The following is a 55,386-nucleotide window of genomic DNA, read 5'->3' as shown; positions in this document are numbered from 1 at the left end:
GTGTCCTGGACGATCGTGCTGCTCGGCTCGGGGGTGTCGGTCACCGCCGCGGCCGCCGCGCACGGCGCCCGTGCCGGCGCGGCGGTGCTCGCCCTGGTCGCGGTCACCGCGGTGGTGTTCGAGTCGGTCGGGCTGGCCACCGGGTTCCCCTACGGCGAGTACACCTACAGCGACGTGCTCGGCCCGACGCTGCTCGGCGTCCCGTTCCTCGTGCCGCTGGCCTGGCTGATGATGGCCTGGCCGAGCCGGGTGCTCGCCGGCCAGCTCACCCGCCGGGTGCGGGAGGGGCGGCGGCGGGCCGCGCGGGTCGCCGTCGCCGCGGTGGTGTTCGCCGGCTGGGACGTCGTCCTCGACCCGCAGCTGGTGCAGGCCGGCTACTGGACGTGGGCGCACCCCACCCCGGGGCTGCCGGGCATCGACACCGTGCCGCTGACCAACCTGGCCGGCTGGCTGCTGGCCGGGCTGGTGCTGATGGCGCTGCTCGAGGTCGTCGTGGCGCGGACCGCGGTGCCCGGGGAGCCCGCGGTGGTCGCCGCGCCGCTGCTGGTCGCCGCGCCGCTGCTGGTGATCGCGTGGATGGTCCCCGGCGGGGCGCTGGCGCACGCGCTGTGGCTGGACCTGCCGGGCTCGGCGGCGTGGGGGGCGGCCCTGTCGGCGGGGATGCTGGCGGTGCTCGCGCTGCAGGCCCGGCGGCGGTGAGCGGGGCGGTCGTCCGCGTGCTGTCGGGCCTGGCCGTCGCCGGTGCCGTGCACGCCGGGGTCAACGCGCTCCTGCTGCGCCGCCCGCCGGCCGCCCCGCCCGAGGTGCGCCTCCCGGTCACCGTCGTCGTCCCGGTGCGCGACGAGGAGGCCCAGGTGGGCGGCTGCCTGGCCGCGGTACTGGCCTCGCGCGGGGTGCCCGACCTGCGGGTGGTCGTCGTCGACGACGGCTCCACCGACGGCACCGCCGACGTCGTCCGGGGCACCGGCGACCCGCGGGTGCGGCTGGTGTCCGCGGGCGCCGTCCCGGAGGGCTGGCTGGGCAAGCCGCACGCCTGCTGGGTCGGGGCGCAGACCGCACCCCGCGACGGCGGGTACCTCGTGTTCGTCGACGCCGACGTGCGGCTGACCCCCGACGCCGTCGCCGCCGCGGTGGCGCTGCTCGACGCGCACGGTCTCGACCTGGTCTCGCCGTGGCCGCGGCCGGTGACCGGCAGCCCGGCCGAGCGGCTGGTGCAGCCCCTCTCGCCGTGGCTGTGGCTCACGACGCTGCCGCTGCGGGTCGCCGAGCGCTCCCGGCGGCCGTCGCTGACCGCGGCCAACGGCCAGTTCCTCGCGCTCCCCGTCCGCGGCTACCTGCGCGCCCGCGGGCACGCGGCGGTGCGCGAGGAGGTCGTGGAGGACGTCGCACTGGCCCGCGCGGTGAAGCGCTCGGGCGGGCGGGCGGTCCCCGCGGCGGGCGCGGCGCTGGCCGCGTGCCGCATGTACGACGGGTGGGCGGCGATGCAGGAGGGCTACGGCAAGTCGCTGTGGGCCTCGGTCGGCGGCTCCCCGGCGGCGTCGCTGGCCGCCGCGGCGGTGCTCACCGCCGTCGGCGTCGTCCCGCCGATGGCCGCGCTGCGCGGCTCGCGCGCCGGGCTGGCCGGCTGGGCGGCCGGGGTGGCCGGCCGGGCGGTGAGCGCCGCGGTCACCGGCGGGCGGGTGTGGCCCGACGCGCTGGCCCACCCGGTGTCGCTGCTGGCCCTCGACGTGCTGCTGCTGCGGTCGGTGACGGGGCACCGGCGGGGCACGCTGACCTGGCGCGGGCGCGCGGTCGGCTGAGCCCGGGCGAGGATGGGGTGTGACCTCCCCCGAGACCGGCCGCCCGCGCACGTCCTTCGACCCGGCGGTGATGCGCCCGAGGGACTTCTACCGGGTGGTGAACTCGATCGTCGTGCCGCGGCCGATCGCGTGGGTGCTGACCCGCTCGGCCGAGGGGGTGCACAACCTGGCGCCGCACTCCTTCTACACGGTGGCCTGCGTGGAGCCGCCGATCGTGCAGTTCACCTCGGTGGGCCGCAAGGACTCCCTCACCAACGTCGAGGCCACCGGCGAGTTCACCGTGAACCTGGTGCCGGAGGACCTGTTCGAGCAGGCCAACGCCACCGGCACCGACTTCCCGCCCGACCAGAGCGAGGCCGACGCCGCCGGCATCCGGCTCGAGCCCAGCGAGAAGGTGGGCGCGATGCGGGTGGCGCAGTCGCCGGTGAGCGTGGAGTGCACGCTGCACTCGACGCTGCGGCTGGGTGACAGCACCGTCGTCTTCGGGCGGGTGGAGTGGGTGAGCGTGGTCAGCGAGGCCGTGCGCGACGGCCGGCCCCGCATCGAGGCGCTGCGGCCGCTGGCCCGGCTCGGCGGCAACGAGTGGTGCACCGTGGGCGAGGTCCGCACGATCCCGCGCATCCCCTACACCGCCTGGGCCGAGGACCCCTCCATCGGCGAGCGCGTCCGCAACGGCGAGGCATAGGAAGCCATCCGCACGTCCTGGCGCCCAGGACGTGCGGATGGCTTCCTATGCCGGGGCTCAGGCCGGCAGGTGCTCGGCCACCTCGGCGGCGGCGTCGTCGCCGAAGGCCGCGGCGAACCGCTCGAGGAAGGGCCCTCGGCGCAGCTCGTACTCCTGCGTGCCGACCACCTCGACGGCCTCGGTGGCCACCGCCGAGCCGAGCTGGGTGGCCCGCTCCAGACCCAGGCCCCACATGCGTCCGGCGATGAAGCCCGCGCGCAGCGCGTCACCGCCCCCGGTGGGCTCGACGGGCTTGGTCTCGGGGACGGCGATGACCTCGATCGGGTCGGCGTCCTGCTGGCGCACCAGCACACCCTGCGCGGCGCGCGTGGTGACCCAGGTGCCGACCCGGCGCAGCACCTCGGGGGCGTCCCAGCCGGTCTTCTGCATGAGCAGCGCCGACTCGTACTCGTTGGTGAACAGCAGGTCCGCGCCGTCGACCAGCTCGCGGATCATCTCGCCGTCGGCCCAGGCCAGCTGCTGGCTGGGGTCGGCGGCGAAGGCGTAGCCGCGGTCCCGGCACTCCTGGGTGTGGCGGACCATCGCCTTGGGGTCGTTGGGCCCGACGACGACGAGGTCGGGGGCGCCCACGCGGCCGCACACCGGGCCGAGCTCGATCTCGCCGGCCTCGCTCATCGCGCCCGAGTAGAACGACGCGATCTGGTTGTTCACCGCGTCGGTGGTGCACACGAAGCGGGCGGTGTGCTTCAGCTCGGACCACCGCACGTCGCGGGTGTCCACGCCGTGGCGGGTCAGCCAGGCGTCGTAGTCGGCGAAGTCGCTGCCCACCGAGCCCACCAGCACCGGCGCGAGACCGAGCAGGCCGAGGCCGTAGGCCATGTTGGCGCCGGCGCCGCCGCGGTGCTGGATGAGGTCGTCGACCAGGAACGACAGCGAGACGTTCTCCATCTGTCCCTCGACGAACTGCTCGGTGAACCGGCCGGGGAACGTCATCAGGTGGTCGGTGGCGATGGAGCCGGTGACGAGGACGGGCACGGGGGCTCCTGGGGTGGGGCGGGCCGACAAAGGGCAGCGCAACCCTAAGAGGCGCGCCGGGCCGCCCGCCCCCCGGCGTCGTCAGTCGGCCAGCGCCCGCCGCAGCGAGACGCCGAGCTGGGCGGTGCCCACCAGTCCCAGTCCGCAGCCGACGGCGGTGCCGACGGTCACCACGAGGGCGGGCCCGCCGTCGACCCCGGCGAGCGCGTCGAGCCCGGTCACGGCGACGATCCCGGCGCCGCCGACGGTGAAGCCGGTCATCGCCACCCGGGTGGGCCGCTCCCACACCGAGATGGACCCGGTCTCGGCGACGCCGGCCTGTCCGGCGCGGGCGCGCAGGTAGTCCGGCAGCCAGCACAGCGCGCCGAAGGCGGCGGCCAGCCAGCCCGGCGCCCCGGCCACCCACAGGGCGACGGCGTAGCCGGCCTCGGTCAGCCGGTCGACGGCGGAGTCGAGGACGTAGCCGCGGCGCGAGGCCCGCCCGCCGGCCAGTGCGAGCGCGCCGTCGAGGGAGTCGAGCAGGCCGGACAGCCCGACCAGCAGGCCCACTGCCACCAGCCACCCGCCGCCGGCCAGCGCCGGGCCGATCGCCGACAGCGCCACGAGCAGGCCCAGCGCGGTCGCGGCGATCGGCGGCAGCCAGGACAGCGCGCGGGCGAGCGTGTAGGCCAGCACCAGCCAGCCGCGCACCAGGCGGCTGGCCGCGGGATCGGTGCCGCCGTGCCACCGCGACCACTCGGCGAGGTACTCGTCGCGGCTCAGCACGGGCGCAGTCTCCCCCAGCGCCGCCGCCGGCCGGCCGGACCGGGGACAGTGGAGCCGTGCTCGCCGGCCTCGCCCCCGCCCGCCGCCGCCTGCTGCTCGTCCTGCTCGCGCTCGTCGTCGCGGCTGCCGTCGCCGCCACGGGCCTGCTGGTCGCCGGCCGGGGCGAGGACGGCGCGGCGGCGGCTCCCGTGTCGCAGGAGGAGCCCGGCCCGGTGCTGCTCGTGCCGGGCTACGGGGGCGGTACCGGGTCGCTGTCGTCGCTGGCCGAACGGCTGACCGCCGAGGGCCGCGACGCCACCGTCGTCGCGCTGCCCGGCGACGGCACCGGTGACCTCGCCGCGGCGGCCGACGCTCTGGGCCAGGCCGTCGACGCGGCGCTGGCGCGCACCGGGGCGGGCAGCGTCGACGTCGTCGGCTACTCCGCCGGCGGGGTGGTCGCCCGGCTGTGGGCCGCCGACGGCGGCGCCGACGTCGCCCGGCGGGTGGTCACCCTCGGCTCGCCGCACCACGGCACCACGCTCGCCGACCTCGCCCTCACCCTCGCCCCCGGCCAGTGCCCCGACGCCTGCCAGCAGCTAGCCACCGACAGCGAGCTGCTGGCCGGGCTCAACGACGGCGACGAGACGCCGGACGGGCCCACCTGGGTGTCGATCTGGACGGCGCAGGACGAGACGGTCACCCCGCCGGAGTCCGCCCGCCTCGAGGGCGCGCTCGGGCTCCCGGTGCAGTCGGTGTGCAGCGGCGCGCAGGTGGGGCACGGCGACCTGCCCCGCGACCCGCTGGTGCAGGCGATGGTGCTGGCCGAGCTCGCGCCGGGCGACCCCGTGCCGCTCGGTCCCGCCGATTGCGCCCGCCTGGGCGGCTGAGGGGGGTCGGCGCACGATCAGGTGACCTGATCGTGCGGCGTCCTCCCTCGCGGTGGGACGTGCGGGAGGACGCGCTGCGGCGAGGGAGGACGGCGCCGCGGGTCGCCGTCGCCAGGTTGCCGACCGTGCCGCCCGCCGACTCCCACCGCCCGTTCGGGACCCTCCTGACCGCGATGGTCACGCCCATGACCGACGACGGCGCGGTCGACCTCGACGCCGCCGCCGCGCTCGCCGTCCACCTGGTCGACCACGGTCACGACGGCCTGGTCGTCAACGGCACCACCGGCGAGGCCCCGACCACCACCGACGACGAGAAGGCCGACCTCGTGCGGGTGGTCGCCGACGCGGTCGGAGGCCGTGCCGCGGTCGTCGCCGGGGCCGGCTCGAACGACACCCGGCACGCCGTCGCCACGGCCCGGCGGGCCGCCGACGCCGGCGCCACCGGGCTGCTGGCGGTCACGCCGTACTACTCCCGCCCCTCGCAGGACGGCGTCGTCGCGCACCTCACCGCCGTCGCCGACGCCACCGACCTGCCCGTGCTGCTCTACGACGTGCCGGCCCGCACCGGCGTGCGGCTGACGCCTTCCTCCTACCACCGGCTCGCCGCGCACCCGCGGGTGGTGGCGGTCAAGGACGCCACCGGCGACGTCCCGGCCGCCACCCGGCTGGTCGCCGACACGGGACGCCGAGGTCGCCGAGGTCCGGGCCGGACTGGCCGCCGCGGGCCTCAGCTCGTGACGTCCTTGGTGGTGAAGTTGGCCCACGCCGCGGTGAGCAGCACGCCGACGTAGACCCCCTGCAGCGCCAGCCCGCGGACGACGTCGCGCCACAGCACGGGGTCGCGGAAGAGGTCGACGAAGGCCAGCCAGTAGCGCGTGGGCAGGTAGGGCGCGATCGGCGAGGCGGCGTCGAGGGTGAACAGCAGCGACGAGGTGACCAGCACCGCCAGCGCACCGAGCGCGGCGGCCAGCGGCGAGTCGGTGAGCGTGGAGAAGAACAGCCCGAACGCGGCGACGCCGAGCATCGACACCGCGACGTACCCGATGGCCAGCAGCGTCCGGCCGGCCAGCTCCTCGGTGCTCAGCGACGTCCCCGACACCGACGTCCCGGCCGCCGGCCGCGCCTCGAACAGCACCGAGCCGACGACGTACCCGACGAGCGCCACGACGACGACGGTGACGAGGACGAAGGCCATCACCGCGACGAGCTTGGCGACCAGCAGCCGCGTGCGGCCGACCGGGCGGGCGAGCAGGTAGCGCAGCGTCCCGGCCTGCGCCTCCCCGGCGACGGCGTCCCCACTCACCACCGCGACGGCGATCGGCAGGAACAACGGCAGCACGATCGCCAGCGCCGCCAGCGGGAACAGCGCCCCGTTGGTCAGCACCGCCGAGAGGAACGGCGGCCCCTCCCCCGGCCGCGGCGCCAGGTCGGTCAGCCGCAGCAGCACGGCCACCAGCACCGGCAGCGCGTTGAGGACGGCGATGGTGACCCAGGTGCGGGGCCGGCCGAAGGTCTTGCGCAGCTCCGTGCCGATCACACCAGCTCCCTGCCGATCACGGCCGCGCCACCCGGTCGGCGCTGGTGCCCGCCGCGGCGAGCACGACCTCCTCCAGCGTCGGCCGCTGCAGCGACAGCCCGCGCACCGGGACGCCGGCGCCCACCAGCAGCGCGTTGACCTCCGCCGGGTCCGGCCCGCGCACCACGACGCGGCCGCCGTCGGCGGCGAGCACCCGCCCGTCGAGCACCGCGCGCACCCGCTCCGGCGCCGGGGTGTCGACGACGGTGGCGCCGGTGGGCGCGGTGAGCCGGGCCAGCTCGTCCTGCAGCACCAGCCGGCCCCGGTCGAGCACCCCGACCCGGGTGCACAGCTGCTCGACCTCGGCGAGCAGGTGGCTGGAGAGGAACACCGTCGTCCCGCCGCGGTGCAGGTCCAGCAGCAGCGCGCGCACCTCGGCGATGCCCTGCGGGTCCAGGCCGTTCGTCGGCTCGTCGAGCACCAGCAGCTCCGGGCGGCGCAGCAGCGCACCGGCCAGGCCCAGCCGCTGCCGCATGCCGAGGGAGTAGGCGCCCACCGGCCGCCGGCCCACCCCGCCGAGGCCGACCTGGTCGAGCGCGTCGGCGATCCGCCGCCGGCGGTCGCGCCGGCGCCCGCCCGGGCCGGCGGCGTCGAGCAGCGCCAGGTTGGCCGCGCCGGACAGGTGCCGGTGGTGCGCCGGACCCTCGATCAGCGCGCCCACGCGCGGCAGCACCCGCCGCCCGGCGCGCGGCATGCGCCCGCCGAGCAGCTCGACCTCGCCGCGGGTGGGCAGCACCAGCCCGAGCAGCATCCGCACCGTCGTCGTCTTGCCCGAGCCGTTGGCGCCGAGGAAGCCGTAGACGTCGCCGGCGCGGACGTCGAGGTCGATCCCGTCGACGGCGCGCACCCGGCCGAACTGCTTGACCAGCCCCCGGGTGCTGATCACCGCGGTCACGGCGCCCCGCCGGGCACCTGCCCGGCGGCCTCGGCGAGCGCGTCGAGGGTCACCGTCCCGGTGAGGACGTAGGTGCCCCGGCCGGGCCGCTCGACGAGCATCAGGCCCAGCGGCCCGGCCGCCACGCGCACGTCCCGGCGGTCGACGACGGCGTCGGGGCTCGCCCGCACGGCCCCCTGCAGCCCGCGGGCCAGCCGGGCCGGGACGGGAGCGACGGCGAGCAGCGTGACCCCGCGGCCGTACACCCCGACCGACGACGGCGCGCCCGCGAGCGTGCGGCGCGGCAGCCCGGCGAGCTCGGCGGGCAGCGGCACCTCGGCGAGCCGGCGGTCGGCCTCGGCCAGCAGCCCCTCGGCGTCGCGCCCGGGCCGCACCCGCGCGCCGTCCGGCGGGCTGAACGCCACGACGTCGGCCGGGGGTGCGGTGAGGTCGAGGTCGAGGAAGCGGGTGTCGAGCGCGGGGACCGAGGCGCCGTCGGCCAGCACCTGCACCGCGAGCGGCAGGCCGGTGGCCGCGTCGGCCCACACGTCGACCCGCGCGACCGACGCCGCCGGCGCGGCGGGCACCAGCCGCAGGCCGAGCGCGTCGCGGCCGGCGACCCGGCGGGCGCCGGTGCGCGACAGCTCGCCGTCGTCGGCCTCCGACAGCAGCCGCCGGCCGAGCGCGGCGGGGACCAGGTCCGGCGGGGCGGGCAGCGCGAGCGGTGCGGGGCCGGTCCGCTCGGCGGTGGCCGACTCGAACTCCCACGTCCAGGTGCCGGCGGGGTCGACGTGCAGGCCGGTCTCCCCCGCCGCGGTGACGACGTCGACCCGGTGCTCGTCCTCCCCGCGCCACCACACCCGCAGCTGCACCCGGTCGCTGAGCAGGTCGGCGACGGCGGGCAGCTGGTCGCTGACCGGGAGGCTCAGCCCGCCGGCCGAGACGGCGTAGCCGGAGAACCCGACGCTGGCGCTGGCCAGCACGGCGTCGCGCAGGTCGGGCGCGGAGACGTCGGCGTCGTCGGCCGGGAGCGCGGCGACGACGGCGGGCAGGGCGCACAGGCCGGCGACCAGCGCGGCGAGCACCGCCCACCGGCGGCCGCGGCCGTACCCCGACATGCCGGCCACGCTACGAGCGGCCCGCAACCGGCGACGTCGCGCGACGGTGTGCGCGGCCGCCGGACCACGCATGGGCCGACCGCACCGCCGGGTACCCCTCCCGCATGGCCCCTCCCCTCAGCGACGCCGTCGTCGTCGACGTCCTGCGCCGGCTCGACCGGCTCACCGCGCCCCTCGTGCAGCGGCTGGGCCGCCCGCCCGAGCTGCCGCCCGCCGAGCGGGACGACTGGTGGGCCGACCGGGCGTCGCGGGTGGCCGCGGCCGCCGGCGGGCTGCCGCGGCTGACCGGGCGGCTGGCCGACCTGCTCCCGCTGCAGAACACCGTCGGGACGGCGGTGCAGTCGCTGGTGGTGCTGGGTGTCGCCGGTGAGCACGGGGTCACCGACCCGGCCGAGCGGGTGTCGCTGCTGTCGAAGGTGCTGCTCGGCCGCGACCTGCCGCCCGACCGGGTCCGGCCGCTGCTGGAGCGGGTGCGCGGCGCCTACACCGAGGCCGCCATCGGCGCCCGCGAGGAGCGCTCGGGGCTGTCCGGGGCCGTGCGCACCATCTGGCGGGCGTCGCGGCTGCTGTCCCGCATCGACGAGGCGCTCGACGCCCGCCCGAAGGGCGGCCTCGGTGCCCGGGCGCTGGCCCAGCTGCCCGTCGTCGGCGTCGTCGGCGGCTACGCGGCCGAGCGGGTGGCCCTGCGGCGCGCGGCGCGGATGACGGCGGACCTCCTCGAGCCCGGCCGCCCCGTGTCGGTCTGACCGACCGGTCTCAGGTGCTCGCGGCCAGCGTCGAGGGCACCGCGGTGCCGGTGCCGGGGTCGGTGAGGTTGGCGTGCACCTCACGCGTCGCCGTCGACCGGTTCATGGTGATGAAGTGGATGCCCGGCACGCCCTCGTCGAGCAGCCGCCGGCACATCGCCGTCGCCACCTCGACGCCGAAGGCGCGCACCGCCGCCTTGTCCTCGGATGCGTCGCCGTCGAGCTCGGCGAAGCGGGCGGCGAGGTCCTCGGGGAACGCCTGGCCCGACAGCTGCACGATGCGGGTGATCTGCCGGACGTTGGTCACCGGCATCACCCCGGCGATCACCGGGACGTCGCAGCCGCGGGCGGCCACCCGGTCGCGCAGCCGCAGGTAGTCCTCGACGCGGAAGAACATCTGCGTGATGGCGAAGTCCGCCCCGGCGCGGCACTTGCGCACGAACATCTCGACGTCGGTGTCGAAGTCCGGCGACCGCGGGTGCCGCTCGGGGAACGCCGCCACGCCGACGGAGAAGTCGCCCATCGAGCGGATGAGCCCCACCAGCTCCGAGGCGTACTCCAGCCCCTGCGGGTGGCGCACCCACTCCGCCTGCGGGTCGGCACCCGGCGGGTCCCCGCGCAGCGCCAGGAGGTTGCGCACCCCGGCGGCGGCCAGCCGGCTGACCACGTGCCGCAGCTCGGCGACCGAGTGGTCGACGGCGGTCAGGTGCGCCAGCGGGGTCATCGTCGTCTCCGCGGCGATCCGCTCGGTGACCGCGACGGTGCCCTCCCGCGTCGAGCCGCCGGCCCCGTAGGTGACCGACACGAACGACGGCCGCAGCGGCTCCAGCCGGCGCAGCGCCGTCCACAGCTGGGCCTCGCCCTCGGGCGTCTTCGCGGGGAAGAACTCGAAGGACCAGGTCGGCCGGGAGGTCGCGAGCAGCTCGCGGACGCTGGCGGTCACGGGGTCCGAGGGTACGGCCGTCCCCGCCCGCCGCCCTGCATCCGCCCGTGCCGTCCGGGGAGAAGAGCACCGGTACCGGCAGCGAAGGGCAGGAGGTCCCCGTGGGTCGAGACCCGAACAGGACGCGTGCGACTCGGTGGGGCGATACTGGCCGGGTGATCAGCGGCGCTGCGGAGCAGCGAGGGTCCGTGGTCCGGCCGCTGCCGCCCTCCCTGGCGGCCGCCGACCTCGACCGGATCCGGGGCGCGGTCTCCGCCGCGCTCACCGGGTTCCTCGAGGAGCAGCGGGCCACGCTGGCCGGGATGGACCGCTCCCTCACCCCCGTCGTCGACGAGGTCTGCGCCCTGGCCGACGGCGGCAAGCGGCTGCGCCCGGCCTTCGCCTACTGGGGCTGGCGCGGCGTGGCCGAGGACGTCACCGGCCCGGCCGAGGACGACGCCGCGGTGCTGCGCGCCGTCGCCGCCCTGGAGTTCGTGCACGCCAGCGCGCTGGTCCACGACGACGTGATGGACGGCGCGCTGACCCGCCGCGGCCGCCCCGCCACGCACGTCGGCTTCGCCGCCCGCCACGGCGACGGCGGCCTGTCCGGCGACGGCGACTCCTTCGGTGTCGGCGCGGCGATCCTCGTCGGCGACCTCGCGCTGGTCTGGTCCGACGAGCTGCTGCGCCGCTCCGGCATCTCCGGTCCCGCGCTGTCCCGCGCCCGGTCGGTCTGGGACACCATGCGCACCGAGGTCACCGCCGGGCAGTACCTCGACCTGCTGCGCGCCGCCGGCGGCCTGCCCGGCCCGCAGGGCGCGCTCACGGTCGCCCGCTACAAGAGCGCCGGCTACACGGTGCAGCGCCCCCTGCAGCTCGGTGCCGCGCTGGCCGGCGCCGGTCCGCGCGCCGCCGACGTCTACACCGCCATCGGCCTGCCGCTGGGCGAGGCGTTCCAGCTGCGCGACGACGTCCTCGGCGTCTTCGGCGACCCGGCGGTCACCGGCAAGTCCGCCGACGACGACCTGCGCGAGGGCAAGCAGACGCTGCTCGTCGCGCTGGCCGAGGAGCGCGCCGACGCCGACGGGCTGCGGCTGCTGCGCGAGTGCCTCGGCGACCCCGACTGCGACGACGCCGCCCTCGACGCGCTGCGCCGGCTCATCGAGGACACCGGCGCCCGCGCCCGGGTGGAGGAGCGCATCACCGAGCGCACCGCCACCGCCCGCGCCGCGATCGCCGCCGCCCCGATCGCCGCGGAGGCCCGCGCCGCCCTCGACGCGCTCGCCGTGGCCGCGACCTCCCGGACCGCCTGAGCGTGCGCACCGTCCCCGGGGCGACCGACCGGGTCGTCGTGATCGGCGCGGGCCTGGCCGGGCTCGCGACGGCGCTGCGGCTGCGCGGCGCCGGCCGCGAGGTCACCGTCGTCGAGCGCGCCGACGGCCCCGGCGGGCGGGCCGGCGTCGTCGCCCGTGACGGGTACGTCCTCGACACCGGCCCGTCGGTGTTCACCGCCCCGGAGCTGGTGGCCGACACGCTGGCCGCCGTCGGCGAGCGGCTGGAGGACCGGCTGACGCTGGTCCCCCTGCAGACCACCTACCGGGCGCAGTTCGCCGACGGCTCGCACCTCGACGTGCACGCCGACGTCGACGCCTTCGCCGCGGAGGTCGAGGCGCTGGCCGGCCCGGCCGAGGCCGCCGCGCTGCGCCGCTACCTCGCCGACCTCGCCGAGCTCTACCGGCTGCAGCTGACCACGTTCATCGACCGCAACCTCGACACCCCGCTGGACCTGCTCGGCCCCGAGCTGTGGGCGCTGGCCCGCCGCGGCGGGTTCGGCCGGCTGTCGAGCCACGTGGCGCGGTTCTTCGACGACGACCGGCTGCGCCGGCTGTTCAGCTTCCAGGCCCTCTACGCCGGCGTCTCGCCGTTCCGGGCCATCGCCGCCTACGCCGTCATCGCCCAGCTCGACATCGGCGCCGGCGTCTGGCACCCGGTGGGCGGGATCGGCGCGGTGCCGCGGGCGATGGCCGCCGCCGCGGCCGACGCCGGCGTGGTGTTCCGGTACGGCGCGACCGTCGAGCAGCTGGAGCTGCGCGGCCGGCGGGTGAGCGGCGTGTGCCTCGAGGGCGGGGAGCGGCTGCCGGCCGACGCCGTCGTCGTCACCACCGACGCGCCCGAGCGGCTGGTGCCCGGCCTCGCCCGCCGCCGCCGGCCGGTCTACTCGCCCTCCTGCGTGACCCTGCACCTCGGCGTGCGCGGCGAGCTGCCCGGCCAGGCGCACCACACGATCAGCTTCGGCGCGGCCTGGCGGCAGGTGTTCGACGAGCTCACCCGCGACGGCCGGCCGATGAGCGACCCCAGCCTGCTGGTGAGCATGCCGTCGGTCACCGACCGGTCGCTCGCGCCCGACGGCGGGCAGGTGCTCAGCGTGGTCGCGCCGGCGCCGAACCTCGACCCGCACTCGGGCGGCAACCCCGGCATCGACTGGGACGCGCTGACCCCGCGCTACCGCGAGGAGGTCCTCGGCGTGCTGGAGGCCCGCGGCTGGACCGGACTGACCGACGCGATCGAGGTGGAGCACGTGGACACCCCGCTGACCTGGGCCCGGCAGGGCATGGCGGCCGGCACGCCGTTCGCGCTGGCCCACACCTTCGGGCAGACCGGCCCGTTCCGGACGCCCACGCTGCCCCGCCGCGGGCCGGAGAACGTGGTGCTGGCCGGCTCGTCGGTGCAGCCCGGCGTCGGCGTCCCGATGGTGGTCGTCTCCGGCCGGCTGGCCGCCGAGCGGATCACCGGACCGGTGCCGGCATGACCGCCACCGAGCGGCCCCTCACCCAGGTCGAGCGGCAGGAACGCCTCGACGCCGCCTACCGGTACTGCGCGGCGGTCAACGCCGAGCACGGCAAGAGCTACCACCTGGCCACCCGGCTGCTCACCGCCGACCGGCGCCCGGCGATCCACGCGCTCTACGCCGCGGCGCGCACCGCCGACGACCTCGTCGACCACCCCGGCGCCGACCCCGAGGCCGACCTCGCCGACTGGTCCCGGGCGCTGCTGGCCGAGCTGGAGGCCGGCTGGTCCGACGACCCCGTGCGGCTGGCCACGGTGCACACCTTCCGCCGGTACGCCATCCCGGTCGAGCACCTCGTCGACTTCCTCGCCGCGATGACCAGCGACCTCACCGTCACCGGCTACGCCGACATGGACGCCCTCGACCGGTACATGTGGGGCTCGGCGTCGGTGATCGGCCTGCAGGTGCTGCCCGTGCTCGGCACCGCGCCCGGCGTCGCCCGGGAGGAGGCCGCGCCGCACGCGGTCGCGCTGGGCGAGGCGTTCCAGCTGACCAACTTCCTGCGCGACGTCGCCGAGGACGTCGACCGCGGCCGGGTGTACCTGCCCGCCGACGTCATGGCCGCCCACGGCGTGACCCGCGAGCAGCTCGAGGCCAAGCGGTACGACGCCCGGTTCCGGGCGCTGATGCAGGAGATGGTCGCGATCGTGCGCCGCCGCTACGACGACGCCGCGCCCGGGACGCCGATGCTCGCCCCGGAGTCCCGCGACTGCGTGCGTGCCGCCACCGCGCTCTACGGCGGCATCCTCACCGAGATCGAGCGCGCCGACTTCCGCGTGCTCGACCGCCGGGTGACGGTGTCCAAGCCGCGCCGGCTGGGGATCTTCGCCCGCCGCCTCGCGAGCGCCCAGGCCGTCCGCCTCCGCACCCGCCCGGCATAGGAAGCTCTGCGCACGTCTGCGCTGCCGAGACGTGCGCAGAGCTTCCTCTGCCCCGTCCCGTCAGAACGCGAGGGCCTGGGCGCGCCGGGTGACCTCGGTGTGCCGGTCCCCGCGCAGCGCCTCCACCGGCGTGCCCGGCAGCGACTCGTCGTCCCGGAACAGCCAGTCGAAGACCTCGGCGTCGCTGAACCCGCCGTCCCGCAGCACGGTGATCAGCCCCGGCAGGTGCTTGAGGACGGCCCCGTCCTGGAGGAAGTCGGCGGGGATGCGGCTGTTGCCGCTGCCCGGCACCGCCATGAGCTTCCCCTCGCGGACGAGCTGGCGGACCTTGTTGGGCGAGACCCCGAGGACGTCGGCGACCTCGGCGGGGGTGAGCGTCTGCACGCGGTCGGACTGCACGTGCCGAGCCTAGGACGCCGGCCGGGCGGCTAGGATCGGCAGCGGGCCGTGACTGGCGCATCGAGGTGGGGCACCACCGGGGAGCGGCCTGGACTCCCCCGCCGGGCGCCTGGGCAGAGCCGACCACCGACCGCGCAGGAGCCCTCGCATGACCGACGTGACCCCCGCCTTCGACGCCACCGCGGCGTCCACCGCCTACCGCAGCGCCCTGTCGGTCATCGCCGAGGTGGAGCCGCGGGTCGCCGACGCGATCGGCGCCGAGCTCGCCGACCAGCGCGCCTCCCTGAAGCTCATCGCCAGCGAGAACTACGCCTCGCCCGCGGTGCTGCTGACCATGGGCAACTGGCTGTCGGACAAGTACGCCGAGGGCACCGTCGGGCACCGCTTCTACGCCGGCTGCCAGAACGTCGACACCGTCGAGGCGCTCGCCGCCGAGCACGCCCGCGAGCTGTTCGGCGCCCCGCACGCCTACGTGCAGCCGCACTCGGGCATCGACGCCAACCTGGTCGCCTTCTGGGCGGTGCTGGCCCAGCGGATCGAGTCCCCCGCGCTCGAGCGCGCCGGCGTGCGGCACGTCAACGACCTCACCGACGAGGACTGGGCCACGCTGCGGCACGCCCTGGGCGACCAGCGGATGCTCGGCATGAGCCTCGACGCCGGCGGCCACCTGACCCACGGGTTCCGCCCGAACATCAGCGGCAAGATGTTCGCCCAGTCCTCCTACGGCACCGACCCGGAGACCGGGCTGCTCGACTACGACGCCGTCCGCGCCCGCGCGCGGGAGTTCCGCCCGCTGATCCTCATGGCCGGCTACTCCGCCTACCCGCGCCGGGTCGACTTCGCGAGGATGCGCGAGATCGCCGACGAGGTGGGCGCCACGCTCGTCGTCGACATGGCGCACTTCGCCGGCCTGGTCGCCGGGAAGGTCTTCACCGGCGACTTCGACCCGGTGCCGCACGCCCACGTGGTCACCAGCACCAGCCACAAGTCGCTGCGCGGCCCGCGCGGCGGGTTCGTGCTCTGCCAGCCCGAGTACGCCGACGCCGTCGACCGCGGCTGCCCGATGGTGCTCGGCGGGCCGCTGCCGCACGTGATGGCCGCCAAGGCGGTCGCCTTCGCCGAGGCCCGCCGTCCGCAGTTCGCCGGCTACGCGCAGACCGTCGTCGACAACGCCGTCGCCCTGGCCGAGGGGCTGTCGCGCCGCGGCGCCCGGCTGGTCACCGGCGGCACCGACAACCACCTCGTGCTGCTCGACGTCTCCACCTTCGGGCTCACCGGCCGCCAGGCGGAGTCGGCCCTGCTCGACGCCGGCATCGTCACCAACCGCAACGCGATCCCGGCCGACCCGAACGGCGCCTGGTACACCTCCGGCGTCCGGCTGGGCACCCCGGCGCTGACCACCCGCGGCTTCGGCGCGGCGGAGTTCGACCGCACCGCCGAGCTCGTCGTTGACGTGCTCACCCACACCAGCCCGACGGCGACGCGGGACGGGTCCCCCTCGAAGGCGAAGTACGCCGTCGACGGCGGCGTGGCCGACAAGACCCGCGCGGCCGCCGCCGAGCTGGTCGCCGCCCACCCGCTCTACCCGGGCCTCGACCTCGCCTGAGCCGCGCCGGCCCGGGATCAGGTGACCTGATCGTCGGGCGTCCTCCCGCACGTCCCACCGTGAGGGAGGACGCCGCACGATCAGGTCACCTGATCCCCGCGGGCCCTCCCGTGACCGGTGTGACGGGAGGGTGTGGCCGACCGTTCCCCTGCGCGTCTGCCGACCGCTCGGGCGGAGGTCGCTCCTAGACTCGGCGTGTGGACACCGCCGTGACCGACCCCGTGGTCGGCTGCGTCCTCGAGGGGCGCTACCGCCTCGAGGAGCGGCTGGCGCGCGGCGGCATGTCCACCGTCTACGCCGCCACCGACCTGCGGCTGCACCGCACCGTCGCGGTCAAGGTCATGGCCGAGCACCTCGCGCACGACCCGACGTTCGTCGGCCGCTTCACCCGCGAGGCGCGCGCCGCGGCGATGCTCAGCCACCCCAACGTCGTCTCGGTCAGCGACCAGGGCAGCGACCAGGGCCTGGTGTTCCTCGTCATGGAGCTGGTCCGCGGCCGCACGCTGCGCGACCTGCTGCAGGCCCGCGGCCGGCTCACCGTGGCCGAGGCGTTCGCCGTCCTCGAGCCGGTGCTGTCCGGGCTGGCCGCCGCCCACCGCGCCGGCATCGTGCACCGCGACGTCAAGCCCGAGAACGTGCTCATCGGCCACGACGGCACCGTCAAGGTCGCCGACTTCGGCCTGGCGCGCGCCGTCGTCGGCACCGGCCAGACCAGCCACACCGGCGGGATGCTCATCGGCACCGTCGCCTACCTCTCCCCCGAGCAGCTCGAGCGCGGCCGCGCCGACGCCCGCAGCGACGTCTACGCCGCCGGCCTGGTGCTGTTCGAGATGCTCACCGGCCACCCGCCCTACGGCGGCGACACCCCGCTGGCGGTGGCCTACCAACACGTGCACCACGACGTCCCCGTGCCGTCGGCGGAGGTGCCCGGCGTGCCGTGGCAGGTCGACGAGCTGGTCACCCGCACCACCCGCCGCGAGCCCGCCGTCCGGCCGCTGGACGCCGGGGCGTTCCTCGCCGACCTCGAGGACGTGCGCACCGACCTGGGCCTGGCCCGGGTTCCGGTGCCCACCGGCCGCAGCTCCGCCGGCCCGGCCACCATCCGCCCGACCAACCGCCCGCCCCGCCGGCAGCAGACCGAGCCGGGTGCCGCCGACCCCGGCACCGAGGTGCTCGGCGGCGGCCGGTCCGCGCGCGGCGGGCGCACCAGCATGCTGCCCGGCATGGGCGCCGGCCCGACCACCGACGTCGGCGGCCGCCGGCCGGCCCCCGCCGTGCGGCCGGGCCTGGCCCCGCACCTGCGCCGCCGCCGCGCGCGGCTCGCGCTGGCCGTCGTGCTGCTGCTGGCGGTCACCGTGGGCGCGGTCGGCTGGTGGATGGGCTCGGGCCGCTGGACCCAGGTGCCCTCGCTCGTCGGCGCCGACCGCTCCGCGGCCGAGGACCTGCTGCAGGAGGCGGGCCTCGACCCGGTGTTCCTCGACGAGCAGTTCAGCGAGACCGTGCCCGAGGGCGAGGTCATCTCCGCCGACCCCGACGGCGGGGAGGCCATCCGCGGCACCGACGTCGAGCTGGTCGTGTCCCGGGGACCCGAGCGGTTCACCGTCCCGGCGGAGCTCGTCGGCCAGCCGGTGGAGGCGGTGCGCGAGGCGCTGAAGAACATCGCCGTCGTCCCCACCGAGGTGCCGGACTACGACGACGAGGTGCCGGTCGGGTCGGTCACCGGCTTCGACCCCGAGCCCGGCACCGAACTGCGCCGCGACCAGCCGGTCACCGTCTACGTCAGCCGCGGCCGCGCGCCGGTCGACGTGCCGAACGTCATCGGCCAGGCCGGCGACGCCGCGCAGTCCAACCTGGAGTCGCTGGGCTTCACCGTCGCCCGCACCGAGGGCCGCAGCGCCGACGTCGGCACCGGCCAGGTCATGGCGGTGACGCCGGCGCCGGGCCAGGAGGCGCCCTACGGGAGCGAGGTGACCATCCAGGTCTCGGTCGGTGTCCCGCAGGTCACCGTCCCCGACGTGACCGGTCAGCGCGCCTCCGACGCGGTCGCCGCGCTGGAGGCGGCGGGGCTGGGGGTCACCACGTCGACCTTCATCACCGGCGACCGGGTGTACCGGCAGAGCCCGGGCGGGGGCACCGTCGTCGACCAGGGCAGCGAGGTCAGCCTGCTGCTCAGCTTCGGGTGAGCGCGACCCCCGTCGGCGCGCACGTCCAGGTGGCCGGGGGCCTGGCCACCGGCGGGCTGCGCTACACCGACGACGTCGGCGCGCAGGCCGTGCAGGTCTTCGTCGGCAACCCGCGCGGCTGGAAGCGCAGCGCCGGCGACCCCGCGCAGGACGCCGCCTTCGTCGAGGGCCTGGCCGAGCGCGGCGTGCCGTCGTTCGTGCACACGCCGTTCCTGGTCAACGTCGGCTCCCCGACGCCGGCCACCGTCGACCGCTCGATCGAGACCATCGCCGCCGACCTCGCCCGCGGCGTGCAGCTCGGCGTGCGCGGCGTCGTCGTCCACGCGGGGTCCGCCGTCGACGAGGACCGCTACGAGGCCGCGCTGCGCCAGCTGCACGAGCGGCTGCTGCCGGTGCTCGACGCGCTCCCCGACGCCGGCCCGCGGCTGCTGGTCGAGCCCACCGCTGGCGGCGGCCGGTCGCTGGCGGCCACCGTCGAGGATCTCGGGCCCTACCTCGCCGCGCTCGACTGGCACCCGCGGGTCGGCGTCTGCCTGGACACCTGCCACGCCTGGGCGGCCGGGCACGACCTGGCCACCCCCGGCGGGACGACGGCGACGCTCGACGCGCTCACGGCCACCGTCGGCCCCGGCCGGCTCGGGCTGGTGCACGCCAACGACTCCCTCGACGAGCGCGGGTCCCGGCGCGACCGGCACACCACGATCGGCGAGGGGTCGATCGGGGTGGCCGCCTTCGCCGAGCTCATGGCGCACCCGTCGCTGGCCGGGGTTCCGGTCGTCGTCGAGACCCCCAGCGCCGACCGCGGCCACGCCCGCGACATCGCCCTGCTCCGCGCGCTGCGCGACGGCCACCCGTTGTCCGAGGCGGCCTCCGCCGCCTGAGCCGCGGCCCTCGTCGTCGAGATCGCGTGATCTCGACGGCTCAGAGGCCCGGGGACGTCGAGATCCGGTGATCTCGACGGAGGACGGAGGGGACCCCCACCGCGGCGCGCCCGGGGAGCGGACACGCCGTGCTGACCCTGCGCTTTCGCCGCTTCACTTGCGGTGATCTACGACACCGCGTTGGCTCGGAACACCTCGCGGCCGCCCGGCCGCGGGGAGCCTCACCGAGGAGCCGTCCTTGCCCACTCGTCGCACCCTGGCCGTCGGGATCGTCGCCGCCCTGGCGACCGCCGGCCTCGGCGTCACCGCGAGCCCCGCCGCGGCCGCACCGCCCGACGGCGGCCCGCGCGCCACCTACGTCGTCACCGTCGACCGCTCGACCCTCCCCGCCCAGGCGGCGGAGCGGGCCCGCGGGCTCGGCGGGCGGGTCGACCACGTCTACACCGCCGCGCTCACCGGCTACGCCGTGACCCTGCCGGAGGCCGCCGCGAGCCGGCTGGCCGAGCTGCCGGGCGTGGTCTCCGTCGAGCGCGACCGGGTGGTCACCGTCGGGGCCACGCAGACGAACGCACCGTGGGGTCTGGACCGCACCGACCAGCGCGACCTGCCGCTCAGCACGACCTACGGCTACACCGCGACCGGCAGCGGCGTCACCGCCTACGTCATCGACACCGGCATCAACGTCGCCCACACCGACTTCGGCGGCCGGGCGGTGTCCGGCTACGACGCCGTCGACGGCGGGTCGGCCGACGACTGCAACGGGCACGGCACCCACGTCGCGGGCACGGTCGGCGGCACGCAGTACGGCGTGGCCAAGGGCGTGAGCCTGGTCGGCGTCCGGGTGCTCGGCTGCGACGGCAGCGGCACCACCTCCGGCGTCGTCGCGGGCATCGACTGGGTGACCGCCCACCACCAGGCCGGCGCCCCGGCGGTGGCCAACATGAGCCTCGGCGGCGGCGCCAGCACCGCGATCGACACCGCGGTGCGCAACTCGATCGCCGACGGCGTCACCTACGCGGTCGCGGCGGGCAACGGCAACTCCGCCGGCGTGGCGCAGGACGCCTGCGCCTCCTCCCCCGCTCGGGTGCCCGCGGCGCTCACCGTCGGCGCGACCGACCGCACCGACACGGCGGCGTCGTTCAGCAACTACGGCTCCTGCGTCGACCTGCTCGCCCCCGGCGTGGGGATCACCAGCGCCTGGTACACCGGCACGACGGCGACCAACACGATCAGCGGGACGTCGATGGCCACGCCACACGTGGCCGGGGTCGCCGCGCTCTACCTGTCGGGGAACCGCTCCGCGACGCCGGCCGCGGTGGCCGCCCAGCTGAACGGCACGGCCACGACGAACCACGTGAAGCTCTCCCGCACGGCCGAGCGGGCCGGCACGCCGAACCGGCTGCTGTTCGGCGCCTACTGATCCGCGGCACGACGACGGCCGCCGTCCCGCGAGGGGCGGCGGCCGTCGGCGCGTGCCTCAGTCAGCGGTCGACGAGGACGGCTGACGAGGGCGGTGGACGGGTCCATCGACGTCCGGGTTCCTCCCGAGCCGCTCCGCGCGCCGCCTGCGCAGCCAGGTGCCGACGAGGCCACCGGTCACGCCACTCACCAGGTCTCCGAGCAGGTCGTCCATCAGCTGATCCCGGCCTCGGCGCGCGCGGCCTCCCGGAGCCGGTCGCGGTCCACCCCGAGGGCAGCGAGCGCGCGGGCGGCGGTGCCGCGCTCGAGGTCGCAGACCGCCGCGACGACATGGGCTCCCCGCAGCAGGGAGGGCTCGGTCGACTTCGACAGCGCCACGGCGTCCTGGAAGACCTGCTGCGCCTGGGGCGTCGAGCGGAAGACACCAGCCGCCGGGCTGCGCAGCCCCGACGCGCCGTCGGCGCGGTGCTCGACCTCGATGCCCACCGCGGCCAGCGCGCTCGCGTGCGCCTCCTCGACGGCGGTGCGCAACCGCTGCGGGTCGACGCCGACGCGCCCCAGGGCCCGGGCCGCGGAGCCGTCGGGCAACGCCGTGGCGGCCAGCAGCAGGTGCTCCGGTCCCGGCGCCTGCTCCCCGCCGGCGCGCGCGTCGGCCTCGGCCCGGGTGAGCAGCCGCTTGATCGTGCGCACGTCCCGCGCCGCGTTGACCAGCCCCATCGACCGCTCCTCCAGATCAGCGACCGCGCCGCGCGCGGACCTCGGGTGCGAACTTCTTGTGCGCGGCCTGGGCGCTGATGCCCAGCGCCTCCCCCACCTGGGCCCACGTCCAGCCCTGGGCGATCGCCTCGACCACGGCGGCGACCTCGAGCCGGCCCGCCAGCCGGCGCAGGGCCACCACCGCGGCCAGCGCCGCCTCCGGGTCCTCGGGCCCCGGCAGGGCCTGCGCTTCGGCCACGGTCATCAACCTACGTTGATGACCGCTCCTCGTCAACACAGGTTGATGGCTGACCGCGGGCGGCGCGGTACGAGCAGCCGGGAGGGGGACCCGTCCCGGAACCCTCGTCAGCCGTGCTCAGCGGTCGAGGAGGGCGGCGAGGACGTCGCCGGCGCGGTCCACGGCGGCACGGTCGACGTCGAGGTGCGTGACCAGCCGGATCCGCCGCGCGCTGACCCGCGACACCAGCACGCCCTGCGCCTTGGCGGCCTCGGCCACGACCGGCGCGTTCACCGCGTCCAGCACGACCATGTTGGTCTCCACCGTCGCGGGGTCGACGCCGAGCCGCTTGGCCAGCAGCCGCGCGTGCTCGTGGTCCTCGCCCAGCCGCGGCAGGTGGTGGTCCAGCGCGTGGGTGCAGGCCGCCGCGAGCACGCCGACCTGGCGCAGGCCGCCGCCGAGCCGCTTGCGCCACAGCCGGGCGGTCGCGATGCGCTCGGCCGAGGCGACCAGCACCGAGCCGACCGGGGCCCCGAGGCCCTTGGAGAAGCAGACCGAGGCGGTGTCGGCCAGCCGGCCGTAGGTGGACAGCGGCACCCCGGAGGCCACGTGCGCGTTCCACACCCGGGCGCCGTCGAGGTGGACGGCGAACCCGCCCTCGCGGGACGCGTCCCACAGCCGCTGCAGCTGCTCCAGCGGCTGCACCAGCCCGCCGCCGCGGTTGTGCGAGTTCTCCACCGCGACGGCGGCGGTCGCGGTCAGGTGCCAGTCGTCCCGCGGCCGCACCTGCGCGAGGAGCTGGTCGGCGTCGAGCCGGCCGCCGGCGGAGACGACGGTGCGGGTGGAGATGCCGAAGACCGCCGCCGCGGCGCCCATCTCGTAGGTGACCACGTGCGCGTCGGCGTCGCAGAGCACCTCCTGGCCGGGCTCGCAGACCAGCCGCATGCCGATCTGGTTGCCCATCGTCCCCGACGGCACGAACAGCGCGGCCTCGTGGCCGAACAGTTCCGCCGTCCGCTCCTCCAGCGCGCGGACCGCCGGGTCCTCGCCGTAGACGTCGTCGCCGACCTCGGCCTCGGCCATGGCCCTGCGCATCCCGGCGGTCGGCCGGGTGACGGTGTCCGACCGCAGGTCGACGAAGGAGGTCATCCCGTCACTCCTTCCGGCGCCGCTGCAGGGGCCCGCCGTGAGCGTGCGAACGGTGGGGGGCAGCGGGGTCCTTCATCCACGCAGCATCTCCGCGACGAGGAAGGCCAGCTCGAGGGACTGCCCGGTGTTCAGCCGCGGGTCGCAGGCGGTCTCGTACCGGCTGTTGAGGTCCTCGTCGCTGATCTCCATGGCCCCGCCGAGGCACTCGGTGACGTCCTCGCCGGTGAGCTCGACGTGGATGCCGCCGGGCCAGGTGCCCAGCCCGCGGTGGACGTCGAAGAAGCCGAGGACCTCGTCGACGATCCGGTCGAAGTGCCGGGTCTTGTAGCCGGTGGAGGACTCGTGGGTGTTGCCGTGCATCGGGTCGCACTGCCACACCACCTGGTGGCCGCTGGCGGTGACCTTCTCCACGATCGCCGGGAGCACGTCGCGGATCCTGCCGTTGCCCATGCGGCTGATCAGCGTCAGCCGGCCGGGCACGCCGTCGGGGTCGAGCCGCTCGACGAGCTCGGTGGCCTGCTCCGGCGTCGTCGACGGGCCGATCTTGACGCCGATCGGGTTGGCGATCCGCGACATGAACTCCACGTGCGCGCCGTCGAGCTGGCGGGTGCGCTCCCCGATCCAGACGAAGTGCGCCGAGGAGGCGTAGGCGCGGCCCTCGTGCACCCGGACCAGCGCCCGCTCGTAGTCGAGGATCAGCCCCTCGTGGCTGTTGTAGAGCTCCACGCCGCGCAGCGCGGTGTCGTCGACCCCGCAGGCCTTCATGAACGCCAGCGCCCGGTCGATCTCGCGGGCGATGACCTCGTAGCGGACGCCGGCCGGGGAGCTCGCGACGAAGTCCTTGTTCCAGTCGTGGACGGCGTGCAGGTCGGCCAGTCCGCCGCGGGCGTAGGCGCGGATCATGTTCATCGCCGCGGCCGCGTTGGCATAGGCGCGCACCAGCCGGTTCGGGTCGGGGACCCGCTTCTCCATCACCGGCTCGATGGAGTTGACCATGTCCCCGCGGTAGGACGGCAGGCCCAGCGCGTCGGTGTCCGACGAGCGCGGCTTGGCGTACTGCCCGGCCACCCGGCCGACCTTCACCACCGGCACGCTCGCGCCGTAGGTGAGGACGACGGCCATCTGCAGCAGCGTGCGCGTGGTGCTCTGCAGGTGGGCGTCGGTGTTGAGGTCGAAGGTCTCCGCGCAGTCCCCGCCCTGCAGCAGGAACGCCCGGCCCTGCGCGACCTCGGCCAGCCGGCCGCGCAGCTCGTCGACCTCGCCGGGCGCCACGATCGGCGGCACGGTCGACAGCGTGCCGAGCACGGTGTCCAGGACGGCGCGGTCGGGCCACGTCGGCTGCTGGGCGGCGGGGAGCTCCCGCCACCGGTCGAGACCGGGGACCGACTGGGCGGACTCGAGCAGGTTCACGCCCCGAGGGTACGGCCGCCGGGTGGGGCTTCCGCAGCACCGTCAGCCGAAGAAGACCTCCGCCTCCTGGTAGCGCTCCAGCGGGACCAGCTTGAGCGCCGCGGTGGCCTCGCTGATCGGCACCGTCACGACGTCGGTGCCGCGCAGCGCCACCATCACCCCGGACAGCCCCGCGTCGACGGCGTCGACGGCGGCCAGGCCGAAGCGGGTGGCCAGCACCCGGTCGAAGGCCGACGGCGTGCCGCCGCGCTGGACGTGCCCGAGCACCACCGCGCGCGACTCCCGGCCGGTCCGCTCCTCCAGGACGGCGGCCAGCGCCGCACCGATCCCGCCCAGCCGCACGTGCCCGAAGGCGTCGGTCTGCCCGGTGGAGGTGACCAGCGCGCCGTCGGCCGGCCGCGCCCCCTCCGAGACGACGACGATCGGCGAGTACCCGGACTCGAAGCGGTGCAGGCAGTGGGCCACGACCGCGTCGACGTCGAAGGGCCGCTCGGGCACCAGCACCACGGTGGCGCCGCCGGCCATCCCGGCGTGCAGCGCGATCCAGCCGGCGTGCCGGCCCATCACCTCCACGACCAGCGTGCGGTGGTGGCTGTCGCCGGTGGTGTGCAGCCGGTCGATGGCCTCCATGGCGACGCCGACGGCGGTGTCGAAGCCGAAGGTGTAGTCGGTGCCGTCGAGGTCGTTGTCGATGGTCTTCGGCACGCCCACCACGCGCAGCCCGCTCTCCGACAGTTTCGCCGCGACGCCGAGGGTGTCCTCGCCGCCGACCGGGACCAGCGCGTCGATGCGGTGCCGCTCGAGGGTGGCCAGCACCCGCTCGGGGCCGTCGTCGAGGGCGTAGGGGTTGGTGCGGGAGGTGCCGAGCACGGTGCCACCGCGGGGCAGCAGCCCGCGCACCGCGTGGAGGTCCAGCGGCACGGCGTCGTCCTCGAGCACGCCGCGCCACCCGTCGCGGAAGCCGACGACCTCGGCACCGGACCCGGTGGCCTTCCGCACCACCGCGCGGATGACCGCGTTGAGGCCCGGGCAGTCCCCACCGCCGGTCAGGATCCCGATGCGCACGACGCCTCCCAGAGGACGAACCGCAGGTCAGCGCCGATCCTGCCGCAGCCGGACCCCGCGAGGAATCACCTGGCGGCAGGATCGCCGTGTGGACGCCGCCGATCTGCTCGCCGCCATGCCCTTCGCCGTCGCCACCGGGGTCGAGCTCGACTCCGCCGGCCCCGGGGAGGTGTTGGGCCGGCTGCCCTGGGCCCCGCACCGCTGCACCGCCGGCGGGGTGCTGCACGGGGGCGCGCTGATGACCCTCGCGGACTCCGTCGGCGCCGTCTGCGCGTTCCTCAACCTGCCGCCGGGCGCCTCGACGGCGACGCTGGCCTCGGCCACCTCGCTGCTGCGCGCCGTCCGGGGCGGCACCGCGCACGCCACCGCCCGGCCGCTGCACGTGGGCCGCACGACCGTCGTCGTCCTCACCGAGGTCACCGACGACGACGGCCGGCCGGTCGCCTCGGTCACCCAGACGCAGGCCGTGCTCGGCGCCCCTCCCGCGGGCTGAGGACGCGGGCGGCCTCCATCGCCCGCCAGCGGGCGAGGTTGTGGCGGGCGTCGACGAGCGCGTCGTGGGCCCCGGTGGGCGTCGGCGGGAGCTCGGGCTGCCCGAGGTCGTCCCAGCGCTGCCGCAGCTCCCGGGTGAACCGCGGCACCACCCGCGGCAGCGCCGTCATCGGGCCCCACAGCTGGGCCATCGCCACGTGGTCGTAGGCGGCGAACCACGCCCACAGCTCCACCTCCTCACCGGGGCCGGTGAGGAAGGCCAGCAGGTCCTCGCGGATGCGCCGGCGGCTGCGCCAGGCCCGGTCGGCGGGCGGCGGGAGCTGGTCGAGCACGTTGCGGCGCACCCAGGGGATGGCCCGCCGCTCGTCGAACTCGGTGCTCACCGCGTAGAACTCGCGGCCGGTCTCGTCGACGACGCCGATGGAGACCAGGTCGATCGTGGTCCCGTCCTCGATGAACTCGGTGTCGTAGAAGAACCGCCGCACGCCGCCCACCGTAGGCGGGGCGGGGTCCGGGCACGTCCGCGGACGTGCCCGGTCAGCCGGCGAGGGAGTCCGGTGCGCGGTCGCCGGCCTCGTCGGCCGGCGGCTCGAGCCGGCTGACGACGTCGGAGGCGCTGGCGCCGGTGGCGTCCATCCGCTTCTTCACCTGGGCGCCGTAGACGTCGACGTACTCCTGGCCCGACAGCGTCATGATCTCGTACATGATCTCGTCGGTGATCGACCGCTCGACGAAGCGGTCCCCGGCCAGCCCCTCGTAGCGGGAGAAGTCCAGCGGCTCGCCGAAGCGCACGTGCACCCGGACGAGCGTGCGGCCGAACGGCATCCGGCGCGGCGTGTAGGTCATCGCCACCGGGACCACCGGGGCGCCGGTCTCCAGTGCCATCCGGGCCACACCGGTCTTGCCGCGGTAGAGCCGGCCGTCGGGCGAGCGGGTGCCCTCGGGGTAGATGCCCAGGAGCCGGCCCTGCTCCAGCATCTGGATGCCGGTGCGGATCGCGCCCTCCGCGGCGCTGGCGCTGGACCGGTCGATGGGGACCTGGCCGGCGCCGGAGAAGAAGAGCCGCCGCAGCAGGCCCTTGGCGCCGCGGCCGGTGAAGTACTCGGCCTTGGCCAGGAAGGTCACCCGGCGGCGCAGCGACAGCGGCATGAACACCCAGTCGGAGGCCGCCAGGTGGTTGCTCGCCAGGATCGCCGCACCCTGGGCCGGCACGTGCTCGCGGCCCTCGGCGCGAGGCCGGAAGGCCAGCTTCGCGAGCGGCCCGATCGCCACGAACTTGAGGAACCAGTAGAACAACACGCCTCCCTGTGGAACTGCCAGACTAGGGAGCCCCGCCCCCGAGCGACAATCGGCCCCTCCGGCCGCGCGCGTCGCCCGTCCGCCGGCTCCCACCCGCCGTCCGCCGAGGAGGACCCCGTGGCCGCACCGCCCGTCCCGGCCCGGGTGCCCCCTGAGGCAGTACCCCGATGACCGGGCCGCGACGCGGACGCGGACGGCGCGACAACGGCCTCGACGCCCCGCTGTGGGCGCCGCTGCGCGACGTCGACCCGCGGGTCGGCGAGCACCTGCTCGACGTGCTGCGCGAGGCCGGCATCGCCGCCTACCTGGAGCCGGCCACCGACGTCGGCCCCTACACCCGCACCGTCTTCCTCCCCAGCCCGCCGGCCGACCGGCTCTTCGTCGACCGGGCGCGGCTGCGCGAGGGCCGCTCGCTGGTCGACCGGCACGCCGACGAGCACGCCCCCGCGGGCGGGCCGGCCGCCGAGCGGCGCACCACCCGCCGCGACCTCGACGAGGACGCCGAGTGGGCGCGGATCGTGGCCGCCTACGAGGCCGAGCACGGCCGCACCGTCGTCGAGGACGCCACCCCGGCACCCGTTCCGGCGCCCACCGAGGACGCCCCCAGCCCCGACGAGCTCGAGGACGAGCACTACGAGCCGCCGCCGGCGCCGCCGGTCCCGGTGCCCTCGCCCTCGACGCTGTACGCGGTGCTGCTGGCCGCGGCCGGGGTGGTGCTGGTCGGCGCGCCAGGGGTGCTGGGCCTGACCACCGACACCGGCCTGGTGCTCGGTGTGGCCGCGCTGGTCGGCAGCGCGGGGCTGTTCCTCTCCCGCATGCGCGAGCGCTCCACCGACGACGGCGACGACGGCGCGGTGGTCTAGGGGCGCCGTCAGGCGATCCCTCGGGCGGCCATCGCGCGGGCCAGGTCGGCGGCACCGACCAGCCCCGACTGCGCGCCCAGCGCCGCGGCGACCACGCGCGGCACGGGCCGGAACCCGCGGCCGGGCAGCACCCGCTCCAGCCGCTCGCGCGCCGGCCGCAGCACCATGTCCCCGAGCACGCTCACCCCGCCGCCGATGACGACGACGTCGGGGTCGAGGACCGCGGCGAGGTCGGCGATGCCCTGACCGAGCCACTCGCCGACGTCGCTGACCAGGGCCAGCGCGACCGGGTCGCCGTCGGCCGCGGCCCGGGCGACGTGCTCCCCGGTCAGCCGGGACGCGTCGCCGTCGACGCGGTCGAGCAGCCGGGCCGCCGCGGCCGGGGAGCGGGTGGCCACCTCGCGCGCGGCCGTGGCCAGCGCGGTGCCGCTGGCGTACTGCTCCCAGCAGCCGCGGTTGCCGCAGGCGCACAGCCGCCCGTCGGGGACCACCCGCACGTGCCCCCACTCCCCCGCCACCCCGTGCGCGCCGCGCTGCAGCCGGCCGCCGGCGACGATCCCGCCGCCGATGCCGGTGCCGAGGGTGACGCACAGCGCCAGGTCGGCACCCCGAGCGGCGCCGAAGCGGTACTCGGCCCAGGCCGCGGCGTCGGCGTCGTTGCCCACCCACACCGGCCGCTGCAGGCGGGCGGCGAGGTCGCGGCGCAGCGAGGAGTGCCGCCAGGCCAGGTGCGGGCTGAACAGGACGACGTCACCGGTGCGGTCGAACCAGCCGGCCGCCCCGACCCCGACGGCTGCCAGCTGCCCGCCGTGCCACACGGCGAGCTCCTCGACCACCGCCGCGATCGCCGTCTCGGTCTCCTGCACCGACGCGGTCGGCGTCGAGCGGCGGGCGGTGGCCAGCACGGTGCCGTCGGGCGCCACGACCCCGCCGGCGACCTTCGTGCCGCCGACGTCGACGCCCAGCGCCGGCAGCGCGGCCGCCTCCTCGCCGGACGTCGCTCAGCCGATCTCGATGTGCTGGACCGGCGCGGGCGGCGGCGCGGCCTCCGCCGGCGGGGCGGCGTCCTCGCGCGCGGCGGACTCGGCGGCGGACTCGGCGGCGGACTCGGCGGCCGCCGCGGCGAGGGCCCGCAGCGCGGTGGCGGCGCTGACCAGGGCGTCGGCCAGCGCCTCGGTCACCTCCGGCCGCCGGGCGACCGCGGCGAACTGGCACACCGGGCACCAGCGGCAGTCCCCGCCGGGGACGTGCCCGTCCCCGCGCACCTCGGCCCAGACCTGCCCCAGGCCGCCCTCGCCGAGGCCGCCCTGGCCCAGGCCGGCGACCAGCCGGCGCGCCTGCTCGACCCAGTCGGTCGTCTCGCTCACGGCGTCCCCCCTGTGTCCGTGCCCGTGCTCGTGTCCCCGCCCGTGTCCCCGCCCGTGTCCGCCGCGACCGCCGCCAGCAGGTCGGCCGGCCACAGCTGCGGGTCCGCCGCGAACCCGACCTCCAGGCGCGCCGCCGGCGTGCCCGGGGCGGCGAGGCTGCCCGCGGTGACCACGCAGCGGCGCAGCAGCGCGTCCAGGCGCAGCGACCGCCGGGTGCCGGCGGCGCTCACCACCAGGTCGTCCGCCCAGCGGGTGAGCGTCACGTCGGCGCGCTCGGCGAAGGGCAGCGGCAGCGCCAGCCGCCAGCCGCCGTCCACGCGCTCGGGGGTCGGCGGCGGGGCCGCCGGCCCGCCGGCCGGGCCCGGCAGGTCGGTCAGCAGCGTGGCCAGCGCCCCGGCGCCCGCCGGTGCCCGCGGGGACTCCGCGACGGTCTGCAGCGGCGCGACCCCGGCGAGCGCGGCGAGCTCGGCCTCCTGCTCGGCGGCCCGCGTCGCCCACCAGCCGCCGTCGCCCGCCGGCGGGTCGGGCAGCACCCGGGCGAGCACGCCCACCGGGCGCTGCCCGTGCACGGCCAGCGCCGTGGTCGCCCGGCGCAGCGCGGCGGCGGCACCGGGCCGGGGCACCGCGACCAGCCGGACGGCGGTGGCGGCGGGGTCGGCGAGGGCGACCCGGCCGAGCAGGTCCTCCAGCGCGGGGACGGCGTCGAGCCCGACGTCGACGGCGCCCCGCCGCACGGTGCCGGCGCGGACGGCGGCGGTGCGCACCGCGCCGAGCATCCGCAACCGGGTGGGCAGCGCCTGCTCCAGCCACCAGCGCAGCGCGCCGGGCAGCGCGACCAGCCCGGTCGCCGTCGCCAGCGGGCCGGCGTCGAGGACGACCAGGTCCGCCCCCGACGCGGCGGCGCGGCCGAGGGCGGCCAGCAGCGCGAGCTCCCCGGCGCCGGGCAGCGGAACGACGGAGGTGGCCGGCGGCAGCTCCACGTCGGGGACGGCGGCCGCCAGCTGGCCGCCCCACCCGGCCCACAGCCGCTCCAGCCCCGAGCGCGGGTCGGCCCGCACCACCTCGACGCCGTCCCCGGCGGCCCCGGCGGGGGGTTCCTGGGCGGTCACCAGCAGCACGCGCCGGCCGGCCCGGGCGGCGCGGACGGCGGCGGCCGCGGCGACGGTCGTGGTGCCGGCGCCGCCGGGCCCGGTGAACAGGAGGGTCTGCACGCGCTCAGCCCTCGACGCGCTTCTTGAGCTCCTTGAGCGCGGTGTCGAGGATGACCTTCTCCGCCCGCCGCTTGAGCATCCCGATCATCGGCACCGCCATGTCGACGGTGAGCCGGTAGGTGACCTCGGTGCCGCCCTCGGCCGCGGTCAGCGTGTAGGAGCCGTCCTGCCGCTTCATGATCTTGCTCTGCACGAGGCTCCAGGAGACCTGCCGGTCGTCGTCCCAGGTGTAGTCGAGGACGTACTCGTCGGTGAGGACGGTGGCGTCGATGACGAAGCGCACGCGGCGGGCGCGTCCGCCGGGACCGGGCTCGAGCACCTCGACGGTGCGGGCCGCCTTCACCCACCGCGGATAGGCCGCGAAGTCGGCGATCACCGCCATGACGTCGGCCGCCGGGGCGGCGACGACGATCGACTGGGTGGACTGCTCGGCCATGGGCTGAGGCTAACCGCTGCGGTTCCGCCTGCCGGGTGGACGTCGGGGACGCCGCTACTCACCGGTAGGGCCAGCCGGTAGATTCGGCGGGACGTGTCCCGCCGCGGACCGCGGGCACCGGCGCCCCTGGCCGAGCGGGCAGGAAGGACCGAGCGTGCGCGAGTACAGCGTCCCGGCGACGACCGAGGTGAGCCCCGGCGCCGCACTCACCGACATGCTGGCGGAGAACGTCGAGAAGCACGGCGACGACGTCGGCCTGCGGGTGCAGCGGAACGGCCGGTGGGAGGACGTCACCTGGCGGGAGTTCGGCGAGCAGGTCGCCGGCGTCGCCAAGGGCCTGGTCGCGGCGGGCGTGCAGCCCGGCGACCGGGTCGCCCTGCAGGCCAAGACCCGCTACGAGTGGCCCCTGCTGGACTACGCGATCTGGACGGCGGGGGCGGTGACCGTCCCGGTCTACGAGACCTCCAGCCCCGACCAGGTGGCCTGGATCCTCGCCGACTCCGGCGCCGTCGCGGCGGTCGTGGAGCGCGCCGAGCACGCCGCCGCCGTCGACTCGGTGCGCGAGCAGGCCCCCGACCTCGGCCCGCTCTACGTCATCGAGGACGACGCCGTCGCCACCCTCACCGCCGCCGGCGCCGCCGTCCCCGACAGCGAGCTCACCGCCCGCCGCGCGACGCTGAGCGCCGACAGCGTGGCCACGCTGATCTACACCTCGGGCACCACCGGCCGCCCCAAGGGCTGCGAGCTCACCCACGGCAACTTCCTGTTCGAGATCGACAACGGCATCACGCTCCTCGAGCGCTTCCTCGGGGAGGACGGCTCGGTGCTGCTGTTCATCCCGCTCGCGCACGTGCTCGCCCGCGTCCTGCAGGTCGGCGCGGTCAAGACCCGCACGGTCACCGGCCACACGCCCGACGTGAAGAACCTGCTGGAGGACCTCGGCGCCTTCCGGCCGTCGTTCGTCCTCGCCGTCCCGCGGGTCTTCGAGAAGGTCTACAACTCCGCGAAGGCCAAGGCGGACGCCGACGGCAAGGGGAAGATCTTCGACCGCGCGGCCACGGTCGCCGTCGAGTGGTCCCGCGCCCAGGACACCGGCGGCGCCGGGCTCGGGCTGCGGATCCAGCACGCGCTGTTCGACCGGCTCGTCTACGGCAAGCTGCGCGCCGCCCTCGGCGGCCGCTGCCAGGGCGCCATCTCCGGCGGCGCGCCGCTCGGCGAGCGCCTCGGCCACTTCTTCCGCGGCATCGGCGTCACCGTCTACGAGGGCTACGGCCTGACCGAGACCACGGCCGCCGCGTCGGTCAACCACGACGCCGCGCTGCGCATCGGCACCGTGGGCCGCCCGCTGCCGGGGGTGTCCTTCCGCATCGCCGACGACGGCGAGATCCTCATCCGCGGCGGCGTGGTCATGCGCGGCTACTGGCGCAACGAGCAGGCCACCGCCGAGGCCATCGACGGCGAGGGCTGGTTCCACACCGGCGACATCGGCGAGATCGACGCCGACGGGTTCCTGCGCATCACCGGGCGCAAGAAGGAGATCCTGGTGACCGCCGGCGGCAAGAACGTCGCCCCCGCCGTCCTCGAGGACCGGCTGCGCGCCCACCGGCTGGTCAGCCAGTGCATCGTCGTCGGCGACCAGCGGCCCTTCATCGCCGCGCTGATCACCCTCGACGCCGAGGCGCTGCCGCTGTGGCTGGAGTCCAAGGGCAAGCCGGCCGACACCCCGATCGACCGGCTCGTCGACGACCCCGACGTCCGGGCCGAGCTCGACGCCGCGGTCGCCGACGCGAACAAGGCCGTCTCGCAGGCCGAGGCGATCAAGAAGTACCGCGTGCTGGCCACGGACTTCACCGAGGAGAACGGGATGCTGACCCCGAGCCTCAAGCTCAAGCGCTCGGTGGTCGTCAAGGAGTTCGACGCGGAGGTCGAGGCCCTCTACACCCGCTAGTCGAACGCTCGGCGGGCCCCCTCCCACCGCGGGAGGGGGCCCGCGGCGTCTCAGGGCTCGAGCAGCCCGGCGAAGGTGGCGGCGATCGTCGTCCAGGACCAGCGGCGCTCGACCCACGCCCGCCCGGCCGCGCCCATCGCCCGGGCCCGTGCGGGGTCGTCGAGCAGCGCGGTGACCGCGGCGGCCACCGCCTCCGGCGAGCGCGGGTCGCCGACCACGGTGCCGGTCTCGCCGTCGCGGACCGCCTCCGGCGCCCCGCCGGAGGTGCCGGCCACCACCGGCAGGCCGCACGCCGCGGCCTCCAGGTACACCATCCCCAGCCCCTCGACGTCGAGGCCGCCGCGGCGGGTGCGGCAGGGCATCGCGAACACGTCGCCGGCGGCGTAGTGCCCGGGCAGCTGCGCCGTCGGCACCGCGCCGGTGAACACGACCGACGCCTGCAGCCCGCGCGCGGTCACCGCCCGCCGCAGTCGCGTCTCGTCGGGTCCCCCGCCGACCAGCAGCAGCCGGGCGCCCGGGTGGCGCTGCAGCACCCGCGGCCACGCCGCCACCAGCACGTCCTGCCCCTTGCGGCGCACCAGCCGGGACACGCAGACCACCACCGGCCCCTCCCCCAGCCCGTACCGGCGGCGCACCGCGGTCCCGTCGGCGGCCGGGCCGAACCGGTCGACGTCGACGCCGGGTGAGAGCTGCGCGAGCCGGGTGCGCCCGCCGAGGGCCGGCTCCAGGCGGCTGCGGGTGTAGTCGCTGATGTAGGTCAGCACGTCGAGGCCGCCGGCGATCCGCTGCAGGAGCTGCCGGGCACCGGGCAGCGCCACCCAGCCCGTCTCGTGGCCGTGCGTGGCGCCCACCAGGTGCCGCACCCCGGCCGCGCGCAGGCCGGGGGCGAGCAGGCCCAGCGGGGCGGCGGCACCGAAGAAGGCGGTGTCGCAGCCGTGCTCGGCGACCAGCCCGGCGGCGGCGCGCGCGGTGGCGGGGGTGGGCAGGAGCACCCCCGTCGGGCGGCGGACCACCCGGTAGGGCAGCCCCGCGTCGTGGGCCTGCCAGCCCGGGGAGCGGGAGGCGAGGACGACCAGCGAGTCGGGCGGACGGCGTTCCAGCAGCGCGGCGACGAAGGTCTGGATGCCGCCCTGCCGCGGCGGGAAGTCGTTGGTGACGACGAGCGTGCGGCTCACCGCTCGCCCAGCCGCAGCCAGTCCTGCGCCATCGCGACCCGCTCCGCCGGTGTCGGGTGCGAGCCGAAGAACCACTGCCACACCGCCGGCGGGCTGGGGTCGGAGACGTTGGTCTCCGACAGCCGCCGCTGCACCGCGACGAACGCCGCCGCGTCGCCGGTGAGGTCGAGGGCGTACAGGTCGGCCCGGGCCTCCACGTGGCGCGACACCAGGTTCTGCACCGGCGTGGCCACCAGCGACCCGACGGCGCTCAGCAGCAGCACCAGCGGCACCACGCGCGGGTCGGCCGCCGAGTCCGCGCCGGCGCGGCGCAGCAGCGGCGTCCAGGTCAGCAGCCAGCCCAGCAGCGCCACCGCCGCGGCGGCGCCGAGTGCGCCCAGCAGGGTGCCGGTGAGGACGTCGTCATTGGCCACGTGCCCGAGCTCGTGGGCGACGATCGACTCGATCTCCTCGTCGGGCACCTCGGCCAGCAGCGTGTCGTAGACGACGACGCGGCGGGTGGAGCCGAAGCCGGAGACGTAGGCGTTCAGCGACGTCGTCCGGCGGGAGGCGTCGGCGACGAGGACGTCCTGGACCGGGTTGCCGCTGGCCTCGGCCAGCTCCAGCAGGTCGGTGCGCAGCGGGCTCGCCGGCAGCGACTCAAACCGGTTGAACGCCGGCTCGATGACCACCGGGTAGAGGAAGGAGCCGGCGACCACGAGGCCCGCCGCGCCGGCCGCGGCCCACGCCCACCAGGTGCGCGGCGCCCGGCGGGCGAGGGTCACCAGGGCGAGCAGGGCGAGCGCGGTCAGGCCGGCGTCGATGGCGGTGGAGAGGGCGACGTCGCGCAGCCACAGCGGCCACGACCGGGTCGACAGCCCGTAGCGGTGCCGGACGACCTCCCCGTACGCCGACAGCGGCAGCGTGACCAGCCGGCCGAGGACGACCAGCACGACCGTGCCGAGGAGCACCGTCAGGGACCGGCGGCGGCCGACGAGGCGGCCCACGGCGGTGACCAGCCGGCTGCCCAGGCGGGTGAGACCGAGCACCGCCGAGACGGCGAGCCCGAGGACCAGGCCGGTGAGCGAGGCCGGACGGATGGCGGCGACGAACGCCTCGGCCCGGCGCACCGCCTCGGCCGGCAGGCCGGCGTCGGCACTGAGCGGGGTCGCGCCCCCGGGCGGGGTGGGCAGCGGCGCCCAGGGGGTGCGGACGGCGACGACGACCACGAACGCCGCGCCCAGCACGGCCGCGACGAGGAGGGCCGCCCGGCGGGTCCCCGACCCGCCCGCCCAGCTCACCCCGCCGATCCTAGGCGTGCGGGCCCCCCGGCCGTCCGAGGCCGGGAGGGACACCGAGGGCCGGCGACCCACTGGGTCGCCGGCCCTGGCGACGTGCTGGAACGGCCACCCTTCAGGGGCCCGCGCCGAGCCTGCGAGGCGTGGGGGGAAGGGTGGTCCTTTGTCAGGCGATGCGGCGCATGGCGGTGATGCCGCCCATCGAGTCGACGGAGACCACCTTCACCGGCACGCCGGAGGTGGAGGCGTGCACCATCTGCCCGTTGCCGATGTACATCGAGACGTGGCTGACCGGGCTGTAGTAGAAGATCAGGTCACCCGGCTGCAGCTCCGAGCGGGAGACCGCGGTGCCCATCTGCGACTGCATCTTGCTGGAGTGCGGGAGGCTGATCCCGGCCGCCGCGTAGGCGTACTGGGTCAGGCCCGAGCAGTCGAACGCGTCCGGCCCGCCGGCGCCCCACACGTAGGGGTCACCGACCTGCGCGAGCGCCGTCTGCACCGCCGTCTGTGCGGCGCCGCTACCCCCGCCGGACGCGGAGACCGCCGGGGCCGGGGCGGCGGCCGCCGGCGCGGCGGCGGCCGGAGCGGCCGCGGCGGGCGCCCCGCCGGCCGGCGCGGCCGGCGCCTCGGCAGCGGAGGCACCGGCTGCAGCACCGGCTGCGGCGGCCTCGGCCGCTGCGGCCTCGGCCGCTGCGGCCTCGGCCGCTGCGGCCGCGGCGCCGGCCTGGGCGGCCAGGGCCGCCTGCCGCTCGGCCTCGGTGAGCGCGTCGAACTGGGCCCGGTAGTCGACGATGTCGTCCTCGAGCCGCTGCTCCTGGGCGGTGAGGTCGCCGAGCGTGGCCTCCGCCTCGGCCTCGGCGGCGTCGGCGTCGCGCTGGGCCTGCTCCGCCGCCGCAGCGGCCTCGCCGACCCGGGCGAGGACGTCGGTGGTGTGACCGGCGATGCGGTCGAGGGTGGCCAGCGAGCTGACGAAGTCCTCGGCGGAGTCGCTGGTCATCAGCAGGTCCAGCTGGGCGAAGGTGTCGTTGCTGCTGGTGTAGGCGCTGCGGGCGACCTCGCGGATCTGCCCGTCGAGGGCCTGCAGCTGCGCCTGCGCGTCGGCGAGGGCGCGGTCGGCGGCCTCGGCGGCGGCCTGCTGCTGGGCGAGCACCTCCCGGGCCTCGTTGACCCGCTCGCTGACCGCCTCGAGGCGGCGGCCGGCGTCGGCGGCGAGCTCGGCGGCCTGCTCGGAGGTGGTGGCCCGCTCGGGGTCGGCGACCGCGGTGCCGGGCAGCAGGGCCACGGTCAGGGCGGCGGCGGTGCCGGCGAGGGCGACCCGGCCGAGGAGCCGGTGCCGGGAGGGGCGGTGCGGACCGGCGATGCGCGCGGTCGCGGGTGCGGAGGAGGTGGACTGTGCGCGGGCATGCCCCAGGGAGGGGCGGGGGGTCGCCACGGGCGGCGGCTCTCCGTTTCTTCCTCAGCAACCGCCTACCGAGTTAGCTGACGGGTTCGGGCTGGGAAGACGTGCCCTATCCGCGTGCCCCGGTGGACCGGGACACGCGAGAACTCACCCCAGTGCTGCGGTGGGTCCCCGGCTCACCTCGCGCACACCCGCAGGCGGCGTCCGGCGACTCGGCGGTCACCAGCCGAGGTCACCTCACGTGAGGTGACGACCACCCGGCCGGCCGCGGCCACACTACGGACGTGGTGAGGTCGTGACAAACGGGCCCCCTGCGGTTTGTGAGAACACGCACAGTGAGCCACGACGCCACTCCGGTGTGTACCCCGCACGGCGTCCACCTGCGGCTCAGCCGGTGCGGCGCCGGCCGGCCGGGCGGTGACGCAGCGGAGGCACCAGGCCGCCCTCGGCCAGCGCCCGCACCGCACGCCGCTCGACGTCGTCGAGGTCCACCACCACACCCGGTCGGGCGACGACGGCGTCCTCGGCGGCCGGGACGGGCGGGACCGGCAGGAACACCGGCGAGGTGGCCCGCCGTGCCGGTGGCGCGCCGAGCAGGACGGTGACGACGCAGTCGGCACACCCGGTGCCGCGCGCGGTGCAGCTGTCGCAGTCGATGAGCATGGCCTGTCCCTCCGGTGCCCCGGCCGCCCCGGGGAACGGGTCGCGGCCGGGACGGGTCTGCCTGTCGGTCGCCGCGCACGCTAGGGACGGCCACCGACAGTCCCCGGTCAGCTGCCCGCGTACTCCCAGTGCCAGGGCTCCTCGCGGCCGTTGCCGGGATCGGCCCAGGTGGGGTGCAGCCAGCCGAACCGGCCGGCGTTGGCGACCATCCACGCGTACTGGGCGGTGCCGAAGGTCTGGATGCCGCCGCACAGGTCGACCGCCAGCCCCCAGCCGTGGTTGCTGGTGCCCGGGACCGCGGCCAGGGCCGGCTTCTCGCCGTAGAGCCGGACCTGCCCGGCGTAGGTCCGGTAGGAGTCGGTGATGCAGATCGGCTCGCCGAACTGCGCGGCGAACGCCCCGCTCATCGCCCGGTAGGCCGCGGCGGCGTCGCAGCGCAGCGAGTGCCCGCCGGCCCCCAGCGGACACAGCGCGCTCGGCGGGATGAGGCCGTTGGGGTACCCGCCCCAGGCCCGGGCCCCGTCGAAGCTCGGCGGGTACACGGTGTTGCCGCACTCGACGCGCAGCGCGCCGTCCGACGGCCCCGGGGCGGACTCCTCCGGGCGGGTGCCCAGGCTCGGCCGCCCGACGTGCAGCACCTCGTCGGCCGGCAGCCGGCGGACGACGACCGCGCCGGCCCGCGCGTCGGCGGCCAGCATCGTGTCGCGGTCGAGGGCGATGCCGACGTGGCCCAGGCCGGATTCCGGCGTCCCGAGGAACACCAGGTCACCGGGCAGGACGTCGGCGAGGTCGACCGGCACGGTGACGGCGAACAGACCGGCCTGGTCGGCGGGCAGGGCGACCCCCGCCGAGCCGTAGACGGTGGAGACCAGCGAGCCGCAGTCCCACGAGTCCGGGCCGGCCGTCCCGGGCGCGTAGGGCCGGCCCAGGGCGTCCATGGCCGCGGTGACGGCGGCGACCGTCTGCGCCGGCAGCACGAGCAACGACGTCGGCTCGCGGGGGAACTGCGCCGCACCGCGCTGGGCGCCCCCCGACGCGGACCCGACCGGCACCAGCCCGTCCGGCAGGGCGCCCGCGGGGTCGAGCAGGTCCGCGGCCGGCGGCGAGGCCACCCCCGCCGCGGCGAGCTGGTCGAGGTGGGCGTGCCAGTTGGCCGCCGTCTGCCGGTTGACGTCGAGCTGGTGCTGCTGCAGGTCCGACAGCTGCCGGTCGACGTCGCTCAGCGCGGCGTCGAGCTCGCCGGTGACCGCGTCCGCGGCCGCCTCGAGGTCGCGGACCTGGGCGCCGAGCGCGTCGGTCCGCTGCCGCGCCTCGGCGAGGGCGGCGTCGGCGGCGGCCTGCTCGGCCACGGCGGCTCGGCGCTGGTGCTCCGCGGCGGTCACCACCGCGGCGGCGTGGTCGTCGACGGCGTCGAGGTAGCCCAGCGCGGCGGCGAGGTCGCCGGGGTCGCCGCCGGAGAGCAGGACGCTCAGCGGGGAGAACGCGCCGCCGTCGCGGTAGGCCGCCGAGGCGTACCGGGCGACGTCGTCCTGGTGGCGCGCCAGCTCCTCCTCCGCGGCGGTCACCGCGGCCCGGGCGGCGTCGACGCCGGCCTGCGCGTCGGCCAGCGCCTGCTGCGCGGCCGCGACCTCGGTCTGCCGCTGCCGCAGGTCGGCCTGCACCTCGGCGGCCCGCTGCTGCAGGCGGTCGAGGGCCTCGCTGTCGAGGACGCCGCTGGTGCCCCCGGGCTGGTCACTGGGGGTCGCGGCGGCCGGTCCGGCGAGCGGCAGCGCCACCAGCACCGCCGCGGTCACCAGCGTCAGGGGCGCGGCCCGGCGCAGCACGCGCGACCGGGACCACAGGCGCACCGCACCACCCCCCGCGAGACCGGACCGTACGGTCCGCCCGGGGATCGTCGTCCGCGCCGCCGTCGTCCCGCAAGCGTTCCGCGCACCGCTCCTCCCTCCGGGTCCGGAGGCCCGGCGCGTCGCCCGGCGCGTCGCCCGGAGTCGGCCGCCGGCGACCCCCTCCTCCCCGGGACTGTCCGACCCCCGGCCTACCGTCCCGCCGTGCTCTTCCCCGCCGACGGCGCCGGGTCCCGGTCGCCGCGACACGCACAGGCACCGGCCCACGGTGACCGCCCGCTCCCCCGCTCCCGCCCGGCCCCGCACGAGCCGCTGCCGCCGGTCCAGACCACGATCGACGAGCTCGGCACCCCGCTGGCCGGCGTCACCTTCGTCGTGGTCGACCTGGAGACCACCGGGGGGTCGCCGAAGGACTGCGCGATCACCGAGATCGGCGCGGTGAAGGTGCGCGGCGGCGAGGTGCTCGGGGAGTTCCAGACGCTGGTCGACCCCGGCTGCGAGGTGCCGCCCTACATCAGCGTGCTCACCGGCATCACGACGGCGATGGTGGCCACCGCCCCGCGCATCGCCGCGGTGCTGCCGGCCTTCCTCGAGTTCGCCCGCGGCGCCGTCCTGGTGGCCCACAACGCGCCGTTCGACCTCGGCTTCCTCCGGGCCGCCTGCGAGCAGACCGGCACCGTCTGGCCCGCGGCCACGTCCGTCGACACCGCCGTCCTCGCCCGCCGGCTGCTCTCCCGCGACGAGGTGCCCAACTGCAAGCTGGCCACCCTCGCGCCGTACTTCTCCGCCTCCACCGCGCCCTGCCACCGTGCCCTCGACGACGCCCGCGCCACCGTCGACGTCCTGCACGGCCTGTTCGAGCGGCTCGGCCCGCTCGGGGTGACGTCGCTGGAGGAGCTCACCGGCCTGACCCGCCAGGTCGACCCGGAGCGGCGCCGCAAGCGGCACCTGGCCGACGCGGTGCCCTCCGGCCCGGGGGTGTACGTCTTCCGCGGCCCGCGCGACGAGCCGCTGTACGTGGGCACGAGCAACGACCTGCGCACCCGGGTCCGCAGCTACTTCACCTCCGGGGAGCAGCGCAGCCGGATGACCGAGATGGTGGCGCTGGCCCAGCGGGTCGACGCCGTGCCGTGCGCGCACGACCTTGAGGCCGCCGTCCGGGAGCTGCGGCTGATCGCCGAGCACAAGCCGCGCTACAACCGCCGCTCGCGCTTCCCCGAGCGGGCGCTGTGGCTGCGGCTCACCGAGGAGCCCTTCCCCCGGCTGTCGGCGGTGCGCCGGGTGGGCCCCGGGGCCGGCGTCTTCCTCGGCCCCTTCGCCGACCGGCGGGCCGCCGAGATGGCGATGGCGGCCATCCACGAGGCGCTGCCGCTGCGGCAGTGCACCGCCCGGCTGTCGCCGCGGGTGCGCACCGGCGCCTGCGCGCTGTCGGGGATGGGCCGCTGCGGCGCGCCGTGCACCGGCGCGCAGTCGGTCGAGGAGTACGCGGAGGTCGCCGAGGTGCTGCGGGGCGCGGTGGCCGGTGACCCGCGGGCGCTGGTCGAACCGCTGCTCGACCGCGTCGACCGGCTCGCCGCCGAGGAGCGCTACGAGGACGCCGCGGTGCTGCGCGACCGGGTCGCGGTCCTGGTGCGGGCGGTGCGCCGCCGGCAGCGGCTGCAGACGCTGGCCGCCGTCCCCGAGTTCGTCCTGGCCCGGCCCGACGGCGACGGCGGCTGGCACCTCACGGTGGTGCGCCGCGGCCGGCTGGTGTCGGCCGGCTGCGCCCCGCGGGGGACGTCGGTGCGCGACACCCTGGCCGTCCTGCGCGCCACCGCCGAGACCGTCCCCGGCGCCGACGGCGAGCTGGCCGCCTCGGTCGACGAGACCGAGCTGGTGCTGCGCTGGATGGAGAAGCCGGGCTCCCGGCTGGTCGAGGTGGAGGGCACCCTGGCCTGCGCGGCGCCGGGCACCGGCGGGTTCAGCGGCTTCCTCGCTCGGGTCGACGCCGGCCGGGCGCTGCGCGACCCCTTCGCCGACGACCGCCAGCTGGGCACCCGCGCCCGCCCCGAGCGCATCGTCGCGGGCCCGTCGGTCGTCGGCGGTCCGCAGGGGTCACGGATAGCATCGCCGGCGTGATCACCGCCATCGTGATGGTCGACGCCGCCACCGACGCGATCCCCGAGGTGGCGGCCGCGATCGCCGAGCTCGACGGCGTCAGCGAGGTCTACTCGACCGCCGGGGAGGTCGACCTCGTCGCGATCGTGCGGGTCCGCGAGTTCGACCAGGTGGCCGAGGTGATCGCCGGGCGGATCAACAAGGTGCCCGGCGTGCTGGAGACCGAGACGCACATCGCCTTCCGCGCCTACTCGAAGCACGACCTCGAGGCCGCCTTCTCCCTCGGCCTCGAGTCCGGCGCCTGACGGAGGACCGCCCTCTCCCCACGCCTCGCTCCGCTCGGCGCGGGCCCCTGGAGGGCGGCCGTTCCAGCACCTCGCGACGGGAGCTCAGCCCCCAGCGGCCTCGCGGCTGACGGCGACCCAGCGCTCGAGCAGGGCGGCGGCCCGGCCGTCGTCGACGGCGGCCGCGGCCCGCGCCGTGCCGTCGGCCAGCGCGGCGGTCAGCTCGCCCCCGCGCTCGTCGGCGGCGGCCAGCGCCGCGGCGGCGTTGAGCAGCACGGCGTCGCGCACCGCCCCCCGCTCCCCGGCGAGCACCCGCCGGAAGACCTCGGCGTTGTGCGCGGGGGTCCCGCCGCGCAGCGCGTCGGGGCCGGCGGTGGCGATGCCCAGCTCGGCGGGGTCGACCACCCCGGCGGTGACCGCGCCGTCGCGCGCCACCCACACCCGCGACGTCGTCGCGGTGGTGAGCTCGTCGAGGCCGTCGTCCCCGCGGAACACCAGCGCGCGGCTGCCCCGCGCGGCGACCACCTCCGCCAGCACCGGCGCCATCCGCGGGTCGGCGCAGCCGATCGCGGCGGCCACCGGCCGGGCCGGGTTGGTCAGCGGGCCGAGGAAGTTGAAGACCGTGCCGATGCCCATCTCCCGCCGCGGCGCCGCGGTGTGCCGGTAGCCGGGGTGGAAGACCGGCGCGAAGAAGAAGCCGATGCCGGCCTCCCGCACGCAGTGGGCCACCGCCGCGGCGGGGAGGTCGATGACGACCCCCAGCGCCTCGAGCACGTCGGCGGCCCCCGACGACGAGGAGGCGGCGCGGTTGCCGTGCTTGGCCACCGGGACCCCGGCGGCCGCGGTGACGACGGCGGCCATCGTGGAGATGTTGACGGTGTGCGCGCCGTCGCCGCCGGTGCCGACGACGTCGACCGTGGCGACGGGCAGGTCGACCGGCGTGGCCCGCTCCAGCATCGTCGCGGCCAGCCCGGCGACCTCGGCCGGCGCCTCGCCCTTGGCGCGCAGCGCGACGGCGAACGCGGCGATCTGGGCGGGGGTGGCCTCGCCGGTCATCACCTCGCGCATCGCCCAGGCGGTGTCGTCGGCGGTGAGGTCCTCACCGGCGAGCAGGCGCGACAGCAGGCCGGGCCACGTGGGTCCGGCGGCGGGGCGGGCGCTCACCGGCGGGCAGGTCGGGCCTGCGGGCCGCGGGCAGCCCGCTCGCGCAGCAGGCCGGCCACGACCTCGGGGGCGGTCAGCGCGTCGATCGGCAGGGCCAGCGTGGCGTCGGCCTGCGACCAGTGGGCCAGCCACCGGTCGGGCTGGCGGGCGATGAGCACGCAGATCGCCGGGCGGTCGGCGACCTCGACGACGAGCTGCCGCGACAGCGCGAGGCCACCGGTCGGCTGCGCCTCGCCGTCCAGGACGACGAGGTCCACCCCGCCGCCGTCGACGGTGTCGACGACGTCCTCCCCGGTGGCGCACTCGACCCACCGCAGGGGGCCGACGTCGGGTGCCGGGCGGCGGCCCACGGCGGTGCGGACGGCCTCGCGGACCTCGGGCCGGGAGCTGTAGACGAGGACGGTGGCCGGCGCGTCGATCACGCCCGGCAGCCTAGTGCCCGGGCGGGCCCGGTCCGGGGGACGCGACGCCCGTCCGGGGGACGGTCTCGGCCTGGTCACGGTGCAGGCACGCCGTGCCACCCACGGTCGGTGCACGTCGTCGACCGATGCCATGATGGACGTCGTGACAACGGCCCCCGTGGCGAGCAGCACCTTCGACACCTCGCGGGTGCACTCCCTGACCCGACCGAACATGGTCAGCGTCGGCACGATCATCTGGCTCTCCAGCGAGCTGATGTTCTTCGCCGGGCTGTTCGCCATGTACTTCACCGCGCGCGCCCGCGCGACCGAGGGCTGGCCCCCGGAACCGACCGAACTGAACCTGCCCTACGCGCTGTTCTTCACGCTGATCCTGGTGGCGTCCTCGGTCACCTGCCAGATCGGCGTCTTCGCGGCGGAGAGCGGCAACGTCTACGGCCTGCGCCGGTGGTTCACGATCACCTTCGTCATGGGCCTGGTCTTCGTCCTGGCCCAGTTCAACGAGTACCGGGTGCTGGTCACCGAGCACGGGACGTCGATCTCGAGCTCGACGTACGGCTCGGTGTTCTACCTGACGACCGGCTTCCACGCGCTGCACGTCATCGGCGGCCTGGTCGCGTTCGTCTACGTGCTCATCCGGTCCACCATGGGCCGTTTCACGCCGGCACAGGCGACCTCGGCGATCGTGGTCTCCTACTACTGGCACTTCGTCGACGTCGTGTGGGTCGGGCTCTTCGCCACGATCTACCTGATCCGCTAGGGAACCGGTGTCCACTCCGAACCCGCACTCCGACACCCAGCCCGACGAGGGCGCGCGCCGGTCCCGCTGGTCGCGCCGTCCTGCCGAGGGCACCCCGGCCGCGGCGGCCCGCGTCCGCCGCCGCTCCAGGCAGCGGCGGCGGCTGGGCAACGTCGCCGGCCTGATGGCCGGCCTCGTGCTCACCGGCGCCCTGTACTCCGTCGTCGCGCCCGGCGCGCTGGCCGCGCCCGAGGGCAGCGAGTCCAGCGCCGAGGCCGCCGGCCGGGAGCTGTACGAGCGCAGCTGCATCAGCTGCCACGGCGAGAACCTCGAGGGCGTGCCCAACCGCGGCCCGTCGCTCATCGGTGTCGGCGAGGCCGCCGTGTACTTCCAGGTCCACACCGGCCGCATGCCGCTGGTGCGCCAGGACGCGCAGGCCCCCGACAAGCCGGCGGTCTTCTCCGACGAGGAGATCGACCAGCTGATGGCCTACGTGCAGGCCAACGGCGGCGGCCCGACGCTCCCCTCCGGCGACCTGCGCGACGGCGACCTCGCGGCCGGCGGCGAGCTGTTCCGGCTCAACTGCGCCTCCTGCCACAACTTCGTCGGCGAGGGCGGCGCGCTGTCCTCGGGCAAGTACGCCCCGAGCCTCGAGGACGCCAACGACCTCGAGATCTACACGGCCATGCTGAGCGGCCCGGAGAACATGCCGGTGTTCGGGGACAACCAGCTCACCCCCGAGGACAAGCGGGCGATCATCAACTACATCCAGACGGTCACCGACATGCCCGACCCGGGCGGTGCCGGCATCGGCCGCATCGGGCCGGTGGGCGAGGGCGTCGTCATCTGGGTCGTCGGCATCTCCGCGCTGATGTTCGGGATCTTCTGGATGGGGAGCAAGGCGTGACCACGCACGACACCCGCCCCGGCAGCACCGGCGGGTCGGACACCCCCGGCCCGCTCTACGGCGGCCCGGACGACGACTACACCCCCGAGCAGCTCGCGGCGATGCCGCGTGAGGAGCTCGACCGGCTCGGCGCGCGCTACGACCACGTCGAGGTCCTCCACGTCGACCCGGGCCCCGAGCCCGGCTCGGCGGTCGAGAAGCGCGCCGTGCGCCAGGTCGGGCTGATGTTCGCCCTGGCCGGGCTGTCGGCGTTCGCCTTCTGCGTGGTCTACGCCGGCGCCGGCTGGTTCCTGCCCGACTGGCAGTGGGAGCTCGGCAGCAGCACCTTCAGCACCCTGTACACGCCGCTGCTGGGCCTGCTCATGGGCCTGGCGTTCACCTTCTTCGGCGTCGGGCTGGTGCTCTACACCAAGAAGCTGCTGCCCCACGAGACGGCGGTGCAGGACAAGCACGACGGGTCGCACTTCGACCGCGTGACCACCGGCGCCACCCTGGTCGGCGGCCTGCACAACTCGGGCCTGGCGCGGCGCAAGCTGATCACCCGGACGCTGGTGTTCATGGGCGGCGGCCTCGGGCTGATGCTGCTCGCCCCGCTCGGCGGCCTCATCAAGAACCCCAACCGCGGCAACCCGCTCGGCACCACCTCGTGGGCCGAGGGCGTGCGGCTGGTCCGCGACGACGGCACCCCGATCCGCCCCGGCGACCAGGTGCCCGGCTCGCTGGAGACGGTGTTCCCGGCCGTCCCCGGCGGCAACCGGCAGACCGACGTCGCCACCATGCTGATCCGGCTGCGTCCCTCGCAGCAGGACGCGGCGGTGCCGCGGGCGGGCCAGGAGGACTTCGGCTACGGCGACTACGTGGCCTACTCCAAGATCTGCACGCACGCCGGCTGCCCGGTGTCGCTGTACGAGCAGGAGACCAGCCGCATCCTCTGCCCTTGCCACCAGTCGCAGTTCGACGTCACGCAGGGCGCCAAGCCGGTCTTCGGCCCGGCCACCCGCTCGCTGCCGCAGCTGCCCATCACGGTCGACGACGAGGGGTTCTTCGTCGCGCGCAGCGACTACATTGAGGCCGTGGGTCCCACCTACTGGAACCGGGAGCGCATCTGATGGCTCGCACCGCCACCGCCCCGGGAGCGCCCAAGACGCTCGCGGGCAGGGCCGCTCTCGAGGTCGACGACCGGCTCATCGTCGCCGGTCCGCTGCGCCGGACGCTGAACAAGGTCTTCCCCGACCACTGGTCGTTCCTGCTCGGGGAGATCGCGCTCTACTCGTTCATCATCCTGCTGCTCACCGGCACGTACCTGACGTTCTTCTTCCAGGCCTCGATGACCGAGGTCACCTACGACGGCTCGTACGCGCCGCTGCGCGGCGTCGAGATGTCGATCGCGTACGCGTCGACGCTCGACATCTCCTTCGACGTCCGCGGCGGTCTGCTGATCCGGCAGATCCACCACTGGGCCGCGCTGCTGTTCATGGCGTCGATCGTCTGCCACATGCTGCGGATCTTCTTCACCGGCGCGTTCCGCCGGCCGCGGGAGACCAACTGGCTCATCGGTGTCACGCTGCTGATCCTCGGCATCTTCGAGGGCTTCGCCGGCTACTCGATGCCCGACGACCTGCTCTCGGGCACCGGCCTGCGGATCATGTCGGCGATCATCCTGTCGATCCCGGTCATCGGCACCTGGGCGCACTGGGCGGTGTTCGGCGGTGACTACGTCGGTGACCTGATCGTCGGGCGGCTCTACATCGCCCACGTGCTCATCATCCCGGCGATCATCCTCGGGCTGATCGCGCTGCACCTGCTGATCCTGGTCAAGCAGAAGCACACCCAGTTCCCCGGCCCCGGCCGCACGGAGCACAACGTCGTCGGCAACCGGCTCTTCCCGACCTTCGCCGGGAAGGCGACCGGCCTGCTGCTCGTCGTCTTCGGGGTGTGTGCCGCCCTCGGTGGCCTGGTGCAGATCAACCCGCTGTGGCTGTGGGGTCCGTACAACCCCGCCCAGGTCTCGGCCGCCTCGCAGCCGGACTGGTACGTGATGTTCCTCGACGGGTCCACGCGTCTGTTCCCGGCCTGGGACATCTACCTGCCGGGCAACTACAACATCCCGGCGCTGTTCTGGCCGACCGTGGTGCTCCCGGGCATCATCTTCACGCTCCTGCTCGCCTACCCGATGCTGGAGCGGGTGCTGACCGGCGACACCGCGTCGCACCACCTGCTGCAGCGCCCGCGCGACGTGCCCGTGCGCACCTCGCTCGGCATGATGGCGATCGCCTTCTACGTGGTGCTGCTGCTCTCCGGCGCCAACGACGTCATCGCCGACAAGTTCGACATCAGCCTCAACGCGATGACGTGGATCGGCCGCATCGGCCTGATCATCCTGCCGCCGATCGCCTACGTGATCACCTACCGGATCTGCCTGGGTCTCCAGCAGCACGACCGCGAGGTGCTCGAGCACGGCATCGAGACCGGTGTCATCCGCCGGCTGCCGCACGGTGAGTTCATCGAGGTCCACCAGCCGCTCGGCCCGGTCGACGAGCACGGCCACGGCGAGCTCGCCTACGGCGGCGCCCCGGTGCCGAAGAAGATGAACCAGGTCGGTGGCGCCCGGCGCGCCATCCGCGGCTTCTTCTCCCCCATCGAGGAGCCCCAGGCGGTCGAGCTCGAGCAGCGCGGCGAGGAGCGGGGCCTGGCCCCGGCCGACCCGCACCGCGAGCTGACCACCAGCGGGCGTCCCACCGAGGGCGGTCGCCCGTCCGACGGCGGGCGTCCCTCCGAGGGTGGCCGCCCGTCCGAGGGTGGCCGGCCTCAGGAGCCGCGCGACTGAGCACGACGCCCTGAGAGGGGCGGCCAGCAGGGCCCCGGTGGAGTCTCTCCACCGGGGCCCTGCTGCGTTCGCGGGCCGTACGCGGCCACGGAGGTCCTCCGGCCGTGCCGGCCGGCCTCTCCGTGCCGGGCTGCACGACCACGCGGCAGGCGCCCGGTGTGCCCGGCCGCGCCACCGGTCCCCGCTCCCCGGCCGCCGGTCCTCGCGGGCCGTCTGCGCCGGCGCCCCACGCGGCGTCCGCCGGGTGTTCGCAGGGCGGCGCGACCGCCCCAGCCGCTGCCCGTCCGTCGGTCAGGCGGCTCCGTGACCGCCCCCTCGCTGCCGTCCACCCCCGCCCGTCCCGGCCCCTGAGGGGCCGCACGGCGCTCCTCCGCTCCCCCGTACCACCGGGTGGACCCCTGCCGGCGGGGAGGCCGGGGCCACACAGCCGACGCCGGTGGGCCCCGGTCACCGTCGTCCGGGAGCCCCGCAGACGCACGAGGGCCCTCCCCCGCGGTGCGGGAGAGGGCCCTCGAGAGGTCGGGACGGTCAGCTGGACTGCGCGTTCTGCCCGACGTAGTACTCGAACAGCAGGCCGCCGATGGTGATCAGCAGCGCGACCACGCCGATGGCGATGAGCCAGTAGTACCAGAAGGCCATGCCGTAGCCGGTGATGGCCGCGCCCAGCGCGATGCCGAAGGGCCAGTAGCTGGCCGGGCTGAAGAAGCCCAGCTCACCGGCGCCCTCGGCGATCTCGGCGTCCTTGCGGTCCTCCGGCCGGGCGTCGATGCGCCGGGAGATGAACCAGAAGAAGCCACCGATCAGGCCGGTGAGGCCCGCGGACAGGATCAGCGCCGTCGTGCCGATCGGCTCGCGGCTCCAGAAGCCGTACACGGCCGCGGTGACGATGCAGAAGACCGCGATGAGGTTGAAGATGAGCGCCTCGACCTTCACGGTCGTCCTCCCTGCGCAGCGTCGGTGCGGTGGTCGATTCCGCCGGTCACGTCAGTTGGCTGCCTGCTGGTAGTACCCGTCGCCCACGCGGAAGGGACGGGTGGTGGTGGCCTCGCCGTCCTGGCCGATGGACTCCAGGGCCTCGCGGGTGGACTCGCCGGCCTCGCGGGCGTCCAGGTAGGCCTCGTAGTCCTCGGCGCTGACCACGCGGACCTCGAAGTTCATGTAGGCGTGGTAGGTGCCGCACAGCTCGGCGCAGCGGCCGACGTAGGCGCCCTCCTCGGTGGCGCGCACCTCGAACACGTTGTCCCGGCCGTTCTCGTTGCCCGGGATGACGTCGAGCTTGAAGAGGAACTCCGGCACCCAGAACGAGTGGATGACGTCGGCGGAGGCGACCTCGAAGCGGACGTCCTCGTCGACCGGCATGACCAGGATCGGGATCTCGTCGGTGGAGCCGACCGTGTTCACCGGCTCGCCGTCGTCACCGGTGGTCTCCGGGTAGACGAACTGCCAGTTCCACTTGAAGGCGTTGACCGCGATCGTGGCGCCGGGGTCGTCGCTGCGCTCCTGGACGTCGTTCTGCACCGAGACGGTGAAGAAGAACAGGACCGCGATGATGACGAACGGGACGATGGAGTACGCGATCTCCAGCGGCAGGTTGTAGGCCGTCTGCCGCGGCAGCTCGTCGCCGCGCTTCCGGTGGAAGACGACCGACCAGATGATCAGCCCCCAGACCAGGAAGCCGACGACGAGCGCGGCGATCACCGACCCGGTCCACAGCTCGCGGACCTGGGTGGCCTCCTCCGTGACGCCCTCGGGGAAACCGAAGCGCCAGAACTCGTTGTTGAGGTCGCACCCGGTGAGGGTGAGCACCCCCAGGAGACCGAGCGCGGCGACCCGCGCGAGCCTGCTGCGTCGAGCCACTGCCCGCTGCCTCCTCGTCCCTCCGCCCGGGCGTCCCGGGCGGCTCTGCCGGCGTCGCGCCGGTGGGTGCCCCACCTCGGACTTCGCGCCGGACGCCAGTCGGATCCGAGACTATCCGACCGCCCCCGGGGGCCGCCGACCGGAGACCCGGGAGCGGCGGGTCGGCCGGGGCTGCGGTGACGGCACACGACGGCGGTGACGAGATGCACTGCCCGCGCACGCCCGGTGTCCGCCCGGAGCCGCCGTCGGACCCGGCGGGGCGGTTAGAGTCGGAAGCGTGTGGACGCGGCTGCTGACCCCGAGGTGGGTGCTCCTGCACCTGCTGGTCGCCGCCCTGTTCGTCGCCACCTTCTTCCTCGGCGCCTGGCAGCTGGGCAAGGCCGAGAACGGCGGCGGTGCGGTCAACTGGAGCTACGCGCTGCAGTGGCCGCTCTACGGGTTCATGGGCCTGTGGTTCTACGTGCGCATGGTGCGCGAGGAACTGCGCCGCGACCCCGACGAGGACGAGCCCGGCAACGCCGTGGTGCTCTACCAGCGGCCGCGGATCGACACCACCGGCGACCCCGAGCTGGCCGCCTACAACGCCTACCTCGCCGAGCTCAACGAGCGGGCGCTGGGCCAGCGGGGTCCCGGTGGCAGCTGAGCAGTCCGCCGCGCAGACCACGGCGCGGTCCCGGCTCCCCCGGGCGCTGGCCCGCCGCGTCGGCAGGGACGTCCCCGCCGCCCTGACCCGGTACCGGGTGATGGCCTGGATCGTCGGCGTGCTGCTCATCGCGCTGGTCCTGGTCGCCGTCCCGCTCAAGTACGCCGCCGGCCTCGACGGACCGGTCGCGGTCATCGGCACCGCCCACGGCTGGCTCTACGCGATCTTCTTCCTGACCGCCTGCGACCTCGCGCTGCGCGCCCGGTGGACCCTGCGCGGGACCGTCCTGGTGCTGGTCGCCGGCACCGTCCCGATCCTGTCCTTCGTCGCCGAGCGGATCGCCACCCGCACGACCCGCGCCGGCGAGCGCCTCTGACCCCGTCCGGCACCGGCCGGGCACGATCCCCCGGGAGACCTGCGCCCATGTGCGGCCTGCTGGCCTACCTGTCCACCGACGCGCCCCGGGTCTCCGAGACCCACGTCGACGACGTCCGCGAGGCACTGCACTGCCTGCACCACCGCGGCCCCGACGACACCGCGGTGTGGTCCGACGGCCACGTCGTCCTGGGCTTCAACCGGCTGTCGATCATCGACGTCGAGGGCAGCCCGCAGCCGCTGCCCTACGCCGGTGACCGCTACCGGATCCTGTTCAACGGCGAGATCTACAACTACGTCGAGCTGCGCGAGGAGCTGCAGGCGGCCGGTCTGCAGCTGGCCACCCACGGCGACACCGAGACCATCGTCGCGGGGTACCACCTGTGGGGCCAGGACGTCGTCCGGCGGCTGCGCGGGATGTTCGCCTTCGTCATCTGGGACACCCAGACCGGCACCGCGTTCGGCGCCCGCGACCCCTTCGGCATCAAGCCGCTGTTCACCGCGCGCCTCGCCGACGGCGGGCTGGTCTTCAGCTCGGAGAAGAAGGCGCTGCTGCAGCTGCTCGGCGGCAGCGCGGCGGCGGGCGGCGTCGACCCGGCGTCCCTGCAGCACTACCTCACGCTGCAGTACGTCCCCGAGCCGGCGACCCTGCACCACGGCATCCGGCGGATCGAGAGCGGCACCAGCTTCACCGTCGTCGACGGCGAGCTGGCCACCAGCCGCTACTTCCACCCGGCCTGGCAGCCGCGGCCGGTGCCCGCCGGCGGCGAGCAGGAGCTGTACGACCGCATCGCCGCCGTCCTCGACGAGTCGGTGGCCAAGCACATGCGCGCCGACGTCACCGTCGGGTCGTTCCTCTCCAGCGGCATCGACTCCACGGCGATCGCCGCGCTGGCGCACCGCTACAACCCCGACCTGATGACCTTCACCGTCGGCTTCCAGCGGCAGGCGCAGTCGGAGGTCGAGATCGCCGCGGAGTCGGCGTCGATCCTGGGCGTGAAGCACGTGCCGGTGGAGGTCACCGCCGAGGAGTTCGCCGCGGCCATCCCCGAGGTGGTCTGGTACCTCGACGACCCGGTGGCCGACCCAGCGCTCGTGCCGCTGTACTTCGTCGCCCGCGAGGCCCGCAAGCACGTCAAGGTGGTGCTGTCGGGCGAGGGCGCCGACGAGCTGTTCGGCGGCTACACCATCTACCGCGAGCCGATCAGCCTGGCCTGGGCCTCGGGGCTGCCCCCGGCCGCCCGCGGGGCGATGGCCCGGATCGCCGACCTGCTGCCCGAGGGCGTGCGCGGGCAGGACCTGCTGCGGCGCGCGTCGACCCCGCTCGAGCAGCGGTACTACGGCAACGCCCGCAACATGCGCGACGACGAGCTCGCCGCGCTGCTGCCCGGCCGCGACCCCGACCTGTCGCACGTCGCGGTGACCGAGGACCTGTACCGGCGCACCCGCGAGGCCGGCTACGACGACGTGACGGCGATGCAGTACGTCGACCTGTTCACCTGGCTGCGCGGCGACATCCTGGTCAAGGCCGACAAGATGACCATGGCCAACTCGCTGGAGCTGCGGGTGCCCTTCCTCGACCCCGAGGTGTTCGCGATCGCGAGCTCGCTGCCGGTCGGGCAGCGGGTGCCGCGGCGCGGGGACGCCACCAAGTACGCGCTGCGCCAGGCGATGCGGCAGATCGTGCCGCCGCGGATCATGAACCGGCGCAAGCTGGGCTTCCCGGTGCCGACCGCGGAGTTCCTCGCCGGCCCGCTGCACGAGTGGGCCCGCGGCATCGTCACCGACAGCCAGACCCAGCAGTGGCTCGACCGCGACGTCGTCCTCGGCCTGCTCGACCGCCTGCGCGCCGAGGAGGTGCCCAGCAAGCGGGTCGCCCGTCAGCTGTGGTCGGTGCTGGTGTTCATGGTGTGGCACGGGATCTTCGTCGAGGACCGGATCGTCGTCGACGTCCCGGAGACGCACTACCCGGTCACGCTCTGAGAACGCAGAACGGCGCCCCTCCCCGGTGGGGACGGGGGCCGTTGGTGGGGCCGTGCTGGAAAGGCCCCGTAGCAGGGTCCCGGGGCGCGGGGAGGGTGCCCCCGGGGGCGACGGGGTCCACCCCTCAGTGGAAGCTGTCGCCGCACGCGCAGGAGCCCTGCGCGTTGGGGTTGTCGATCGTGAAGCCCTGCTTCTCGATGGTGTCGACGAAGTCGATCACCGCGCCGCCCAGGTACGGGCCGCTCATCCGGTCGACGATGACCTCGACGCCACCGAACTCGTAGGTCTGGTCGCCGTCGAGGAACCGCTCGTCGAAGAAGAGCTGGTAGCGCAGGCCGGAACAGCCACCGGGCTGGACGGCGATGCGCAGACGCAGGTCGTCGCGGCCCTCCTGGTCCAGCAGCGCCTTGACCTTCGAGGCGGCCGGCTCGCTGAGCAGCACGCCGGTGCTGCCGGGGGTCTCGGTGTCCTGCACCGTCATGTTCTGTCCTCCCACATCCGAGGGCGTCCGTTGCGGCACTCCCTGCCGCTGCCAACACCGCCGTGGCGGAGCCTGTTCCACTGTACGGCGCGCGGCCGCGCGGGCCAGTCCCCTGCGCGGGGCGCCGTAGACTGCACGGTCGTGAAGCTCCGCCTGCCCGGGCGCCGGGACCGCGTGACGACGGCGACCGAGACCGCCCCGGACACCGCCGCCGACGGCGTCGCGCTGGTGAAGTCCGGCGGCAAGGGCCGGCCCACGCCCAGGCGCACCGAGGCCCAGGGGCGCCGTCCCGGACCGCCTCCGCCTCCGCCCACCACGCGCAAGGAGGCCTACGCACGCGCGCGCCAGCAGCAGGCGCAGCGTCGCGCCGACACCCGCGCCGGGATGGCCCGCGGCGACGACTCCTACCTGCCGGCCCGCGACCGCGGCCCGGTCCGCCGGCTGGTCCGCGACCTCGTCGACGCCCGCCGCAACGCCGGCAGCTACTTCCTGCCGGTCGCCGCGCTCGTCCTCGTCGGCTACTTCATCCCCAGCCCGGCGGTGCAGAACTACACGGTGCTGCTCTGGTTCCTCTTCTTCCTGGTGATCATCGTCGACTCGGTGTTCCTCGGCCGGCGGATCAAGCGGGAGGTCGCCCGGCGGTTCCCCGACCAGAAGGCGACCAAGGGCGTGGTCTGGTACGGCGTCAGCCGCGCCACGATGATCCGCCGCTGGCGGTTCCCCAAGCCCGAGGTCGCCCTCGGCGCCGACGTCTGACGGTCAGGCCACCACGGCGCCGACGACGTCGCGCACGGCCGCGGCCACCGCGTCGGGCCGGTCCCACGGCACGAACGTCAGGGCGTCGTCGAGCCAGGTGACCTCCGTCCCCAGCAGCCGGGCCAGCCGCTCGGCGTCGCCGGGCGGGAAGACGCGGTCGCGCCGGCCCCAGACGACGGCGGCGGGCACCCGGAGCCGGCCCAGCGCCGGGACGGCGTCGAGCAGGGGTCCGCGCCGGACCGCGGCGACCAGCGCGGCGAGGTCGGCCCGCACCCCGGCGTCGGTGCGGGCGGGGTGCAGCAGGTCGGCGACCAGCGACCGGCCGAGGCCGCGGGCGCTGAAGAGGTTGACCCGGCCCGGGTCGGCGAGCAGCCGGGGGACGCCGAGGACGCGCACGACGGCCGCGGCCACACCCGGGACGCGGACGGCGCGCGGCAGTGGGCGCAGCAGCGGGGGCGGGAAGTGCTCGAACGCGTCGCACCCAGCGAGCACCAGCCCCGCCACCCGTCCGGGCGCGGCCGCGGCGGCCAGCTGGGCGAGCGCTCCCCCGGTGTCGTTGCCGAGCAGCACCGCGGTGTCGGCGTCGACCCCGTCGAGGACGTCGAGCAGCGCGGCGGCGACCGTCTCCGGCGTCAGCGCCGACCGGTCGGGCACCGGACGGCGGTGGGCGCCCAGCGGCAGGTCGGGGACGACGACGCGGATCCCCGGCCCGAGCGCCCCGACCACGCCGTCCCACAGCCGGCCGTCGAGCAGCAGCCCGTGCACCGCCAGCACGACCGGCCCTCCCCCGGTCGCCGTCTGCCGCACCCGGACGGGTCCCACCCGCGTCGCCACCGTCGTCCCGTCCATGACCGCCTCCTCCGTCCGAGGGTTCTGTAGCACCTGCTACACGGGGCTCAATGTAGCGTGTGCTACATGACGGCGGCAAGGGAACCGGGACAGCGCGAGGCGTACCTGGCCGGAGCCGTGGAGCACGTCCTCCGCGAGGGCGTGACCACCCTGTCGCTGCGCCCGCTCGCCGCGGCCCTGGGCACCAGCGACCGGATGCTCCTGTACTACTTCGGCACCCGGGAGAACCTGCTGTCCGCGGTGCTCGACGAGGTCGGCCGGCAGTTGCAGGCCGGCCTGGCCGCCGCCCTGCCCGGTGACGCCGTCCCGCCCGGCCGTCTCCTGCCGGTCCTGTGGGCGTCGGTGCAGGACGCCGGAGCGGAGGCGCACGTCCGGCTGTACCTGGAGGTGTCGGGCCTGGCCGCGCGCGGGCGGCAGCCCTACGCCGACCTCGCCCGCCGGGTCGCGGAGGACTGGCTGGCCTGGGTGGGGCCGCGTCTCGACGTCGACGACGCCGAGCGCCCCGCGGCCGCCGTCGGCCTGCTGGCGGCCCTCGACGGCGTGCTGCTGGTCCGTGCCGTGGCCGGTCCCGAGCGGGCGCACGCGGCGGCGGACTGGCTGGCCGGGCGACTGTCGGGCACCTGAGCGGGTGGGCGGGGCGCCGCGGGGCTAGCGTCGGGTCACGTGGAGTACCGACGCCTCGGCCGTTCCGGCCTGACCATCTCCGAGATCGCCTACGGCAACTGGCTCACCCACGGTGGCCAGGTCGAGGAGGACGCCGCGCAGGCCTGCGTGCGCGCCGCCCTCGACGCGGGCATCACGACCTTCGACACCGCCGACGTCTACGCCGGCACCCGCGCCGAGGCGGTCCTCGGCCGCGGGGGGGGGGGG

58 protein-coding genes, 1 pseudogene and 2 riboswitches (2 of these 61 only partly in view) are annotated in these 55,386 nt (G+C 75.9%); of the genes and pseudogenes, 29 read left to right on the top strand and 30 right to left on the bottom strand.

Annotated features, from left to right (window positions below):
- The 3 genes in view from ACI8AD_RS08575 to ACI8AD_RS08565 are tightly spaced (at most 19 nt apart) and all read left to right on the top strand, a layout consistent with a single transcriptional unit that may run on beyond the window.
- A protein-coding gene (locus ACI8AD_RS08575) for a carotenoid biosynthesis protein (RefSeq protein ID WP_456870108.1) crosses the window boundary here: on the top strand, window positions 1-699 show its 3' portion. Its footprint begins 138 nt before the window's first position; the window shows 699 of its 837 coding nt (coding positions 139-837); the start codon falls outside the window, past its left edge; it ends in the stop codon at window positions 697-699.
- Window positions 696-1,799, top strand: a complete 1,104-nt coding sequence (locus ACI8AD_RS08570; RefSeq protein ID WP_456870107.1) for a glycosyltransferase family 2 protein — start codon at window positions 696-698, stop codon at window positions 1,797-1,799. The genes ACI8AD_RS08575 and ACI8AD_RS08570 overlap by 4 nt, the downstream gene beginning before the upstream one ends.
- 19 nt (window positions 1,800-1,818) lie before the next feature.
- Window positions 1,819-2,484, top strand: coding sequence for a flavin reductase family protein (locus tag ACI8AD_RS08565; protein WP_456870106.1), 666 nt, complete (start codon window positions 1,819-1,821; stop codon window positions 2,482-2,484).
- A 57-nt stretch (window positions 2,485-2,541) separates the two neighbouring features.
- Here the strand turns inward: ACI8AD_RS08565 and ACI8AD_RS08560 are convergent, their stop codons facing one another.
- Both ACI8AD_RS08560 and ACI8AD_RS08555 read right to left on the bottom strand, forming a co-directional pair.
- Window positions 2,542-3,519 carry a carbohydrate kinase family protein gene (locus tag ACI8AD_RS08560; RefSeq protein WP_456870105.1) on the bottom strand — a complete coding sequence of 326 codons (978 nt, stop codon included), beginning with the start codon at window positions 3,517-3,519 and terminating at the stop codon, window positions 2,542-2,544.
- A gap of 81 nt (window positions 3,520-3,600) precedes the next feature.
- A complete protein-coding gene (locus ACI8AD_RS08555) occupies window positions 3,601-4,284 on the bottom strand; it encodes a CDP-alcohol phosphatidyltransferase family protein (protein ID WP_456870104.1) in 684 nt (227 codons plus the stop codon).
- A gap of 56 nt (window positions 4,285-4,340) precedes the next feature.
- Here ACI8AD_RS08555 and ACI8AD_RS08550 point away from each other — a divergent pair, with 56 nt between their 5' ends.
- Complete coding sequence (locus ACI8AD_RS08550; protein ID WP_456870103.1) at window positions 4,341-5,150, top strand: lipase family alpha/beta hydrolase; 810 nt, start codon at window positions 4,341-4,343, stop codon at window positions 5,148-5,150.
- A 125-nt stretch (window positions 5,151-5,275) separates the two neighbouring features.
- Window positions 5,276-5,941: a dihydrodipicolinate synthase family protein gene (locus ACI8AD_RS08545; protein WP_456870102.1), complete on the top strand. Its 666-nt coding sequence runs from the start codon at window positions 5,276-5,278 to the stop codon at window positions 5,939-5,941.
- On the opposite strand, the gene ACI8AD_RS08540 is transcribed toward ACI8AD_RS08545, so the two are convergent.
- Genes ACI8AD_RS08540 through ACI8AD_RS08530 form a run of 3 tightly spaced genes read right to left on the bottom strand, consistent with a single transcriptional unit; the run spans window position 5,878 to window position 8,718 of the window.
- Window positions 5,878-6,687 carry an ABC transporter permease gene (locus ACI8AD_RS08540; RefSeq protein ID WP_456870101.1) on the bottom strand — a complete coding sequence of 270 codons (810 nt, stop codon included), beginning with the start codon at window positions 6,685-6,687 and terminating at the stop codon, window positions 5,878-5,880. The two genes, ACI8AD_RS08545 and ACI8AD_RS08540, sit on opposite strands and share 64 nt — an antisense overlap.
- Window positions 6,688-6,703: 16 nt before the next feature.
- Window positions 6,704-7,621, bottom strand: a complete 918-nt coding sequence (locus tag ACI8AD_RS08535; protein WP_456870100.1) for an ATP-binding cassette domain-containing protein — start codon at window positions 7,619-7,621, stop codon at window positions 6,704-6,706.
- Window positions 7,618-8,718: a transcriptional regulator gene (locus ACI8AD_RS08530; protein WP_456870099.1), complete on the bottom strand. Its 1,101-nt coding sequence runs from the start codon at window positions 8,716-8,718 to the stop codon at window positions 7,618-7,620. Before ACI8AD_RS08530 ends, ACI8AD_RS08535 begins: the two co-directional genes overlap by 4 nt.
- Before the next feature lie 104 nt (window positions 8,719-8,822).
- Here ACI8AD_RS08530 and ACI8AD_RS08525 point away from each other — a divergent pair, with 104 nt between their 5' ends.
- Entirely contained in the window at window positions 8,823-9,464 is a 642-nt protein-coding gene (locus tag ACI8AD_RS08525) for a hypothetical protein (protein ID WP_456870098.1), read from the top strand.
- A 10-nt stretch (window positions 9,465-9,474) separates the two neighbouring features.
- On the opposite strand, the gene metF is transcribed toward ACI8AD_RS08525, so the two are convergent.
- Window positions 9,475-10,407, bottom strand: a complete 933-nt coding sequence (gene metF / locus ACI8AD_RS08520; protein WP_456870097.1) for a methylenetetrahydrofolate reductase [NAD(P)H] — start codon at window positions 10,405-10,407, stop codon at window positions 9,475-9,477.
- A gap of 188 nt (window positions 10,408-10,595) precedes the next feature.
- Between metF and ACI8AD_RS08515 the strand changes: the two genes are divergently transcribed.
- The 3 genes from ACI8AD_RS08515 to ACI8AD_RS08505 are packed head-to-tail and all read left to right on the top strand — an operon-like array spanning window position 10,596 to window position 14,115.
- Entirely contained in the window at window positions 10,596-11,699 is a 1,104-nt protein-coding gene (locus ACI8AD_RS08515) for a polyprenyl synthetase family protein (RefSeq protein ID WP_456870096.1), read from the top strand.
- 2 nt (window positions 11,700-11,701) lie between these two features.
- A complete protein-coding gene (gene crtI / locus ACI8AD_RS08510; RefSeq protein WP_456870095.1) occupies window positions 11,702-13,195 on the top strand; it encodes a phytoene desaturase family protein in 1,494 nt (497 codons plus the stop codon).
- The gene (locus ACI8AD_RS08505) at window positions 13,192-14,115 is read left to right on the top strand and encodes a phytoene/squalene synthase family protein (protein WP_456870094.1); all 924 of its coding nucleotides are present in this window, start codon (window positions 13,192-13,194) and stop codon (window positions 14,113-14,115) included. Before crtI ends, ACI8AD_RS08505 begins: the two co-directional genes overlap by 4 nt.
- A 60-nt stretch (window positions 14,116-14,175) precedes the next feature.
- Here ACI8AD_RS08505 and ACI8AD_RS08500 read toward each other — a convergent pair whose 3' ends face one another.
- Entirely contained in the window at window positions 14,176-14,514 is a 339-nt protein-coding gene (locus tag ACI8AD_RS08500; protein ID WP_456870093.1) for an Rv2175c family DNA-binding protein, read from the bottom strand.
- Between the two features lie 38 nt (window positions 14,515-14,552).
- Window positions 14,553-14,636: riboswitch (ZMP/ZTP riboswitch) on the top strand.
- A gap of 26 nt (window positions 14,637-14,662) precedes the next feature.
- Here ACI8AD_RS08500 and ACI8AD_RS08495 point away from each other — a divergent pair.
- From ACI8AD_RS08495 to ACI8AD_RS08480, 4 genes are all read left to right on the top strand, one after another.
- The gene (locus ACI8AD_RS08495) at window positions 14,663-16,120 is read left to right on the top strand and encodes a glycine hydroxymethyltransferase (protein ID WP_456870092.1); all 1,458 of its coding nucleotides are present in this window, start codon (window positions 14,663-14,665) and stop codon (window positions 16,118-16,120) included.
- A gap of 197 nt (window positions 16,121-16,317) precedes the next feature.
- A complete protein-coding gene (gene pknB / locus ACI8AD_RS08490; protein WP_456870091.1) occupies window positions 16,318-18,303 on the top strand; it encodes a Stk1 family PASTA domain-containing Ser/Thr kinase in 1,986 nt (661 codons plus the stop codon).
- Complete coding sequence (locus ACI8AD_RS08485) at window positions 18,300-19,184, top strand: deoxyribonuclease IV (protein WP_456870090.1); 885 nt, start codon at window positions 18,300-18,302, stop codon at window positions 19,182-19,184. The genes pknB and ACI8AD_RS08485 overlap by 4 nt, the downstream gene beginning before the upstream one ends.
- 238 nt (window positions 19,185-19,422) lie before the next feature.
- A complete protein-coding gene (locus ACI8AD_RS08480) occupies window positions 19,423-20,604 on the top strand; it encodes a S8 family peptidase (protein ID WP_456870089.1) in 1,182 nt (393 codons plus the stop codon).
- Window positions 20,605-20,661: 57 nt separating this feature from the next.
- On the opposite strand, the gene ACI8AD_RS08475 is transcribed toward ACI8AD_RS08480, so the two are convergent.
- The 6 genes from ACI8AD_RS08475 to ACI8AD_RS08450 form a co-directional block, all read right to left on the bottom strand.
- Window positions 20,662-20,817, bottom strand: a complete 156-nt coding sequence (locus ACI8AD_RS08475; protein ID WP_456870088.1) for a hypothetical protein — start codon at window positions 20,815-20,817, stop codon at window positions 20,662-20,664.
- Complete coding sequence (locus ACI8AD_RS08470; protein WP_456870087.1) at window positions 20,817-21,320, bottom strand: Clp protease N-terminal domain-containing protein; 504 nt, start codon at window positions 21,318-21,320, stop codon at window positions 20,817-20,819. The genes ACI8AD_RS08475 and ACI8AD_RS08470 overlap by 1 nt, the downstream gene beginning before the upstream one ends.
- 16 nt (window positions 21,321-21,336) lie before the next feature.
- The gene (locus ACI8AD_RS08465) at window positions 21,337-21,564 is read right to left on the bottom strand and encodes an RNA polymerase subunit sigma-70 (protein ID WP_456870086.1); all 228 of its coding nucleotides are present in this window, start codon (window positions 21,562-21,564) and stop codon (window positions 21,337-21,339) included.
- A 111-nt stretch (window positions 21,565-21,675) separates the two neighbouring features.
- Window positions 21,676-22,686: a threonine aldolase family protein gene (locus ACI8AD_RS08460; RefSeq protein ID WP_456870085.1), complete on the bottom strand. Its 1,011-nt coding sequence runs from the start codon at window positions 22,684-22,686 to the stop codon at window positions 21,676-21,678.
- Window positions 22,687-22,758: 72 nt separating this feature from the next.
- Entirely contained in the window at window positions 22,759-24,096 is a 1,338-nt protein-coding gene (locus tag ACI8AD_RS08455; protein WP_456870084.1) for a class II 3-deoxy-7-phosphoheptulonate synthase, read from the bottom strand.
- 42 nt (window positions 24,097-24,138) lie between these two features.
- Entirely contained in the window at window positions 24,139-25,161 is a 1,023-nt protein-coding gene (locus ACI8AD_RS08450; protein ID WP_456870083.1) for a 6-phosphofructokinase, read from the bottom strand.
- An 88-nt stretch (window positions 25,162-25,249) separates the two neighbouring features.
- Between ACI8AD_RS08450 and ACI8AD_RS08445 the strand changes: the two genes are divergently transcribed.
- Window positions 25,250-25,654 (top strand): PaaI family thioesterase, encoded by a 405-nt coding sequence (locus ACI8AD_RS08445; RefSeq protein ID WP_456870082.1) that lies wholly within the window; start codon window positions 25,250-25,252, stop codon window positions 25,652-25,654.
- Here the strand turns inward: ACI8AD_RS08445 and ACI8AD_RS08440 are convergent.
- Both ACI8AD_RS08440 and ACI8AD_RS08435 read right to left on the bottom strand, forming a co-directional pair.
- On the bottom strand, window positions 25,611-26,138 hold the full coding sequence (locus ACI8AD_RS08440) for a polyadenylate-specific 3'-exoribonuclease AS (protein ID WP_456870081.1): 528 nt from the start codon (window positions 26,136-26,138) through the stop codon (window positions 25,611-25,613). The genes ACI8AD_RS08445 and ACI8AD_RS08440 overlap by 44 nt on opposite strands.
- Before the next feature lie 52 nt (window positions 26,139-26,190).
- Window positions 26,191-26,952: a lysophospholipid acyltransferase family protein gene (locus ACI8AD_RS08435; protein WP_456870080.1), complete on the bottom strand. Its 762-nt coding sequence runs from the start codon at window positions 26,950-26,952 to the stop codon at window positions 26,191-26,193.
- Window positions 26,953-27,119: 167 nt separating this feature from the next.
- Between ACI8AD_RS08435 and ACI8AD_RS08430 the strand changes: the two genes are divergently transcribed.
- Window positions 27,120-27,815 (top strand): hypothetical protein, encoded by a 696-nt coding sequence (locus ACI8AD_RS08430; protein WP_456870079.1) that lies wholly within the window; start codon window positions 27,120-27,122, stop codon window positions 27,813-27,815.
- Window positions 27,816-27,823: 8 nt separating this feature from the next.
- Here the strand turns inward: ACI8AD_RS08430 and ACI8AD_RS08425 are convergent, their stop codons facing one another.
- Genes ACI8AD_RS08425 through ACI8AD_RS08410 form a run of 4 tightly spaced genes read right to left on the bottom strand, consistent with a single transcriptional unit; the run spans window position 27,824 to window position 30,829 of the window.
- On the bottom strand, window positions 27,824-28,780 hold the full coding sequence (locus ACI8AD_RS08425) for an ROK family glucokinase (protein WP_456870143.1): 957 nt from the start codon (window positions 28,778-28,780) through the stop codon (window positions 27,824-27,826).
- Between the two features lie 36 nt (window positions 28,781-28,816).
- Window positions 28,817-29,182, bottom strand: a complete 366-nt coding sequence (locus tag ACI8AD_RS08420) for a hypothetical protein (protein ID WP_456870078.1) — start codon at window positions 29,180-29,182, stop codon at window positions 28,817-28,819.
- A complete protein-coding gene (locus ACI8AD_RS08415; protein ID WP_456870077.1) occupies window positions 29,179-30,393 on the bottom strand; it encodes an ArsA-related P-loop ATPase in 1,215 nt (404 codons plus the stop codon). Before ACI8AD_RS08415 ends, ACI8AD_RS08420 begins: the two co-directional genes overlap by 4 nt.
- 4 nt (window positions 30,394-30,397) lie before the next feature.
- Complete coding sequence (locus ACI8AD_RS08410; RefSeq protein WP_456870076.1) at window positions 30,398-30,829, bottom strand: SRPBCC family protein; 432 nt, start codon at window positions 30,827-30,829, stop codon at window positions 30,398-30,400.
- Between the two features lie 154 nt (window positions 30,830-30,983).
- On the opposite strand from ACI8AD_RS08410, the gene ACI8AD_RS08405 reads away from it, so the two are divergent.
- The gene (locus ACI8AD_RS08405; RefSeq protein ID WP_456870075.1) at window positions 30,984-32,777 is read left to right on the top strand and encodes an AMP-dependent synthetase/ligase; all 1,794 of its coding nucleotides are present in this window, start codon (window positions 30,984-30,986) and stop codon (window positions 32,775-32,777) included.
- 50 nt (window positions 32,778-32,827) lie between these two features.
- On the opposite strand, the gene ACI8AD_RS08400 is transcribed toward ACI8AD_RS08405, so the two are convergent.
- The 5 genes from ACI8AD_RS08400 to ACI8AD_RS08380 all read right to left on the bottom strand — a co-directional run bounded on the left by ACI8AD_RS08400 (window position 32,828) and on the right by ACI8AD_RS08380 (window position 39,138).
- Window positions 32,828-33,952: a glycosyltransferase family 4 protein gene (locus ACI8AD_RS08400; protein WP_456870074.1), complete on the bottom strand. Its 1,125-nt coding sequence runs from the start codon at window positions 33,950-33,952 to the stop codon at window positions 32,828-32,830.
- Entirely contained in the window at window positions 33,949-35,232 is a 1,284-nt protein-coding gene (locus ACI8AD_RS08395; protein ID WP_456870073.1) for a M48 family metalloprotease, read from the bottom strand. The genes ACI8AD_RS08400 and ACI8AD_RS08395 overlap by 4 nt, the downstream gene beginning before the upstream one ends.
- A gap of 163 nt (window positions 35,233-35,395) precedes the next feature.
- Window positions 35,396-36,661, bottom strand: a complete 1,266-nt coding sequence (locus ACI8AD_RS08390) for a C40 family peptidase (protein ID WP_456870072.1) — start codon at window positions 36,659-36,661, stop codon at window positions 35,396-35,398.
- A 16-nt stretch (window positions 36,662-36,677) separates the two neighbouring features.
- Window positions 36,678-36,856: riboswitch (cyclic di-AMP (ydaO/yuaA leader) on the bottom strand.
- Between the two features lie 159 nt (window positions 36,857-37,015).
- The gene (locus ACI8AD_RS08385; protein WP_456870071.1) at window positions 37,016-37,291 is read right to left on the bottom strand and encodes a hypothetical protein; all 276 of its coding nucleotides are present in this window, start codon (window positions 37,289-37,291) and stop codon (window positions 37,016-37,018) included.
- Between the two features lie 107 nt (window positions 37,292-37,398).
- Complete coding sequence (locus ACI8AD_RS08380; RefSeq protein ID WP_456870070.1) at window positions 37,399-39,138, bottom strand: D-alanyl-D-alanine carboxypeptidase family protein; 1,740 nt, start codon at window positions 39,136-39,138, stop codon at window positions 37,399-37,401.
- 201 nt (window positions 39,139-39,339) lie between these two features.
- Here ACI8AD_RS08380 and ACI8AD_RS08375 point away from each other — a divergent pair, with 201 nt between their 5' ends.
- Both ACI8AD_RS08375 and ACI8AD_RS08370 read left to right on the top strand, forming a co-directional pair.
- On the top strand, window positions 39,340-41,253 hold the full coding sequence (locus tag ACI8AD_RS08375) for a DEDD exonuclease domain-containing protein (RefSeq protein WP_456870069.1): 1,914 nt from the start codon (window positions 39,340-39,342) through the stop codon (window positions 41,251-41,253).
- Window positions 41,250-41,537, top strand: a complete 288-nt coding sequence (locus tag ACI8AD_RS08370) for an Lrp/AsnC family transcriptional regulator (protein WP_456870068.1) — start codon at window positions 41,250-41,252, stop codon at window positions 41,535-41,537. Before ACI8AD_RS08375 ends, ACI8AD_RS08370 begins: the two co-directional genes overlap by 4 nt.
- 84 nt (window positions 41,538-41,621) lie before the next feature.
- Here the strand turns inward: ACI8AD_RS08370 and trpD are convergent, their stop codons facing one another.
- Complete coding sequence (gene trpD, locus ACI8AD_RS08365) at window positions 41,622-42,680, bottom strand: anthranilate phosphoribosyltransferase (RefSeq protein WP_456870067.1); 1,059 nt, start codon at window positions 42,678-42,680, stop codon at window positions 41,622-41,624.
- Complete coding sequence (locus ACI8AD_RS08360) at window positions 42,677-43,102, bottom strand: hypothetical protein (protein WP_456870066.1); 426 nt, start codon at window positions 43,100-43,102, stop codon at window positions 42,677-42,679. The genes trpD and ACI8AD_RS08360 overlap by 4 nt, the downstream gene beginning before the upstream one ends.
- Before the next feature lie 142 nt (window positions 43,103-43,244).
- On the opposite strand from ACI8AD_RS08360, the gene ctaE reads away from it, so the two are divergent.
- From ctaE to qcrB, 4 genes are read left to right on the top strand one after another with little or no spacing between them, the layout of a single operon-like run.
- Entirely contained in the window at window positions 43,245-43,859 is a 615-nt protein-coding gene (ctaE, locus tag ACI8AD_RS08355) for an aa3-type cytochrome oxidase subunit III (RefSeq protein ID WP_281252194.1), read from the top strand.
- A gap of 7 nt (window positions 43,860-43,866) precedes the next feature.
- The gene (qcrC, locus tag ACI8AD_RS08350) at window positions 43,867-44,745 is read left to right on the top strand and encodes a cytochrome bc1 complex diheme cytochrome c subunit (RefSeq protein ID WP_456870065.1); all 879 of its coding nucleotides are present in this window, start codon (window positions 43,867-43,869) and stop codon (window positions 44,743-44,745) included.
- Window positions 44,742-45,854, top strand: a complete 1,113-nt coding sequence (qcrA, locus tag ACI8AD_RS08345; RefSeq protein WP_456870064.1) for a cytochrome bc1 complex Rieske iron-sulfur subunit — start codon at window positions 44,742-44,744, stop codon at window positions 45,852-45,854. Before qcrC ends, qcrA begins: the two co-directional genes overlap by 4 nt.
- Window positions 45,854-47,572 carry a cytochrome bc1 complex cytochrome b subunit gene (gene qcrB, locus ACI8AD_RS08340; protein ID WP_456870063.1) on the top strand — a complete coding sequence of 573 codons (1,719 nt, stop codon included), beginning with the start codon at window positions 45,854-45,856 and terminating at the stop codon, window positions 47,570-47,572. The genes qcrA and qcrB overlap by 1 nt, the downstream gene beginning before the upstream one ends.
- 528 nt (window positions 47,573-48,100) lie before the next feature.
- Here the strand turns inward: qcrB and ACI8AD_RS08335 are convergent.
- Window positions 48,101-48,505 (bottom strand): cytochrome c oxidase subunit 4, encoded by a 405-nt coding sequence (locus ACI8AD_RS08335; RefSeq protein WP_456870062.1) that lies wholly within the window; start codon window positions 48,503-48,505, stop codon window positions 48,101-48,103.
- Between the two features lie 51 nt (window positions 48,506-48,556).
- Window positions 48,557-49,429 (bottom strand): aa3-type cytochrome oxidase subunit II, encoded by an 873-nt coding sequence (gene ctaC / locus ACI8AD_RS08330; RefSeq protein WP_456870061.1) that lies wholly within the window; start codon window positions 49,427-49,429, stop codon window positions 48,557-48,559.
- A 277-nt stretch (window positions 49,430-49,706) separates the two neighbouring features.
- On the opposite strand from ctaC, the gene ACI8AD_RS08325 reads away from it, so the two are divergent.
- The 3 genes from ACI8AD_RS08325 to asnB are packed head-to-tail and all read left to right on the top strand — an operon-like array spanning window position 49,707 to window position 52,430.
- A complete protein-coding gene (locus ACI8AD_RS08325; RefSeq protein ID WP_456870060.1) occupies window positions 49,707-50,072 on the top strand; it encodes a metalloprotease in 366 nt (121 codons plus the stop codon).
- Window positions 50,062-50,448 (top strand): DUF3817 domain-containing protein, encoded by a 387-nt coding sequence (locus tag ACI8AD_RS08320; RefSeq protein WP_456870059.1) that lies wholly within the window; start codon window positions 50,062-50,064, stop codon window positions 50,446-50,448. The genes ACI8AD_RS08325 and ACI8AD_RS08320 overlap by 11 nt, the downstream gene beginning before the upstream one ends.
- 47 nt (window positions 50,449-50,495) lie before the next feature.
- On the top strand, window positions 50,496-52,430 hold the full coding sequence (gene asnB / locus ACI8AD_RS08315) for an asparagine synthase (glutamine-hydrolyzing) (protein WP_456870058.1): 1,935 nt from the start codon (window positions 50,496-50,498) through the stop codon (window positions 52,428-52,430).
- A 124-nt stretch (window positions 52,431-52,554) separates the two neighbouring features.
- Here the strand turns inward: asnB and ACI8AD_RS08310 are convergent, their stop codons facing one another.
- Complete coding sequence (locus ACI8AD_RS08310) at window positions 52,555-52,911, bottom strand: HesB/IscA family protein (protein ID WP_091367274.1); 357 nt, start codon at window positions 52,909-52,911, stop codon at window positions 52,555-52,557.
- Window positions 52,912-53,052: 141 nt separating this feature from the next.
- Here ACI8AD_RS08310 and ACI8AD_RS08305 point away from each other — a divergent pair, with 141 nt between their 5' ends.
- Window positions 53,053-53,667: a DUF3043 domain-containing protein gene (locus ACI8AD_RS08305; RefSeq protein WP_456870057.1), complete on the top strand. Its 615-nt coding sequence runs from the start codon at window positions 53,053-53,055 to the stop codon at window positions 53,665-53,667.
- A 3-nt stretch (window positions 53,668-53,670) separates the two neighbouring features.
- On the opposite strand, the gene ACI8AD_RS08300 is transcribed toward ACI8AD_RS08305, so the two are convergent.
- Complete coding sequence (locus ACI8AD_RS08300) at window positions 53,671-54,516, bottom strand: alpha/beta fold hydrolase (RefSeq protein ID WP_456870056.1); 846 nt, start codon at window positions 54,514-54,516, stop codon at window positions 53,671-53,673.
- Between the two features lie 66 nt (window positions 54,517-54,582).
- Between ACI8AD_RS08300 and ACI8AD_RS08295 the strand changes: the two genes are divergently transcribed.
- The 3 genes and pseudogenes from ACI8AD_RS08295 to ACI8AD_RS08285 form a co-directional block, all read left to right on the top strand.
- A complete protein-coding gene (locus ACI8AD_RS08295; protein WP_456870055.1) occupies window positions 54,583-55,140 on the top strand; it encodes a TetR/AcrR family transcriptional regulator in 558 nt (185 codons plus the stop codon).
- 39 nt (window positions 55,141-55,179) lie between these two features.
- Window positions 55,180-55,314, top strand: a pseudogene (locus ACI8AD_RS08290) (aldo/keto reductase); the annotation flags it as partial.
- Window positions 55,284-55,386 carry the 5' end (the start) of an aldo/keto reductase gene (locus ACI8AD_RS08285; RefSeq protein ID WP_456870142.1) on the top strand. 959 nt of this gene lie beyond the right edge of the window, so only the first 103 of its 1,062 coding nucleotides appear in the window; it begins with the start codon at window positions 55,284-55,286; its stop codon lies off the right edge, out of view. The pseudogene ACI8AD_RS08290 and the gene ACI8AD_RS08285, both read left to right, overlap by 31 nt.

The sequence above is a fragment of the Geodermatophilus sp. SYSU D00766 genome, assembly GCF_054049915.1.
This window is presented reverse-complemented; position numbering and strand designations above follow the sequence as displayed.

What these genes read in the sequence shown, in the direction of transcription:
- ACI8AD_RS08530 (WP_456870099.1), bottom strand. Translation starts at nt 8,718, where the DNA reads ATGTCGGGGTACGGCCGCGGCCGCCGGTGGGCGGTGCTCGCCGCGCTG.
- ACI8AD_RS08525 (WP_456870098.1), top strand. Translation starts at nt 8,823, where the DNA reads ATGGCCCCTCCCCTCAGCGACGCCGTCGTCGTCGACGTCCTGCGCCGG.
- ACI8AD_RS08505 (WP_456870094.1), top strand. Translation starts at nt 13,192, where the DNA reads ATGACCGCCACCGAGCGGCCCCTCACCCAGGTCGAGCGGCAGGAACGC.
- ACI8AD_RS08495 (WP_456870092.1), top strand. Translation starts at nt 14,663, where the DNA reads ATGACCGACGTGACCCCCGCCTTCGACGCCACCGCGGCGTCCACCGCC.
- ACI8AD_RS08475 (WP_456870088.1), bottom strand. Translation starts at nt 20,817, where the DNA reads ATGGACGACCTGCTCGGAGACCTGGTGAGTGGCGTGACCGGTGGCCTC.
- ACI8AD_RS08470 (WP_456870087.1), bottom strand. Translation starts at nt 21,320, where the DNA reads ATGGGGCTGGTCAACGCGGCGCGGGACGTGCGCACGATCAAGCGGCTG.
- ACI8AD_RS08465 (WP_456870086.1), bottom strand. Translation starts at nt 21,564, where the DNA reads ATGACCGTGGCCGAAGCGCAGGCCCTGCCGGGGCCCGAGGACCCGGAG.
- ACI8AD_RS08460 (WP_456870085.1), bottom strand. Translation starts at nt 22,686, where the DNA reads ATGACCTCCTTCGTCGACCTGCGGTCGGACACCGTCACCCGGCCGACC.
- ACI8AD_RS08430 (WP_456870079.1), top strand. Translation starts at nt 27,120, where the DNA reads ATGACCGGGCCGCGACGCGGACGCGGACGGCGCGACAACGGCCTCGAC.
- ACI8AD_RS08410 (WP_456870076.1), bottom strand. Translation starts at nt 30,829, where the DNA reads ATGGCCGAGCAGTCCACCCAGTCGATCGTCGTCGCCGCCCCGGCGGCC.
- ACI8AD_RS08385 (WP_456870071.1), bottom strand. Translation starts at nt 37,291, where the DNA reads ATGCTCATCGACTGCGACAGCTGCACCGCGCGCGGCACCGGGTGTGCC.
- qcrB (WP_456870063.1), top strand. Translation starts at nt 45,854, where the DNA reads ATGGCTCGCACCGCCACCGCCCCGGGAGCGCCCAAGACGCTCGCGGGC.
- asnB (WP_456870058.1), top strand. Translation starts at nt 50,496, where the DNA reads ATGTGCGGCCTGCTGGCCTACCTGTCCACCGACGCGCCCCGGGTCTCC.
- ACI8AD_RS08310 (WP_091367274.1), bottom strand. Translation starts at nt 52,911, where the DNA reads ATGACGGTGCAGGACACCGAGACCCCCGGCAGCACCGGCGTGCTGCTC.
- ACI8AD_RS08300 (WP_456870056.1), bottom strand. Translation starts at nt 54,516, where the DNA reads ATGGACGGGACGACGGTGGCGACGCGGGTGGGACCCGTCCGGGTGCGG.
- ACI8AD_RS08295 (WP_456870055.1), top strand. Translation starts at nt 54,583, where the DNA reads ATGACGGCGGCAAGGGAACCGGGACAGCGCGAGGCGTACCTGGCCGGA.